Source organism: Janibacter melonis, assembly GCF_020567375.1.
Classification (GTDB): domain Bacteria; phylum Actinomycetota; class Actinomycetes; order Actinomycetales; family Dermatophilaceae; genus Marihabitans; species Marihabitans melonis.
Genome location: NZ_JAJBZM010000003.1, coordinates 613775 through 670729, shown reverse-complemented (window position 1 = coordinate 670729; position 56955 = coordinate 613775). Strand labels below are relative to the sequence as shown.

The following is a 56955-nucleotide window of genomic DNA, read 5'->3' as shown; positions in this document are numbered from 1 at the left end:
GGTGGGGATCGTCGCGAGGGTGAGGGCGACGAGGACCGCGAGGTAGGTCCACACGCTCCAGCTCGTGCCCTCGGGCCGGTCCTCCGCGCGCATCGCGTGGAGGTAGACGACGCTGAAGGCGAGGACGACGAGGATCCCCAGCGCGCGCCACGGCCACGGCGCGTCGTCCTGGACGATGGAGACGACCGGGAAGACGATGAAGACGAGCCAGACCGCGCCGAGGAGCCAGCCGAAGCGGGCCCAGGGGTCGCGCTCGAACTCCTCCCCCACCACCACGTCGCCGCGTCGTCGCTCCATGGGCCGCAGGCTAGCGCCGGGCATCGCCGGGGGTCACTGACGGCCGCGGCTGCGGCGCACGAGCAGGGTGGCGACGACGGCGAAGATCGCGCCCCAGACGAGCAGGTTGGTCACCGGCACCCACAGCGGCTCCTGCACCATCGCCGCACCGTCCTGCGTGCTCACGAGCCAGCCCTCGGTGATGGGGTAGCGCGCCAGCGAGATGTAGCCGTAGAGCGGGGTGAAGCGGGCGATGTCGAGCAGCGTGCCCGACAGGGGGGTGAAGACGTTGCCGAGGAAGGCGAAGATGACGAGCGTGCCCGAGGCCGCGCCGACGGCGCTCTCCGAGCGGAAGGCGAGCCCGACGCACAGCCCGTAGAGGGCGAAGACCCCCGCACCGGCCAGGACGACGAGCGCCGAGAGGACCCACGCCTGCACGGTGCCCTCGGCGCCGGTGAGCGCCCCGATGAGGTAGATGAGCCCGATCGGCACGCACGCGACGGTGAGCGCGGTGACCGCCTTGCTGAGGACGAAGGAGGAGTCGCGCATCGGGGTGAGGCCGAGCTGACGGCCCCAGCCCTGCATCTTCTCGACCGCCGCCCCGCCGCCGATGGAGGTCGTGGCGGTCACGGCGCCGTACGCGGCCATCGAGACCATGATGTAGAGACCGACGTTGCCGTTGCCGGCCGACTCGTCCTTGAAGGACTGGGTCGCGCCGAAGATGACGAAGAGGAAGGCCGGCAGCGCGGCGGTGAAGAAGAGCCCGACCGGGTCGCGCACGATCCGTCGCAGCTCCATGCCCGTGTACGTGGGGTTGATGCTCATGCCCGGCTCCCGCTGGTCTCGTGCTCGGTGGTCTCGTCGGTGGTGCGGTGGGGGTCGTCGGCCCCCTGCCCGGTGAGGGCGAGGAAGGCCTCGTCGAGCGAGCCCGTCGTGATCTCGAGGTTGGACCCGCCGAGGTCGAGCAGGGTGCGGGCCAGCGCGTCGGAGTCGGCGGCGAGCACCCGCACCCGTGGCCCCTGCCGCTCGAGCGAGTGCACCCCCGCAGCGGCCTCGAGCCGTGCGTCGAGCTCGGGGGCGAGGTCGGCGCTCACGACGCGCCCGGTCGCCCGGGCGCGGATGGCCTCGGTCGTGCCGTCGGCGACGACGACGCCACTGGACATGAGGACGATCCGGTCGGCGAAGGTGTTGGCCTCCTCGAGGTAGTGCGTCGCGAAGATGATCGTGCGGCCCTGCGCGGCCTCGGCGTGCATCGCCGCCCAGAAGTCGCGCCGGGCGCCGACGTCCATGCCCGCCGTGGGCTCGTCGAGGACGAGCAGGTCGGGGTCGGGCAGGAGCGCGAGGGCGAAGCGCAGCCGCTGCTGCTCGCCGCCAGAGCACTTGCTCACGCGGCGACGGGCCAGCGCGGTGATCCCGGCCCGCTCCATGACCTCGGCGACCGGCTGCGGCGAGGCGAAGGTCGAGGCGATGACCTCGACGGTCTCCTCGACCGTGAGGTCGCGGAGCAGGCCGCCGGTCTGGAGCACCGCCGACACCCGCCCGGCGTCGACCGCGGCGCGCGGCACGGTGCCGAAGACCTCGACGCCGCCCGACGACGGCTGGGTGAGACCGAGCACCATGTCGAGGGTCGTCGTCTTGCCGGCGCCGTTCGGCCCGAGCATGGCGACGACCTCGCCGTGCCCGACCTCGAGGTCGACGCCGCGCACGGCCTCGACCCGCTGCCGGGCGAGCGTGAAGTGCTTGGTCACCTGCCGCAGCCGCAGCGCCGGGGGCGCCCCCTGCTCAGTTCGCGTGTCCTGGTCCATGCCCCCACCCTGCCCGGCGGGAGGAGGGGGCGCTGCCCCCTTCGTCATCGGGGCCGCATGACACCTGTCATGCGCTGCGCGCGGGCTGAGCGGCACGGGCGTCGTCCGGCTCGACGACGGCGGGCAGGGTGACGAGGGCGAGGAGGATCATCACGGCGACGAGCAGCAGCGCGCGCAGGATGCCGACGTGGTCGCCGAGCAGGCCGAGCACCGGCGGGCCGGCGATGAAGGCCGCGTAGCCGATCGTCGCGACGACCGACATCCGCGCGGCGGCGCGACGCGGGTCGTCGGCTGCGGCGCTCATGCCGACGGGGAAGCCCAGGCTCACGCCGAATCCCCACAGCAGCGTGCCGACGTAGGCCGTCGCGGGCGGGGTGAGCACGACGAGCAGCGAGCCGACCGCGGCGACAACGAGCATCGGCAGGAGCACCCGCCGGCGGCCGTAGACGTCGAGGAGGCGGGTGCCGAGCACCCGTCCGAGGGTCATCGCGCCGAGGAAGCACGCGAAGGCGACGACGCCGGCCCACGTCGGCACCCCGTGGCCGTCGACGAAGGCGACGGCGATCCAGTCGTTGGCCGTGCCCTCGGTGAAGGCGGCGACGAGGACGAAGACGCCGATGAGCGCCGTGCGCGGCTCGCGCCACGCCGAGCGGGTGACGCCGGTCGTGCCCGGCTCGTCGGGCAGCCGCGGGTCGGCGAGGAAGTGGCGCTGGGTGCGCAGCGCGAGCGTGGCGGCCAGCGCGACGACGACGACGAAGTGCACGAGCAACGAGACGTCGAGGGCGACGAGACCGGCGCCGACGAGGGCCGCGAGGACGGTGCCGCCGCTGAAGAACGCGTGGTACAGCGGCATCGTCGAGCGGCCGAGCGCCCGCTCGACGGTCGCGCCCTGGAGGTTCATCGACACGTCCCACAGGCTCACGCCCGCCGAGGTGACGAAGAGGCCGGCGGAGATGAGCGGTCGGGAGCCCGCGACCTGGGCGCCGAGACCGACGCCGAGGATCCCGACGGAGGCGAGGACCGCGCCGACGACGACGGCCCGGCCCGTCCCGACGCGCTCGGCGAGACGACCGGCGACCGGCAGCGCGAGCAGGGAGCCGACGCTGCCCGCGAGCAGGGTGATGCCGAGCTCGCCGCTCGTCAGGCCGAGCATCGACTTGATGTCCGGCAGCCGGCTCGCCCAGGTCGCGAAGACGACCCCGGCGAGGGCGAAGACGAGCAGGAGCGCGCGGTGGGCACGCTCCTGGGGCACGGCGGACGTGCGGGCGGCGGTGGTCACGCCGGGCTCCTTCTGCGGTGGTGCGGCAGCGACGAAGGGGGGACCCGACCGCGTGGTCGGCTCCCCCCTTCGTCGCGAGGTGCGGTGGATCAGGCCTTGGAGGCGTCCTGCTCCTGCGTGGCCTCGGCCTCGGGGGCCTCGGTCTCGACCGACGTGCTGTCGCCCTCGGTCACCTCGGGAGTCTCGGTCTCCACCGACTCGTCGCTCTCGCCCTCGGCGTCCGGGACGAGCTCGTCGAGGTCGATCGCGTTGCCGTCGGTGTCGGTGATGCTCGCCTTGTCGAGGACCGCGGCGAGGGCCTTGCGACGGCCGACCTCGCCGACCATCGCCTGCACCTGACCCTGCTGGTCGATGAGCTGGGCGAACTGGTTGGGGTCCATGCCGTACTGCTGGGCCTGCATGACGAGGTACTCGACGAGCTCGGGCTGGCCGACCTCGACCTGCTCGGCCTCGACGATCGCGTCGAGGAGGAACTGCGAGGTGAGCGCCTTGCGGGTCGACTCGTCGACCTCGGCACGGTGCTCGTCGTCCTCGAGGCGACCCTCCTGCTCGAGGTGCTGGTGCACCTCGCCCTCGACGATGCTCTCCGGGAGGTCGATCTGGACCTGCTCGAGGAGGGCCTCGAGGACCTTGTCGCGGGCCTGGATGCCCTGCTCGAACTTCTTGGCCTGCTCGGCCTGCTTCGCGACGTCGGCGCGCAGCTCCTCGGCCGTGTCGAACTCGCTGGCCATCTGGGCGAAGTCGTCGTCGACCTCGGGCAGCTCGCGGACCTTGACGGACTGGACGGTCACGGTGCACGAGGCGTCCTGACCGGCCTGGTCGCCACCGGCGAGCGGCGAGGTGAAGTCAGCGCTCTCGCCCTTGTTCAGGCCGACGAGCGCGGCGTCCATGCCCTCGAGCATCGTGCCGGAGCCGACCTCGTAGGAGATGCCCTCGACGGCGTCGATCTCCTGGCCGTCGATCTCGGCGCGCAGGTCGATGGAGACGAAGTCGCCGTCCTCGACGGCGCGGTCGACACCGGTGAGGGTGCCGAAGCGCTCGCGCAGCTCGGTCATGCGGGCCTCGACGTCCTCGTCGCTCACGGTGACGGGGTCGACGGTGACGGCCAGGCCGTCGTAGTCGGGGAGGGTGACCTCGGGGCGGACGTCGACCTCGACGGTGAACTCGAGCTGCTCGCCGTCCTCGAGGGGCAGCGAGGTGATCTCGACCTCGGGCTGGCCCAGCGGCTTGAGCTCCTCGGCCTCGACGGCCTGGCCGAAGAACTCCGGCAGGGCCTCGTTGACGGCCTCCTGGAGGACGGCGGCCTTGCCGACGCGCTGCTCGATGATGCGGCTCGGGACCTTGCCCGCGCGGAAGCCCGGGACCTGGATCTGGGAGCCGATGGTCTTCAGGGCGGCGTCGACGTGCGGCGCGAGCTCCTCGCTGGTGACCTCGACGGTCATCTTGACCCGGGTCGGGTTGAGCTTCTCGACGGCACTCTTCACTGCAGGCACTCCAAAGGATCTCTGGCGGGTGGTCAACGGTTGACGCCCACGAGCCGTCTCCGACCCCGCAGGGACCGGTCCCGGCTGCTCCTTGAGGTGGACGCAGACGTAGGTCGTCACACTACCGTCACACCGGCCGCGCGACCCAAACGAGCCCGCCGGGCCCTAGGGTGCCAGCCATGTCGCAGCCATCGGCCACGCCCGCCACCGCCCTGCAGCCCGTGAAGATCGTCGTCGCCGCGATGTGCAGCGGTCTCGTCCTCGTCAGCCTCGTCGGGCTGGTGAGCGCCGGCACCGACGGCGGGGCGGACCCGCTGTGGCTGGCCGTCTTCGCCGTCGTCGCCCTCGCCGGTATCGGTGCCGCGACGACCGTCGGCTTCCGGGTGCCGCCGGTCGACCCGGCCGACCGCGACCCCGGTCGCACCGCGGTCGCCGCGCTCCAGTCCTCGACGATCGTGCGCTGCGCGCTCGTCGAGGCGCCCGGGATCGTCGCCGTGATGCTCGCCTTCGTCAGCGGGTGGGGCCTGCTCGCCCTGCTCGGGCTGGTCATGGTCCCCGTCATGCTGTGGCTCGCCTGGCCCACCCGCTCCAACGTCGCCAAGGTGCAGCGGGCGCTCGAGGCGAAGGGGGCCCGCACGGGCCTCACCGAGCGCCTCTTCGGCACCGGCGGCCCGATGCTCCCGACCTGAGCGGTCTCGCGGCGGGCGTCGATGGTCGAGGTGCGAGGGCCCGCCAGGGCCTGAGCTTCGAGACCACCGGACGCACGGCGGGTCTGGGTACGTCGATGGTCGAGGTGCGAGGGCCCGCCAGGGCCTGAGCCTCGAGACCACCGGACGCACGGCGGGTCGGGGTAGCCGGATTCGAACCGGCGGCCTTCCGCTCCCAAAGCGGACGCGCTACCAAGCTGCGCCATACCCCGTCACCCGGGAGCCGATTCGGTCGGCGTCCGAGCGCGCATTAGGCTAACCCGTGCTCCTCGCGCAGCAGAGCCCGCACCTCGCGGGCAGGCCGCGAGAGGTGTGCGGGCGTAGCTCAATGGTAGAGCCCCAGTCTTCCAAACTGGCTACGCGGGTTCGATTCCCGTCGCCCGCTCCCCCGTCCGTCCGCGGACGCGATGAGACCCCCGCACCGACCTGGTGCGGGGGTCTCGTCGTCCCGGCTCGCTCAGATGAAGTCGGCGGGGTCGTACTCGGAGATCGGGATGATCCGCACGCGCGGCAGCGCGGAGGTGAAGGCGCCGATCTCGTACTCGAGGTCGACGACCTCGAGGCCGGGCACCTGCCGCAGCCCGGTGGAGACGAACTCGGTGAAGCCGGCGACGGCGAGGCGGCGGTCCTCGTCGCGCGAGAGCGCGGTCATCTGCGGGGTGAAGTCGCCGTCGTGGCTGACGAGCATGACGTCGGCGGCCCGGTCGAGCAGCGCGTCCGCGGTGCGCTGGATCGCGATGTCGACGACCTTGCCCGGGCCGCTCAGCGGGACCGGGGTGTAGCCCATGGCGAGCAGCGCCTGGACGAAGGACATCGGCAGGTCCTCGTCGACCGCGAGGAAGAAGAGGGCCTTGACCGGCTGCTGCCAGCGCCGCTCGAGGTGGCCGAGCAGCTTGTTCCAGCGCGGCCGCTCCTCGGGGTGGGGACGTCGGCCGAGGACGGAGGTGCCGAGGGTGGCGTCGATGTTCTCGCCGTCGACGAGGAGATAGCTGGTGCGCTGGGACATGTCGCGACCCTATCCGCGTCCGCGCGGCGTGAGGCGCAGCTCGTGGATGACGCGACCGGCGCGGGTGCCCTTGTCCTCGAAGCCGTCGGTGGGCCGCCAGGACGGCCGCTCCCCCTCGACGACCTCGTACCCGCCGTGCTCGGCGAGCTGCTCGCGCACGTGCTGGGCGTAGAGCTCGTGGTCGGTGGCGACGAGGACGTGGCCGCCGGGCCGCAGCCGTCGCGCGAGGAGGTCGAGGGTGTGCTGCTGGACGAAGCGGCGCTTCGCATGCCGCGCCTTGGGCCACGGGTCGGGGAAGAAGAGGTGGACCGCCTGGAGCGAGCCGTCGGGCACTGCGTCGTGGAGCAGGTCGAGGGCATCACCGCGGTGGACCCGCAGGGTGGTCAGGCCCTCCTCGTCGGCGGCCGCGAGCATCCGGGCGATCCCGGGCACGTGCACCTCGACGGCGAGCACGTCGTGCTCGGGGTGCGCGGCGGCGTAGGCGCGGGCCGCGGCGCCGTGGCCCGACCCGATCTCGAGGACGAAGGGGGCGACCCGCCCGTAGATCCGGGCGCGGGCGGCCTCGTCGAGCCGCTGCGACTCGACGCCGTAGCGGGGCATGAGCGCAGCCATCCGCTCGTCGGTGAGCGGCGAGCTGCGCCAGCGGGGGGTGAAGGTGCGCACCCCCGAGGAGGGCCGGCCGTTCGGGGCGGGCGGGCGGTCGTGCGCGGGGCGGCGCAACGGGTCGTCGTGGGGCTGGTCAGGGGTCATCGGACGCCGATCCTACGGCGCCCCCGCCCCGGTCCGGACGGCCCGGTCAGCTGCGCCGGATGAGGATCGCGGCGCGGTCGTCGGCCTCGCCGGCGCGACCCTGGCGCACGAGCTCGGTCGTCAGCCCGCTCAGGCCGGCGCCGACGGAGGCCTCGGCCCGGCCGAGCATCCAGTCGATGCCGTCGGCGACGTCGGCGGTCGGCGACTCGACGACGCCGTCGGTGTAGACGAGCAGCGCGTCACCGGGCTCGAGCACTCCCTCGACGCGGGGGTACACCGCGTCGGGCAGCAGGCCGAGCGCCGGCCCGAGGGCGGCGGTGACGGTCTGCCACTGGCCGGTCGCCGCGACGAACTGGACGGCGGGCGGGTGCCCGGCGTGGGCGAGGTTGAAGCAGCCGTTCTCGAGGTCGACGTCGAGGTGGACCGCGGTCGCATAGCCCTCGTCCCAGTTCGCCCGGGCGAGGTAGCCGTTGGCCGCGGTGAGCACGCCCGCGGGGTCGACCTGCCCGACGAGGCCGGACAGCGCGCCGGAGAGGGCGAGCGAGCGCGTCGCGACCTTCTGCCCGTGGCCGGCGACGTCGACGAGGATCACCTCGAGCCGGCTGTGGTCCTCCTGGAGCACCGCGACATCGAAGTCACCGGAGAAGGCCTGGTGGTGGGCCGTGGCGAAGGCGCGCTCCGCGTGCCACCCGGCGGGCAGCGGCGGGATCTCGCCGATCGCGAAGAGGCTGTCACGCAGCTCCATGATCATCCGGTCGCCGGTGAAGGCGCCGACCCCGTGCTGGGAGCGCGAGTACGAGGTGGCGAGCAGGGTCCCCATGGTCGCCGCGCAGGCGAAGGGGGCGATGTAGTACGGGCCTCCGGTGCCGAAGGCGACGACCCAGATGATCATCGTCGTGATGGCGACGTAGGTCGCCGCGAGCGCACGGACCGGCAGGACGACACCGGCGAGCAGGATGACGGGGACGAAGGCGGAGACGGGCAGGTACTGCGGTGCGTAGGGGTTGCCGAGGGTGATCGCGAGCGCCGCCGTGAGGAGGACGACGACGCGCGGCGCTGAGCTCGAGTGCGCCAGCGTGCGCACCAACGATGCCCCCAGCTCGGGCAGCGCGAGGCGCCCGCTCTGGGAGGTGGTGGTCGACATCAGGTATCCCTTGGTCGTCGGGCCGCCGCCCGACGGGGCGGCGACACCTCGACACTAGGTGCCAGCCCCCCGGCAGCACGATTCCTTGACCAAGTCTTGAAGAAGAAGACTTCACTGTCCAGGGTTGGACGTTGTATATGGGCCAATCGCCCACCTTCGGGTGGGTCGATCCCCCGGCGTTGCCTAGAGCTCGGGCAGCTCTCGGGTCTGCTCGTAGCGGGTCACCATGTCGATCCGCCGCTGGTGGCGGGGCTCGCCGGTGAAGTCCGTGGAGAGGAAGACGCGCACCATCTCGGTGGCCACCTCGACCGGCTGCATGCGCCCGCCGATGCTGATGACCTGGGCGTCGTTGTGCTCGCGGGCCAGGCGCGCGAGCTCGACGTCGTAGCACAGCGCCGCACGGATGCCGGCCACCTTGTTGGCCGCCATCTGCTCGCCGTTGCCGGACCCCCCGAGGACCACGCCCCGGCTGCCCGGGTCCGCCGCGACCGCCTCGGCGGCGCGCAGCACGAAGACCGGGTAGTCGTCGACGGCGTCGTAGTCGAAGGGGCCGTGGTTGACGACCTCGTGGCCCTCGGACTGGAGGTGGGCGATGAGCTCCTGCTGGAGCTCGTAGGCGGCGTGGTCTCCGCCGATGTGCACGCGCATGGGGTGGTGATACCTCTCGGGTGGGTGCTGCTGGGTGGTGAGGTCCGGGAGCGGACCGGGTCAGACGTCGAAGATCGGGTCGCGGGTGCGCGAGCGCTTGAGCTCGAAGAACCCGTCGGTGCCCGCGACGGCCACGCAGCCGTCCCACAGCCGGCCGGCGGCCTCCCCCTTCGGGGCGGGGCTGACGACCGGGCCGAAGAAGCTCGAGCCGGCCACGGTGATCGTCGGGGTGCCGACGTCGTCGCCGACGAGCTCGCTCACCGCCTGCTTCTTGGCCCGCAGGACGTCGTCGAGCGACTCGTCCTGGCCGGCGTCGAGGAGCGAGGCCGCCAGCCCGACCTGCTCGAGCGCCTCGGCGGTGATCGCGTCGAAGTCGCTGCGGCCCTGGTGGTGGATGCGCTCGCCGAGGGCGTCGTACAGCGGCTTGGCGACCTCGTCGCCGTGCGCGTCGAGCGCCTTGGCCAGGACACGCGACATGCCGTGGATGCGCTCCTGGAACTCGCGGTAGCCCTCGGGGATGTCGCGGCCCTCGTTGAGCGCCCACAGGCTCATCTGCCGCCAGTGGACGTCGACGTCGCGGACCTGCTCCACCTCCATCATCCAGCGGGAGGCCATCCATGCCCACGGGCACGCGGGGTCGAAGTAGAAGTCAACGCTCTCGGTCGCCATGGCGGCATCCTGGCAGAAGCCCGGGCCGGTGAGCCCCGCAGGCCCTGTGTCAGCATGAGGAGGATCACCCGACGGCGCCGTGACCCGGCCGCCGTCCCCAGGACGACACCGATGGAGGCCCCGTGCCCGGCACGAACCTGACCCGCGAGGAGGCCGCGACCCGCGCCGGCCTCGTCCGGGTCGAGAGCTATGACGTCACCCTCGACCTCACCGTGTCCGAGGAGACCTTCGCGACGACGTCGACGATCACCTTCTCCGCGACGACCCCGGGCGCCGAGACCTTCGTCGACTTCATCGGCGAGTCGGTCGACTCGGTGACCCTCAACGGCACGACCCTCTCCCCCGGCGAGCTGTACGCCGACTCCCGCCTGCGGGTGCCCGGCCTGGCCGAGCACAACGTCCTGACGATCGAGGCGACCGGGCGCTACATGCACACCGGCGAGGGGCTGCACCGCTTCGTCGACCCGGTCGACGGCGAGGTCTACCTCTACACGCAGTTCGAGGTGCCGGACAGCCGGCGCATGTACCCGGTCTTCGAGCAGCCCGACCTCAAGGCCTCCTTCACCTTCGACGTCACCGCGCCCGCGCACTGGGTGCTCATCTCGAACTCCGCGACGCCGGAGCCGTCGCCCGTGCGCGAAGGGGTCGCCCGCTGGGCCTTCCCCGCGACCGAGCGGATGAGCAGCTACATCACCGCCCTCGTCGCCGGCCCGTACGACGTCGTGCGCGACAGCGTGACCACCCGCGCCGGCGAGGTGCCGCTCGGCATCTTCTGCCGCCGCTCGCTGAGCGCGCACCTCGACGCCGACCACCTCTTCGACCTCACGAAGGCCGGCTTCGCCTTCTTCGAGGAGGAGTTCGACCAGGCCTACCCCTTCCACAAGTACGACCAGGTCTTCACCCCCGAGTACAACGCCGGGGCGATGGAGAACGCCGGGTGCGTGACGCTGCACGAGATGTACGTCTTCCGCTCGAAGGTCCCCGACAGCCTCGTCGAGCGCCGTGCCCTCACCGTGCTCCACGAGCTCGCGCACATGTGGTTCGGCGACCTCGTGACGATGAAGTGGTGGAACGACCTCTGGCTCAACGAGAGCTTCGCCGAGTGGGCGAGCACGACGTGCCAGGCCGAGGCCACCCAGTGGGCCTCGGCGTGGACGACCTTCTCGACGCACGAGAAGTCGTGGGCCTACCGCCAGGACCAGCTGAGCACCACCCACCCGATCGTCGCCCCGATCCGCGACCTCGCCGACGTCGAGGTCAACTTCGACGGCATCACCTACGCCAAGGGCGCCTCGGTGCTCAAGCAGCTCGTCGCCTACGTCGGCCGCGAGGCCTTCCGCGACGGCCTGCGCGCCTACTTCGCCAAGCACGCGTGGGGCAACACGACCCTCGGCGATCTCCTCGACGAGCTCGAGGCCACCTCGGGCCGCGACCTGCGCTCGTGGTCGGCGCTGTGGCTCGAGACCGCCGGCGTGGCGACCCTGCGCCCCGTCGTCGAGGTCGACGACCGCGGCGCGATCACCGCGGCGCGCGTCGAGCAGAGCGCGACGGACGAGCACCCGACGCTGCGCCCGCACCGGCTCGCGATCGGCTGCTACGACCTCGTCGACGGCGTCCTCACCCGCACGGACCGCATCGAGCTCGACGTCGACGGGGCGGTGACCGAGGTGCCCGCGCTCGTCGGGCGTCAGCAGCCCGACCTGCTCCTCGTCAACGACGACGACCTCGCCTACGCGAAGATCCGCCTCGACGCCCGCTCGCTGGCGACCTTCCGCAGCAACCCGCGCGCCTTCGCCGACTCGCTGCCCGAGTCGCTGTGCCTCGCGAGCGCGTGGGACATGACGCGCGACGCCGAGCTGCCCGCCCGCGAGTACGTGCCGATCGCGCTGGGGGCCCTCGAGGGCCAGGACGACTCCACCCTGCTCAAGACGCTCCTGCAGCAGCTGCGCACGGCGGTCCTGTCCTACTCCGACCCTGCCGTGCGGGCGGGCCTGCGCACCCAGGTGCGCGACCGGATCGAGGAGCTGGCCCGGACCGCCGAGCCCGGCAGCGACGCCCAGCTCCAGCTCGTCACCGCGGTCGCCGACCTCACCGCCCCCGGTGACGACACGACCTTCGTCGCCGGTCTGCTCGACGGCTCGCAGGACGCGCGCGGCCTGGCCGTCGACACCGACATGCGCTGGACCCTGCTCACCGCTCTCGTCGCCGCCGGCGAGCGCACCGCGCAGGACGTCGACGCCGAGGCCGGTCAGGACAACACCGCGACCGGTCGCGAGCGCGCCGCCCGGGCCCGGGGCGCGGCCCCGACGCCGGAGGCGAAGGAGGCCGCCTGGCACGCCGGTGTCGAGGACGCGACGACGTCGAACTCCGTCGTGGACGCCCACGCCCTCGGCTTCGGCCGGGTCGGCGACCCGGCGCTGCTCTCCCCCTTCGTCGCCCGCTACCACGACGCGCTGACGCGCGTGTGGTCCGAGCGCACGCACGCGGTCGCCGAGAGCATCGTCGTGCTCTTCTACCCGATGGCCCTCGCCGGCCCCGAGCTGCTCGCCGCCTCCGACGCGTGGCTGGCCGAGCACCCGGACGCCCCGGCCGGGCTGCGCCGCACCCTCACCGAGCAGCGCGACGCCGTCGCGCGCGCGGTGGCGGCCCAGCAGCGCGACGCGCAGAGCACGGGGGCCTGATCTGGTGCGGACGAGCTCGACCCTGTCCCCCGTCAGCGAGGGCGCGAGCAGCATGGCGGCGGTGACCGCCCAGGACGCCTGGGGCTGGTTCTCCGGCGTGCCGCTGCAGATCCTCGTCACCGTCGTCGCCGCGGTGGTCGCCCGGGCCGTGCTGCACCGGGCGATCCGCGGCTTCGTCGACACGACCGTCTCGCGTCGCGAGGGCCGCATCGTCGACCGCGGGCGCTCCGCCGTCGGCATGGTGGCGACGAAGGCCGGCATCAACACCGAGCGGCACCGTCAGCGCACGCTGACGCTCGGCTCGTTGCTGCGCTCGGTCGTCACCTTCGTCATCTCGCTCATCACCCTGCTCACGGTGATGGCGCTCCTCGGCATCCCGCTCGCGCCGCTCCTGGCGTCCGCGGGCGTCGGCGGTGTCGCGCTCGGCTTCGGCGCGCAGAGCCTCGTCAAGGACTTCCTCTCCGGGGTCTTCATGATCCTCGAGGACCAGTACGGCGTCGGCGACCTCGTCGACACCGGCGAGGCCATCGGCACCGTCGAGGAGGTCACCCTGCGGATCACCCGGCTGCGCGACGCGCAGGGGGTCGTCTGGTACGTCCGCAACGGCGAGATCATCCGCATCGCGAACCGCTCGCAGGGGTGGTCGACCGCGACGGTGGACCTGCCCTTCTCCTACCGCGAGGACGTCGACCGGGTGGGGCGGATCATCCGCGAGGCGATCTCCGGTCTCGAGGACGAGCCGGAGTGGTCCGCCGCGGTGCTCGACCCGCCGCAGCTGCTCGGCGTCGAGTCGATCACCGGCGGCACGGTGACGATGCGCGTCCTCGCGCGCTGCGCGCCCGACGAGCACTGGGGCGTCCAGCGCGAGATCCGGCGCCGGGTCAAGGACGCCTTCGACCGCGAAGGGGTCAAGGGCCCGCCCTTCCCCCCGGTCGCCACGGTCTGAGCCCGGCGCACCTCGGGCACGGCACGGGGGCGGGCTCGGCCCGCCCCCGTGCCGCCTGAGAGACTGGACGCATGTTCGTCCAGCCCGGCGAGACCTTCTACTCCCAGGTCGGTGGTCACGAGACCTTCGTCGCCCTCGTCCACGCCTTCTACGAGGGGGTCCGTGAGGACCCCGAGCTGCGCGCCCTCTACCCCGAGGAGGACCTCGGTCCAGCCGAGGTGCGCCTGCGGATGTTCCTCGAGCAGTACTTCGGGGGGCCCTCGACGTACAACGAGCTGCGCGGGCACCCGCGCCTGCGGATGCGGCACGTCGGCTTCGCCGTGACGCTCGACATGCGCGACCGCTGGCTGCGCCACATGTACGCGGCGATGGACCAGGTCGACCTGCCCGAGGCGCACGCCGAGCAGATGCGCGACTACTTCTTCCGAGCCGCGCACATGCTCGTCAACTCCGACGACGAGGGCAACCGGCTCTGAGCACGGCGCCGCCCTGAGCACGACGAAGGGGGACCCCCGACCGGCCGGTCGGGGGTCCCCCTTCGTGCGTGGTGGGTCAGGCGACGGCGGGGTCGCTGACCGAGAGGACGATCTTGCCGGCCGCCGAGCCGTCACGGCTCGCGGCGAAGGCGTCGGCGGTCTGCTCGAGCGGGACCACCCGGTCGACCTCGACGTGCAGACGCCCGGCGGCGACCTCGTCGAGCAGACGGGCCAGCCGGGGGCCGTCGGGGCGCACCCAGACCCAGCGGCCGCCGTGCTCCTCGACCGAGGCGTCCGCGATCGAGGCCAGCCGCCCGCCGTCGCGACGCAGCGCGAGGCTGTCGTCGAGGACCCCGCCGACGAGGTCGGCGACCGCGTCGACGCCCTCGGGCGCGAGCTCGCGGACGCGCTCGACGAGGCCGTCGCCGTACTCGACCGGCTCGACGCCCAGGGCGCGCAGCCGCTCGTGGTTGCGGGCCGAGGCGGTGCCGATGACCCGGGCGCCGGCCCCGACGGCGAGCTGCGAGAGCAGGTGACCGACACCGCCGGACGCCGCATGGACGAGGACGACGTCGCCCGAGCCGATCTCGAGGGTCTCGAGGACGCGCTGGGCGGTCAGGCCCGCGAGCGGCAGCGCCGCGGCGTCGTCGTCGCTCACGGCGTCGGGCACGGCCGCGACGTCGTCGACGGCGACGGTGACGTACTCGGCGTAGGTGCCGCCCGAGACGACCTGCTTGCGCGCGTACGCGGCGACCCGGTCGCCGACGGCGTGCTCGGGGGTGTCGGGGCCGACGGCGTCGACGACGCCCGCGACGTCCCAGCCGGGCACGACGGGGAAGTGCGCGTCGAGGAGGGGGTCGAGCCCGCCGGACATGACCTTCCAGTCCACGGGGTTGACGCTCGCCCGGGTGACGCGGATGCGGACCTCGCTCGGTCCCACCTTCGGCGTCTCGCGCTCGGTGAGCTGCAGGACGCTGTCGTCGCCGTACTGGTCATAGGTGATCGCTCGCATGCTCATGCCAACCCGGCGGGAGGCCGAGCCATTCCGCCGGGTCGACGGCCCGGGCGCCCGGGGCGGCTGGGCCGTGGGATGAGGGTCCGACGCCCTTTTGCACCGACGGGTCCCGCGCTGCGACGATCTGCGCATGACTGCGTCCCCGACGACCCTGCAGACCACCCCCCTGCACGCCGGTGCCCCGGCCGACGCCGCGTGGTGGCGCGACGCCGTGATCTACCAGGTCTACCCCCGCAGCTGGGCCGACGGCGACGGCGACGGCGTCGGCGACCTCGCGGGCATCACGGCCCGCCTGCCCCACCTGCGCGCCCTCGGGGTCGACGCGGTGTGGTTCTCCCCCTTCTACGTCTCGCCGCAGCGCGACGCCGGGTACGACGTCGCCGACTACCGCGACATCGACCCGCTCTTCGGCGACCTCGACGACGTCGACGCGATGATGGCCCGCGCCGCCGAGCTCGACCTCAAGGTCGTCGTCGACCTCGTGCCCAACCACACCTCGGTCGACCACGCGTGGTTCCAGGCCGCCCTGGCCGCCGCGCCCGGCTCCCCCGAGCGGGCCCGCTACATCTTCCGCGAGGGGCGCGGCGACGGCAGCGAGGCGCCGAACGACTGGACCTCCGTCTTCGGCGGGCCCGCGTGGACGCGTGTCACCGAGGCCGACGGCGAGCCCGGCCAGTGGTACCTCCACCTCTTCGACACCGGTCAGCCCGACCTCGACTGGACCAACCCGCAGGTGCGCGCGGAGTTCGAGTCCGTGCTGCGCTTCTGGCTCGACCGAGGCGTCGCGGGCTTCCGCGTCGACGTCGCCCACGGCCTCGTCAAGGCCGAGGGGCTGCCCGACTACGCGCCGCGCGAGCACATGCTCCAGCAGAACAACACCGCCGACAGCCCGTACTGGGACCAGGACGGCGTGCACGAGATCTACCGCGACTGGCGCCGGGTGCTCGACTCCTACACCGAGGGCCCCGAGCGGATCCTGTGCGCCGAGGCGTGGGTGCGCCCGCCGGAGCGTCTCGCCCGGTACGTGCGCCCCGACGAGATGCACCAGGCCTTCAACTTCGACTTCCTCGACACCCGGTGGGACGCCGGCGCCCTGCGCGAGGTCGTCGAGACCTCGCTGCGGGTCTACGACGAGATCGGCGCGCCCTCGACGTGGGTGCTGAGCAACCACGACGTCGTGCGTCACGCGAGCCGCTTCGGGCTGCCGCAGGACGGCCCGCGCCCCAACGGCATCGGCGCCGAGGACCCCCAGCCCGACGCCGAGCTCGGGCTGCGCCGGGCCCGCGCCGCGACGACGCTCATGCTCGCGCTGCCCGGCGGGGCGTACGTCTACCAGGGCGAGGAGCTCGGGCTGCCCGAGCACACGAGCCTGCCCGACGAGTACCGCCAGGACCCGACCTTCCGCCGAACCGGCGGCGAGGAGCTCGGTCGTGACGGCTGCCGCGTGCCGATGCCGTGGGAGGGCGACGCCCCCGGGTACGGCTTCGGCCCGAGCGGGCGCACGTGGCTGCCGCAACCGCCGTCCTACGGCGAGCTCGCCGTCGACCGCCAGACCGGCGTCGAGGGCTCGACCCTCGAGCTCTACCGCCGGCTGCTGTCGGTGCGCCGCGAGCGCGCCCTCGGCCGCGGCTCGCTGGCCCACGTCGACGGGCTCGGCGAGGACGTCGTCGCCTTCGTCGTCGGCGAGAGCACGCTCGTCCTGGCCAACCTCGGTGACGCGACCGTCGCGCTGCCGGCCGGCGCCGAGGTGCTCGTCGCCTCCGGGCCGCTCGCCGACGGCCAGGTCCCGAGCGACACGGCCGTGTGGGCCGCCCTGGCGAGCGAGGGCTGATGCTCTCGGCCCGGGTGGCCCGACCGGCGTCGGACTACCCGTACTTCCAGGCGCAGACCCCCATCGGGCTCGCGCACCGCGGTGGGGCCGGGTACGAGCCGAACGTCGGGCGCGAGAACACGGCGGCAGCCTTCGAGGAGGCGGTCGCCATGGGCTACCGCTACCTCGAGACCGACGTGCACGCGACGTCCGACGGGCGGCTCGTCGCCTTCCACGACGCGGTGCTCGACCGGGTGACCGACGGGGTCGGCTCGCTCGCCGAGCTGCCGTGGTCGCGCGTGAGCCGGGCCCGCACGCCGGCGGGTGACGCGGTGCCGCTCATGGACGAGCTGCTCGAGCGCTTCCCGACGATCCGCTTCAACATCGACGTCAAGGCGCCCGGCGCGGTCGCGCCGCTCGCCGAGGTCGTGCGGCGTCACGGGGCGATCGACCGGGTGTGCGTCGGGTCCTTCTCCGACGAGCGGCTGCGCGCGGCGCGGCGCCTGCTCGGGCCACGGCTGGCGACCTCGGCCGGGCCCGCGGGAGTCGCCGGCATGCGCCTGCTGCCCGGGGTGCTCTCGCGCCTGCTCCACTCCCCCGCGCAGGCGCTGCAGATCCCCGTCCAGCACCTCCTCGGGCGCCGCCCGATCACCCTCGTCACCCCGGCGCTGCTGCGCGCGGCCCACGCGACCGGCAAGCACGTCCACGTGTGGACGATCGACGACGCCGACGAGATGCACCGCCTCCTCGACCTCGGCGTCGACGGCATCGTCAGCGACCGGATCGAGGTCCTGCGCGACGTCCTCGCCGAGCGCGGCACCCCCCTCGCCGACGACTGACGGACGGCTCCGCCCCCCTTCGCACTTTCCCGCCCAGGGCGGGAACATGCGACCTCGGGCAAGAACATCTCTTTCCCGATGTCGAACCTTCCCGCCCTGGGCGGGAAAGCTGTGGCGGCGGGTCAGCGGGTGAGGGCGGAGAGGACCTGCTCGACGGCGGTGGGGCGGCCGGCGACGCTCCATGTCGTGCCGCGGACGTCGACCTGGGCCGTGCGCCCGCCCGCGCCGAGGACGAGGGCCTCACCGGGCAGCCAGTCCCACGCGGGCACGAGGGGCTGCGCCCACACGCCGACGCGGCCGGCAGCGACCGCGGCGAGGTCGCACGAGCCCGACCCGAGCATGCGCACCGTCGCCGCCCCCTCGCACGCGGCGAGCCACGGCTCGCGCAGGGCGGGGTCGGCCAGACGCGTCGGGTGGAGGTAGGTCGCGAGGCAGACCTCCTCGAGCGGCAGGTCGGCGAGGGGCTCCAGCGGTGCGCCGTCGAGGCTCGTCGGCAGGTCACGGCCACCGAGCCACCGCTCCCCCGTCACCGGCTGGTGCACCGCGCCGAGCACGACGCCCGTGCCGTCGCGCAGCGCGAGCGCGCTGCACCAGTAGGCCATCCCGGCCAAGAAGTTGTACGTCCCGTCGACGGGGTCGATGACCCAGGTCCGCCCGCTGCGCGAGGGCGCCTCCGCGCCCTCCTCGCCGACGACTCCGTCGTCGGGCCGTAGCCGGGCCAGGACCGAGACGACGAGCTCCTCGGCGGCGTGGTCGGCGGCCGTGACGACGTCGGAGACCGACGTCTTGCGGGCGCCGGTGAGGCCCTCCGCACGCATCGCCGCGGCGAGTGCGCCGGCCCGGTCGACGAGCTCGGCGGCCAGGGCCGCGTCGTCGAGGTCAGCGGGGATGGTCGTGGGGTCGGTGCTCACGGCACCAGCCTACGAAGGGGGGTCAGCGCGCGAGGACGTAGCCGGCCCGGGAGGTGAGCCGGACCCACGGGCCCTGGGCGTGGACCGTCACGGGGTCCTCGCCGAGGAAGCCCAGGACGTGCATCCCGAAGGCTGCGCCCGCCGGGACCGACGCGCCGTCAGACCCGCCGGGGACCTCGACGCGACGACCCCAGACGCGCGAGCGCAGGTCGGCGACGGCGCTCGAGCCCGCGCCCTGCGGGGTGCCCGTCGCGACCTCGACGATGCCGGCGGTGGCGGTGTCGTACAGCCGCGAGGCGGGGAGCGACCCGACCGGCTCCCAGCCCCCGCGGGGCGGGCTCACGGCCGCCCACGACGCGGCGACGGTCGTCGGCGGCACGGGGAGCTCGGCGGACCCCGTGCCGCTGCGGGCCAGCCGGTCGGTGAGGGCGGCGAGCGCGACGACGGTGTCGAGGGGCTCGGGAGGTGCCCCGAGGGGCAGGGTGCGCAGGCCGAGCACGAGGCCCGCACGGGTCAGACCGGCCCCGGGCAGCACGCACGTCCACACGGCGAGGACGCCGGCGTCGCCCGCGGGCAGGGCCTGCAGCCGGGCGGCGCCGTCCTCGTCGTGACGCTTCGCGCGGCCGACGTAGGTGGCCAGGTCGGCGCCGACCTGCTCGTCGGCGAGCACGAGGGCGCTCATCGCCGACCCCGCAGCGCGACGGGGGCCTCGAGCTGCGCGCGCAGGGCGTCGCGCTCGGTCTGCGGCAGGCGCCGCGGCCGCTCGGTGGCGAGGTCGAAGGCCGCGAGCGTCGTCTCGGCCCGGGCGTACACCGCGTCGCCGACGTCCTCGGGGTCGCGCACCTCGTAGCCCACCTCGAAGCTCGCGCCCCCGATCTGGCTCACCCGCAGGTCGATGCGCACGGGGGCGAGGCGGTAGACGAGCGGGCGCAGGTACTCGATCTCCTGCCGCGCGACGATGACCCCGCCCTGGAGCATCTCCTCCGACCCCGACCCGAACCACTGCGCGAAGGCGGTGATCCGCGCCTCCTCGAGCAGCCGCAGGTACTGGACGTTGTTCACGTGCCCGTACGCGTCCATGTCGCTCCAGCGAAGGGGGACGAGGGTCGTGGTGATCGGCATGGCGCCATCCTCCCAGCCCGGCAGGGAGCCCGGCGGCGCTGCCCAGCGGGCGCCGGGCAGCGGTGCCCGGCGGGCGTCCGGGCGGCGCCGTCGCACCCCTCGCCTACGGTGGAGGACATGAGCTCCTCCCCCGCTCCCACCGACCTCGCGAGCACCGACGGCACGCACGTCGACGTCGACCCCCAGGTCGCGCAGGCCGCCCGTGCCGCCCTGCGCCGTCTCGTCGGGCGCGAGGACGTCGACTTCCGCGACGGGCAGCTCGAGGCGATCGCCGCCCTCGTCCAGCACCGGCGCCGGGCGCTCGTCGTGCAGCGCACCGGGTGGGGCAAGTCGGCGGTCTACTTCGTCGCCGCCTCGCTCATGCGTGCCCGGGGCGCGGGCCCGGCGCTCATCGTCTCGCCCCTCATCGCGCTCATGCGCGACCAGGTGGCCGCCGCCCACCGCGCCGGGGTGCGCGCGGTGTCGATGAGCTCGGCCAACGCCCAGGAGTGGGACGACGTGCGCTCGGCGCTGGCCGCCGACGAGGTCGACGTGCTCCTCGTCAGCCCCGAGCGGCTCAACAACCCCCGCTTCCGCGAGGAGCAGCTGCCCGACCTCGTGCGCCGCTGCGGCCTCGTCGTCGTCGACGAGGCGCACTGCATCTCCGACTGGGGCCACGACTTCCGACCGGACTACCGGCGCATCGCCGACCTGCTCGAGCGCCTGCCGCAGGACACCCCGGTGCTCGCGACGACCGCGACCGCCAACGCGCGCGTCGTCGCCGACGTCGCCGAGCAGCTCGGGGCCGGAGGCCACGACGTGACGACGGTGCGCGGGGCGCTGGCCCGCGACTCCCTGCGCCTCGGCGTGCTGCCGGTCGCCGGTCCCGACGAGCACCTCGCCTGGCTGACGACGCACCTGCACGACCTGCCCGGCAGCGGCATCATCTACACCCTCACGGTCTCGGCCGCCGAGGACGTCGCCCGGGCCCTCGGCGACGCCGGCCACACGGTCGCCGCCTACACCGGCCGCACCGACGCCGAGGACCGCGCCCGGCTCGAGGAGGCGCTGCGACGCGACGACGTCAAGGCCCTCGTCGCGACGAGCGCGCTCGGCATGGGCTTCGACAAGCCCGACCTCGGCTTCGTCGTGCACCTGGGAGCGCCCTCGTCGCCGGTCGCCTACTACCAGCAGGTCGGTCGTGCCGGCCGCGCCACCGACCGCGCCGACGTCGTGCTCCTGCCCGGCCACGAGGACAGCTCGATCTGGAGCTACTTCGCCTCCGCGTCGATGCCGCGCGAGGACCAGGCCGAGGTCGTCCTGCGCACCCTCGCCGAGGCCGGCCGACCCGTCTCGACCGCTGCGCTCGAGACCGCTGTCGACATCCGACGCACCCGTCTGGAGCTGCTGCTCAAGGTCCTCGACGTCGACGGCGCCGTGAGCCGCGTCCAGGGCGGGTGGATCAGCACCGGGCAGCCGTGGACCTACGACGGCGAGCGCTACGCCCGGGTCGACCAGGCCCGTCGCGACGAGCAGGACGCGATGCGGCGCTACCTCACCCTGACGACCTGCCGGATGGCCTACCTCCAGGCCTGCCTGGACGACCCGAGCGCGCAGCCGTGCGGGCGGTGCGACGTGTGCGACCCCGGCTGGGTGCCGCAGGGCGTCGCCGCCGATGCCCGCACGAGCGCGAGCCAGGCGCTGCAGCGTCCGGGTGTGCCGCTGGACCCGCGGGTCTCGTGGCCGACCGGGATGCCGCGGCTCGGCGTCGAGGTCAAGGGCCGGATCCCGGCCGAGGAGCAGGTCGAGGAGGGCCGGGCCCTCGCCCGCACGACCGACCTCGGGTGGGGACCCCGGGTGCGCGAGGTGCTCGCCGCGCCCGACGCGCCCGTGCCCGAGCCGATGACCCGCGCGCTCGTCCAGGTGCTCGCCGCGTGGCCGTGGGCGCAGCGCCCGGTCGGCGTCGTCGCGATGCCCTCGCGGCGACACCCCCTGCTCGTCGGGTCGGTGGCCGAGCGCCTCGCGCAGGTCGGTCGGCTGACGATGCTCGGCACCCTCGACCTCGTCGAGGACGGACCGGTCGGCGAGCCGGGGGGCAACAGCGCCTTCCGGCTCGCCGGGGTGTGGGACCGCCTCTCGGTCGGGCCCGAGCTCGCCTCCGCCCTAGCGACGGCAGGCGGCCCCGTGCTCCTCGTCGACGACGTCGTCCACTCGCGCTGGAGCCTGACCGTCGCCGGCCGGCTGCTGCGCCGCGCGGGTGCCGAGGCCGTCCTGCCCCTCGCCCTCGGGCTCGAGGGCTGAGGCGACCGGCTCGAGCGGGGCGTCGGCCGGCTGCGCGCCCGCGTGCGCAGGACGGCGCCGTGACGCCGAGAGGTCGACGGTGACGAAGGGGAGGAAGAGCTGGATCGTCGGTCCGATGAGGACGGCGTAGAGGACGGTGCCCAGACCCACGACCCCGCCGAGCAGCCAGCCGAGCGCCAGCACGGTGAGCTCGAGCGAGGTGCGCACGAGGCGGATCGACCCGCCGGTGCGCCGGGCGATGCCGGTCATCAGCCCGTCGCGCGGCCCGGGGCCGTACTGGCTGCCGATGTACAGGGCCCCGGCGAAGCCGTTGACGAGGATGCCGCCGAGGAGCAGGACCCACCGCCACACGAGGCCGTCGGGGGTGTCGAGCAGCGACAGGGTCGCGTCGGTGGCCAGGCCGATGACGACGGCGTTGGCGACCGTGCCCAGCCCCGGCCACTGGCGAAGGGGGATCCACAGCACGAGCACGAGCACCCCGACGCCGATGACGATCGTGCCGAAGCTCAGCCCCGTGAGACGGCGCACGCCGTCGTGGAAGACGTCCCAGGGGTCGAGGCCGAGCTCGCTGCGCACGAGCATGCCCATCGCGGCGCCGTAGAGGGCCAGACCGACGAAGAGCTGCGGCAGCCGCCGGGCGGTCTGCCCGGCACGGAGCTGCTCGAGAGGGGTCATCGCCTCGAGGGCGACACGGCGTGGTGCGTTCATGAGACCGATGGTGCCGTGCCGACCCCTGCCGCAGAAGAGCCAATCATGACAAAGTGGCTCGCATGACCCGCACGATCTCTCCCACCCGGCTGGCGACCCTGCTCGGCCGCGCACCGGAGCGCCACCCCGCCTACCGCTCCGTCGCCGAGGCCCTGCGCCTGCTCGTCGACGACGGCCGGGTCCCGGCCGGCACGCGGCTGCCCAGCGAGCGCGCGCTCGCGGAGACCGTCGGGGTGAGCCGGGCGACGGTCACGCGGGCCTACGCCCTGCTCACCGAGCAGGGGTACGCGAGCTCCCGGCGCGGGTCCGGCACCGTCACCGACCTGCCCGACGCCGCGAGCCGCGACGGCCGCGGCGCCCTCATGCCGCGCATCGAGGGCGGCGACACCGGCGTCGTCGACCTCACCTGCGCCGTCATGCCGCCGCCGGTGCAGATGCACACGGCCTACGAGCAGGCCCTCACCCGCTGGCCGACCTACCTGCAGGGGTCGGGCTACTACCCGCTCGGGGTGCCCGCCCTACGCGAGGCCGTCGCCGCGCGGTACACCCAGCGCGGTCTGCCGACGAGCGCGGACGAGGTGATGATCACCAGCGGCGCGGTGGGTGCCCACGCCATCGCGTCGCGCGCCTTCCTCCGGCCCGGCGACCGGCTGCTCCTCGACAGCCCGACCTACCCCAACGGCATGGAGGCCCTGCGCGCCGACGGCGCCCGGCTCGTCGCCATGCCCGTCGACGAGACCGGCTGGGACCTCGACGCCTGGGAGGCCGCCCTGCCGCGCACCGGCGCTCGCGCCACCCTGCTCCTGCCCGACTACCAGAACCCCACCGGGCACCTCATGGGCGAGGGCGAGCGGGCGCGGCTGGGTCGGGCACTCACCCGCCACGACGTGCTCGCCGTCGTCGACGAGACCCTCGTCGAGACCCGGGTCGACGGGCCGGGGGTGCCCTCCCCCTTCGCCGCCCACCACCGCCGCACGATCACCCTCGGCGGCGCGAGCAAGAGCCACTGGTCCGGGCTGCGGGTGGGCTGGCTGCGGGCGCCCGCCCGCCTCATGGCGCCGCTCGCCGCGGCGCGCACGACCCTCGACCTCGGCTCCCCCGTGCTCGAGCAGCTCGCCCTGCTCGAGCTCATGGCCCACGACGACGAGATCACCGCCTCGCGCGCCGAGGTGGCCCGCTCCCGGCGCGACACCCTCGTCGCGGCCCTGCACGAGCACCTGCCGCAGTGGCGCACCCGCGTCCCGCACGGCGGGCTGTGCCTGTGGGTGACCCTGCCCGGGCCGGTGTCGACCCCCTTCGTCGTCGCCGCCGAGCGGCACGGGGTGATCCTCGCCCCCGGGCCGCGCTTCGCCCCCGAGCCCGGTCTCGAGCGGCATCTGCGCATCCCCTTCACCCTGCCCGAGCCGACCCTGCGCGACGCCGTGCACCGGATGGCCCGCGCCTGGGCCGAGCTCGACCCGGGGGCGCACGCCCGCCACGACCTCGCCACCCCCCTCATCGCCTAGTCTTCGCCCAGCGCCCCCGACCCGAAGGACCCCCGTGACCGACCAGCGTCCCCTCGCCGAGCGCCAGGCCGCCACCCTGCGCGAGCTGCTCGACGTGCTCACCCTGCGCCCCCTCGGCAGCGCCCGCATCGAGGTGACCGGCATCGACGGCGAGCGCTCGACGAGCCTGGGCACCGAGGGCGCCGACGTCTTCGAGGGCGCGAGCATCAAGCAGCCGCACAACCGCGTCTTCGGCGGCCAGGTGCTCGCCCAGGCCCTCGTCGCGTCGAGCCTCAGCCTGCGCGAGGAGCACCCGCAGCGCCTCCCCCACTCGCTGCACGCGTACTTCATGCGCGCGGGCGACGACACGATGCCCATCCGCTTCGTCGTCGAGCGGATGCGCGACGGCCGCTCCTTCTCCACCCGCCGCGTCCACGCGATCCAGCACGGCCGCCCCATCCTCTCGCTCACCGCGTCCTTCCAGGACCCGGCCGGCGGGCTGGACCACCAGGACCCGATGCCTCAGGTGCCCGGACCCGACAGCCTGCCGTCGATGAACGCCGTGTACGACCAGTACGACGTCCCGCAGGCCAAGCGCCTGGCCGAGCGCCCCTTCGACCACCGCTACCCCGCCGGCGACCTCGCCGGGCCCGCCCGCGAGCCGGGCGAGGCGGTCCAGCAGGTGTGGGTGCGGATGATCTCCGAGCCCGTCGAGGACCCCTACCTGCGCTCCGCGCTGCTCGCCTTCGTCTCCGACTTCAGCCTCCTCGAGCCGGTGCTGCGCCGGCACGGCCTCGCGTGGGGCGACCGTCGGCTGCGCCCGGCGAGCCTCGACCACGCCATGTGGTTCCACCGCGACGTCGACCCGACGCAGTGGATGCTCTACGACCAGACCTCGCCGTCCGCGCAGGGCGGGCGCGGGCTCGGCACCGGTCGCTTCTTCACGCAGGACGGGCGGCTCGTCGCCTCCGTCGCGCAGGAGGGCATGATGCGGGTCAAGGGTGAGTGAGCCCGTCGGCCCGTCGCTGCCGGGCTGGACCCCGCGCGAGCCGCTGCGCCCGCAGCGTCTCGCCGGACGCACCGTGACGCTGCGCCCGCTGCGCGTCGACGACGCCCCCTCGCTGTGGTCCGCCCTCGGCGGCCCGGCCGCACCCCCGAATCTCTTCACCTACCTCAAGACCGACCCGCCCCGTGACGAGGACGAGCTGCGGGCCGTCCTGCAGGACGCGCTCCGCGCGCCCGCGTCCTGGGCCCTGGCGATCTGCCGCGACGACCTCGTCGTCGGCATGGCGAGCTATCTGCGCACCGACACCGCGGCCGGCAGCGTCGAGGTCGGCAACATCCTCTTCGCCCCGCCGCTGCAGCGCACGACCGCCGCGACCGAGGCGATGCACCTCATGGCCGAGCACGCCTTCGCCGCCGGCTACCGCCGCTACGAGTGGAAGTGCGACTCGCTCAACGCGCCCTCGCGCGCCGCCGCGGCCCGGCTCGGCTTCACCCTCGAGGGCACCTTCCGCAACGCGCTCGTCTACAAGGGGCGCAGCCGCGACACGACGTGGTTCTCCATCACCGACGACGAGTGGCCCGCCGTCCGCGACGCCCACCGCCGGTGGCTCGACGAGGCCGTCGCCGGCTCGCCCCGCACCTCGCTCACCGAGCTCACCGCGGCCCTGCGCCCGTAGCGCTCGGCCGGCCCGGACGACGCGGCACGCCTCGCGCCCGGACGACGAAGGGGGGTCCCGACCGGCTGGCCGGGACCCCCCTTCGTGCCCTCGGGTCAGCCGAGCGGGTTGGCGCCGGTCGGGGTCACCCCGGCGTCGCGCCGGTTGCGCAGCACGACGACGCTGCGGTCGTCGACCTCGACCTGGGCGCCGGCGTCGTGCTCGCCGCCGTCGACGACGTCGGCCGCCGTGTCGATGACGCAGACCCAGCACTGGCCGTACGCCTCGCCGGGGAGCGTGAAGGTCACCGGGTCGGGGCTGGAGTTGAAGAGCATGACGAAGTCGTCGTCGACGAGCGGGTTGCCCCGCTCGTCCGGCTCGGGGATCGCCTGGCCGTTGAGGAAGACCATGATGGCCCCGGAGGCCGAGTCGCCCCACTCCTCGTCACCCATGTGCTGGGCGTCGGGACGGAACCACTCGATGTCGCCGATCGCGGACTCACCGCCGTGGTCGGCCCGGCCGGCGAAGAAGCGCCGGCGGCGGAAGACGGGGTGCTCACGGCGCAACGAGACGACCGCGCGGGTGAACTCGAGCAGCTCCTGGTCGGGCAGCTCGAGCTCCCAGTCCATCCACGAGGTCTCGTTGTCCTGGCAGTAGACGTTGTTGTTGCCGTCCTGGGTGCGACCGAGCTCGTCGCCGTGGGCGATCATCGGCACGCCCTGGCTGAGGAGCAGGGTCGTGAGGATGTTGCGCTGCTGGCGGGCGCGCAGCGCGAGCACCTCGGGGTCGTCGGTCGGCCCCTCGACGCCGCAGTTCCACGAGCGGTTGTGGCTCTCGCCGTCACGCCCGTCCTCGCCGTTGGCCTCGTTGTGCTTGTCGTTGTACGAGAAGAGGTCGCGCAGGGTGAAGCCGTCGTGGGCGATGACGAAGTTGATCGACGCGAAGGGGCGGCGGCCCGAGTGCTCGTAGAGGTCGGAGGACCCGGTCAGCCGCGAGGCGAACTCGCCGAGGGTCGCGCCCTCGCCGCGCCAGTAGTCGCGCACGGTGTCGCGGTACTTGCCGTTCCACTCCGTCCACAGGGGCGGGAAGTTGCCGACCTGGTAGCCGCCGTCACCGATGTCCCAGGGCTCGGCGATGAGCTTGACCTGGCTGATGATCGGGTCCTGCTGGATGAGGTCGAAGAAGGCCGAGAGCTTGTCGACCTCGTGGAACTGCCGGGCCAGCGTCGCCGCGAGGTCGAAGCGGAAGCCGTCGACGTGCATCTCGGTGACCCAGTAGCGCAGGCTGTCCATGATGAGCTGGAGCACGTGCGGGCTGCGCATGAGCAGGCTGTTGCCCGTGCCCGTCGTGTCGTAGTAGTGCTGGGGGGCGTCGTCGACGAGGCGGTAGTAGGACGCGTTGTCCAGACCGCGGAAGGCCAGGGTCGGCCCGAGGTGGTTGCCCTCGGCGGTGTGGTTGTAGACGACGTCGAGGATGACCTCGATGTCCGCCTCGTGCAGCGCCTTGACCATCGTCTTGAACTCGGTGACCTGCTGGCCGCGCCCGCTCGAGGCGTAGCCGTTGTGCGGGGCGAGGAAGCCGATGGTGTTGTAGCCCCAGTAGTTCGACAGGCCCTTGTCCTGCAGGCCGGTGTCGTTGACGAACTGGTGCACCGGGAGCAGCTCGATCGCGGTGACCCCGAGATCGGTGAGGTGGCCGATGATCGCCGGGTGGGCGATGGCCGAGTACGTGCCGCGGATCTCCTCCGGCACGTCGGGGTGGGTCATCGTCAGGCCCTTGACGTGGGCCTCGTAGATGACCGACTCGTGGTACTCGTGGCGCGGCGGGCGGTCGTGGCCCCAGTCGAAGAAGGGGTTGATGACGACGGAGAGCATCGTCTTGCCGGCGCTGTCCTCCTCGTTGCGCACCGAGGGGTCCTCGAAGTCGTAGGAGAAGAGCGCCGGGTCGGTGACGACCTGGCCCTCGATCGCCTTCGCGTACGGGTCGAGGAGCAGCTTGCTCGGGTCGCAGCGGTGGCCCTGCTCGGGCTCGTAGGGCCCGTGGACGCGGTAGCCGTAGCGCTGGCCGGGCTGCACCTGCGGCAGGTAGCAGTGCCAGACGAAGGCGTCGACCTCGGTGAGCTCGACGCAGGTCTGCTCGCCGTCGTCGTCGATGAGGCAGAGCTGGACACGCTCGGCCACCTCGGAGAAGACGGCGAAGTTGACTCCTGACCCGTCGTACGTCGCTCCGAGGGGGTAGGGGGCGCCGGGCCAGATCTCCACGCGTGTCTTCTCCTGTGCTGTTGCGGTCGGGGTCGAGGACGCCCTGAGCCTACGGTGCGCAGGCCCCGATCCCGACGACAAGGGCCGCCCGTGCGCTCCCGCACGGACGGCCCCTGCCCCCTGTCCTGCCAGGTCAGCTCTTCTTCGGCGCCCCCGGGCGGGCGTATCGCCACCACGTGATGGCGATGCACATGAGCGCCCAGGCGATGCCGATGCCGTAGAAGGCGAGCGCCCCGAAGGTCGTCACGCCGACCCCGAAGAAGAAGGGCCCGAAGGCCGCGATGGCGGCGGTCCAGCCGATGACGCCACCGGCCTGACGGCGCTCGAAGATCATCGGCATCTGCTTGAAGGTCGAGGCGTTGCCGATGCCCGAGAAGAGGAAGATCGCGAGCATCCCCCACAAGAACTTCGTGAAGCCTGCCTCGAGGGTGGCTGCCGAGGTCGTGTCGGGGGTGAGGGCCGTCATCGTGAAGGCGATCGAGGCGACGAGGCCGATGCCGGAGACGAGCGTCCAGACCGCCCCGCCCATCCGGTCGGTGAGCGGCGCGAAGAGCACGCGCGCGCCGGCGCCGACGAGCGGGCCGAGGAAGACGTACTTGACGACGTCGGGCACCTCGTAGCCCGGGACGAGGAGCTGGGCGCTGGCGCCCGCCCCGGTGACGATCGCGTCGTTGCCGCTGCCGTAGAGGTTGGCCATGAGGAGGCCGAACTGCGCCGACAGGCCAGAGAAGGTGCCGAAGGTCATGATGTAGAGCAGCGTCATCCACCAGGTGTCCTGGTTGCCGAAGATGTCGAACTGCTGACGGATGTTGGCCTGCACCGGCACCGAGCGCAGCATCGTCCACGCGAGGACGGCGCCGAGCACCATGAGCGGGATCCACACGAAGGCGGCGTTCTGGAACCACACCTGCGTCGGCTCCTTGCCCGGCGCCGAGAGCATCTGGCTGCCGCCGAAGATCGCCAGACCGCTGAGCGCGATGAGGTAGGGCGTGAGCAGCTGCACCAGCGAGACGCCGAAGTTGCCCAGCCCGGCCTGCAGCCCCAGGGCGGTGCCCTGCATCCGCTTCGGGAAGAAGTAGCTCGTGCTCGGCATGAAGCCCGAGAAGGCGCCGCCGCCGATGCCGGCGAGGAAGGCGAGGGTCATGAGCTCCCAGTACGGCGCGGTGGGCTGCTGGACCCGCACGCCCCAGCCGAGCGTGGAGAAGACGAGGAGCAGCGTCGTGAGCGCGACCATCTTGCGGGTGCCCATGATCGGGGGCAGCACCATCCACACGAGCCGGAAGAGCCCGGCGGCCAGACCCGGCATCGCGGCCATCCAGTACAGCTGCGAGGCGTTGAGGTCGTAGCCGAGCGCCGTGAGCTTGGGGATGATCGCGCTCGGCAGGAACCACGCGACGAAGGCGAGGGTGAGGCAGAAGGTCGTGATCCACAGGGTGCGCCAGGCCAGCGGCTTGTCCCAGCTCTGCTCGTCCTCGGGATCCCAGGACTGGAGCCACTCGCCTCCGGTGCGACCTGCTCGGGCGGTGGGGGTCGTGCTGCTCATCGGTGGTGTCCTTGTCTGCGCGAAGGGGTGAGGATCAGCGGGTGGCGAGGGCGCCCTGCGGCGCCTCGAAGTGGTCGGCGAGCTCGGGCGACTCGTCGTGGAGCATCCGTACGACCGTGAGGTGCATCCACGCGAGGCAGACGGCCGTGAGGACCAAGACGACGAAGAAGGTGCTCGTCGGGAAGCCGCTCCACTGCTTCGTGTAGGCGAAGAGCAGCGGCAGGAAGAAGCCCCCGAGCCCGCCGAGCATCCCCACGAGCCCGCCGACCGAGCCGACGTTGTCGGGGAAGTACTCGGGGATGTGCTTGAAGACGGCGGCCTTGCCGATGCCCATCGCGCACCCGAGGAGCACGAGGAGGGCGGTGAAGGGGGCGATGCCCAGGCCGTAGGCGAGGTGCTCGCTCGTCGAGCCGTCGGCGTGGACGACGACGAGGTGCCCGTTCGGCATCATGAGGACGCCGCTCGCGAGGAGCATGACGACGAAGGTCGCGTACATGACCCGCCGGGCCCCGACCCGGTCCGAGACCCAGCCGCCGAGCGGGCGAAGCAGCGAGGCCGGGAAGATGAAGAGCGCGGTGAGCAGGGCTGCCGTGCGCAGCTCGACCCCGAAGGTGGTCACGTAGTAGTGCGGCATCCAGGCCGAGAGCGCGACGTAGGCGCCGAAGACGGCGGCGTAGTAGAGGCTGAAGCGCCACACCCGCAGCTCGCGCAGCGGGGCGAGCATCGCCCGCAACGGCTTGCCCTGGCCCGCCATCCGGTCCTGCCGCGGGACGACGAGGTAGGTGAGCAGCGCGACGACGACGAGCGCGACCGAGTAGATGGCCGGGATGACCCGCCACCCTCCCTCGACCACGCCGAGATAGGTCGCCCCGGCGGTGGCCGTGAGCAGGCCGGGGGCGAGGACGAGCAGCAGCTTGGTGACCGACGCGCCGACGTTGCCCGCACCGAAGACGCCGAGCGCGAAGCCCTGGTGCTCCTTGGGGGTCCACGCGGAGTTCCACGCGACGCCGACGCTGAAGAGGTTGCCGGCGAAGCCGACGAGGAAGGCGAGGACGAGCAGGGTGGCGTAGCTGCCCGCCTGGGTGACGAGGAAGCACGGGATCGCGGTGAGCAGGAGCATCGCGATCGTCACGACCCGGCCGCCCACCCGGTCGGCGAGCATGCCGGCCGGCAGGCGCCACATCGAGCCGTTGAGCACCGCGACCGCGGAGATCCACGCGAGCTGGGGCTCGCTGAGACCGAGCTCGGCCTGGATCGGCACGCCGAGGACGCCGAACATCAGCCACACGGCGAACATCAGGGTGAAGGCCGTGCTCGACATGACGAGCACGCGGGTGGCCCCGCGGTAGCCGGCGCCGCCGGTCTGCATGGGTGCCGGACGTGCTGCTTGCGCTGCCGCCATGGGTGCTCCTCGTGAGCCCGGACGCCCTCTCGGACGTCTCCTTTTAATCGCTTAAAAATGACCCTACACCCGGCGCAGACCCCCTTCGACCACGTCTACGACGGCCCGGTCGCAGATGGTTGAACGCGTGACAAACCCTGCCGTAGCAGGGAATTACGACCTGTCGGCGTTGCCGAATAGGGCCGCGGTCGACGCGCCGGACCAGGTGTCCGGTCATTGCTTTTTATCTGCCAGACTGAGCGCGTGAACGTCACCCGACTCCCGTCCCAGCCCCCGGTCCCGCCGGGGGACGAGGGCGCCGGCCTGCTCCGGTCGGCGGTGCGTCGCGACATCGTCGACACGCTCGCCAACCTCGAGCCCGCCGTCCGTGAGGACGGCCTCACCGCCAAGGAGCTCGGTGAGCTCGTCGGCCTGCACACGACGACCGTGCGCTTCCACCTCGACCAGCTCGTCGGGGCCGGCATCCTCACGAGCCACTTCGTGCGCTCCTCGGGCGCCGGACGCCCGAGCAAGCGCTACGCCGTCGCGCCGGGCGAGCTCGAGCCGACGAAGGACGCCGAGGGATACAAGGTCCTCGCCGGTCTGCTCGCCGAGATGTTCGTGCGCAGCGACGGCGCGCCGATGACGCCTGAGGAGGCCGGCGCCGCGTGGGCGCACACCCACGCGCCGTCGCTGGTGCACCACTCCCCCTCGAGCGAGCCGGCTCGCAGCCCCGGGGTGTGGCTGAGCAAGGTCGGCCTGATGATCGACGTCCTGCGCGAGTGGGGCTACACCCCGAACCTGCGCACCGACAGCTCCGGGCGCACCGCCGAGGTCACCCTCGAGAGCTGCCCCTTCCTCTCGCTCGCCCGCACCAACCCCGAGGTGGTGTGCGGGGTCCACCGAGGACTCATGCGCGGCACCCTCGAGGTCTTCGGCGAGACCGAGACCGAGCTCTCGCTCGAGCCCTTCGTCGAGCCCCACCGCTGCCTGGCCCACGTGACGACCCGGGCCCCCTTCTCTCGATCTGGAGGCACCGCATGACCCCTTCGCCCACGCCCTCGACCCCGACGCCCCCGCGCTCGGCCGGTCTCGACGGCCCGATCTCCGAGGCGCTCGTCGGCACCCGCCGCTTCTTCACCCGGGCCGGCATCTCGCCCGACCAGCGCGCGATGTTCGTCGAGGGCGGACGCAGCGGCGACTCCTTCTACCGCGACCGCTGGAGCCACGACAAGGTCGTGCGCAGCACCCACGGCGTCAACTGCACCGGGTCGTGCTCGTGGAAGGTCTACGTCAAGGACGGGATCATCACGTGGGAGGCGCAGCAGACCGACTACCCGAGCACCGGGGCCGACCGTCCCGAGTACGAGCCGCGCGGGTGCCCCCGCGGTGCCGCCTTCTCCTGGTACACGTACTCGCCCACCCGGGTGCGCTACCCCTACGTGCGCGGCGTGCTGCTCGAGATGTACCGCGAGGCCCGGGCCCGCTACGGCGACCCCGTCGTCGCGTGGGGCTCGGTCGTGCAGGACGAGGAGGCCGCCCGACGCTACAAGAGCGCGCGCGGCAAGGGCGGTCTCGTGCGGGCCACGTGGGAGGAGGTCACCGACATGGTGGCCGCCGCGTACGTCTACACGATCAAGCGCTGGGGCCCGGACCGGATCGCCGGCTTCTCCCCCATCCCGGCGATGTCACCGGTCAGCTACGCCTCCGGCGCCCGCTTCAACGAGCTCATCGGCGCCCCGATGCTCTCCTTCTACGACTGGTACGCCGACCTGCCCAACGCCTCGCCGCAGATGTTCGGCGACCAGACCGACGTCCCCGAGTCGGGTGACTGGTGGGACGCCGGGTACCTCATCATGTGGGGCTCGAACGTCCCGCTCACCCGCACGCCGGACGCGCACTGGATGGCCGAGGCCCGGTACCGCGGTCAGAAGGTCGTCGCGGTCGCCCCGGACTATGCCGAGAACGTCAAGTTCGCCGACGAGTGGGTCGCCGCCGCGCCCGGCACCGACGGCGCCCTCGCGATGGCGATGGGGCACGTCGTGCTCAAGGAGTACTTCGCCGACCGTCAGGTCGACTTCTTCACCGAGTACAACCAGCAGTACACCGACCTGCCCTACCTCGTCAGCCTCGAGGCGGTCACGACGGACGGCGCGACCTCCTACCGCCCGGGCAAGTTCCTCGTCGCCGGCGACATCGACTGCGCCGAGAGCACGAGCGAGAACGCCATGTGGAAGACGGCGGTCATCGACGAGCGCACCGACGAGGTCGTCATCCCCAACGGCTCCATCGGGCACCGATTCGGTGACGAGGGTGCCGGCCGGTGGAACCTCGAGCTCGGCGACATCCGCCCGCGCCTGTCCCTCTACGGGTCACCCGACGCGGTCGAGGTCGAGCTGCCCCGCTTCGACAACGTCGCCGGCGCCGTGCGCGAGGAGCGCCGCGGCGTCCCCGTGCGACGGGTCGGCGACCACCTCGTGACGACCGTCCTCGACCTCATGCTCGCCCAGTACGGCGTCGCCCGCGACGGCCTGCCCGGCGCCTGGCCGACGGGCTACGACGACCCGGGGGTGCCGGCCACCCCCGCGTGGGGCGCCGAGATCTCCGGCGTGCCGCTCGAGCAGATCGTCCGGCTGGCCCGCGAGTGGGCGCAGAACGCCATCGACACGACCGGTCGCGGCATGATCCTCATGGGCGCCGGCACCAACCACTGGTACCACTCCGACCAGATCTACCGCGCCATGCTCGTCCTCACGACGATCACCGGCTGCCAGGGCCGCAACGGCGGGGGCTGGGCGCACTACGTCGGGCAGGAGAAGGTCCGCCCGATCATGGGCTTCCAGCACATGGCCTTCGCGCTGGACTGGATGCGCCCGCCGCGCCACATGAACCAGACGGCGTACTGGTACGTCAACACGAGCCAGTACCGCTACGACACCTTCACCGCCGACGAGGTCAACGGCAGCACCGGCGTCTTCGCCGGCCGCTCGACGATGGACCTGCTCGTCCAGTCGGCCCGCCTCGGGTGGACCCCCTCCTACCCGCAGTTCGACCGCAGCTCGCTCGCCGTCTCCGACGAGGCGAAGGAGGCCGGGGTGCCGGTCGGCGAGTACGTCGCCTCCGCGCTCAAGGCCGGCACCCTGCGCCTGGCCGTCGAGGACCCCGAGGCCCCCGACAACCACCCCCGGGTCCTCTCGCTGTGGCGGGCCAACCTCTTCGGCTCCTCGGCGAAGGGCAACGAGTACTTCCTCAAGCACCTCCTCGGCACCGACAACGCCGTGCGGGCCGCCGAGGCGCCCGAGTCGATGCGCCCCGAGGGGGTCGTCTGGCCCGAGCGGGCACCGGAGGGCAAGCTCGACCTGCTCCTCACCCTCGACTTCCGGATGACGAGCTCGACGCTGCTCTCCGACGTCGTCCTCCCGGCCGCGACCTGGTACGAGAAGCACGACATCAACACGACGGACATGCACCCCTTCGTGCACTCCTTCAACCCCGCGATCGCTCCCCCGTGGCAGTCCAAGAGCGACTGGGAGACGTGGAAGACGATCGCCAAGCGCTTCTCCGAGCTCGCCGTCGACCACCTCGGCACCCGCACCGACGTCGTCGCCAAGCCGCTGTGGCACGACACCCCCGAGGCGATGGCGACCGTGCACGGCCGCGTCCAGGACTGGGCGAAGGGGGAGTGCGACCCGGTCCCCGGGAAGACCATGCCGGTCCTCGTCGAGGTCACCCGCGACTACCCCGCGACCTACGAGAAGATGACCTCGATCGGCCCGCTCATGGAGAAGGCCGGGATGCTCACCAAGGGCGTGCGCTACGAGGTGGGGCGCGAGATCGACCTGCTGCGCGGGCGTCACGGAGTCGCCCGCACGGGCGCCGGGGCCGGGCAGCCGCGGATGGAGACCGACATCCAGGTCGCCGACGCGATCCTGCACCTCTCGGGCGTGAGCAACGGCCACCTCGCCACTCAGGGCTTCCGCTTCCTCGAGAAGCGCACGGGGACCCAGCTGCACGACCTCGCGTCGGAGCACGAGGGCAAGCAGATCACCTTCGCCGACACCCAGGCCGCGCCGGTGCCGGTCATCACCTCGCCGGAGTGGTCGGGCAGCGAGTCCGGCGGACGGCGCTACTCCCCCTTCACCATCAACATCGAGCGGCACAAGCCCTTCCACACCCTCACCGGTCGCCAGCAGATGTACGTCGACCACGACTGGATGCTCGGGATGGGCGAGGCGCTGCCGGTCTACCGGCCACCGCTCGACATGACCCGGCTCTTCGGCGAGACCCCGCTCGGCGAGCAGGTCGAGGAGGAGGGCCGCGGCATCGCGCTGTCGGTGCGCTACCTCACCCCGCACAACAAGTGGTCGATCCACTCCGAGTACCAGGACAACCTCTTCATGCTCAGCCTGAGCCGCGGCGGTCAGACGGTGTGGATGTCGGATGTCGACGCGGCGAAGATCGGCGTGCGCGACAACGACTGGATCGAGGCGGTCAACCGCAACGGCGTCGTCGCGGCCCGGGCCGTCGTCAGCCACCGGATGCCCGAGGGCACGGTCTACATGCACCACGCCCAGGACCGGCTCATCGACGTGCCGCTCACGGAGACCGACGGCAAGCGGGGCGGCATCCACAACAGCCTCACGCGGATCCTGCTCAAGCCGAGCCACATCATCGGCGGCTACGCGCAGCTGTCCTACTTCTTCAACTACATCGGCCCGACGGGCAACAACCGCGACGAGGTCACGACGATCCGCCGCCGCACCGACCAGGACGTGGAGTACTGACATGCGAGTCATGGCCCAGATGGCGATGGTGATGAACCTCGACAAGTGCATCGGGTGCCACACGTGCTCGGTCACCTGCAAGCAGGCGTGGACCAACCGAGCCGGCACCGAGTACGTGTGGTTCAACAACGTCGAGACCCGGCCCGGTCTGGGCTACCCCCGCGGGTACGAGGACCAGGACGAGTGGAAGGGCGGCTGGGAGCGCGCCGCCAACGGCCGGCTGCGCCTGCGCGCCGGCGGGCGGCTGAACAAGCTGCTCAACATCTTCTCCAACCCCAAGATGCCGAGCATCCAGGACTACTACGAGCCCTGGACCTACGACTACGAGACCCTCCTCGACGCCCCGGCGCAGAAGACCTTCCCCGTCGCCCGCCCCTACTCGCTCATCTCGGGCAAGCCGATGAACGTCTCGTGGTCGGCGAACTGGGACGACGACCTCGGCGGCAGCATGGAGCACGCCGTGAAGGACCCGATGCTCAAGGGCATCGAGGACAAGGTGAGGTTCGAGTTCGACCAGACCTTCATGTTCTACCTGCCGCGGATCTGCGAGCACTGCCTCAACCCCAGCTGCGCGGCGTCCTGCCCCTCCGGCGCGATCTACAAGCGCGAGGAGGACGGCATCGTCCTCGTCGACCAGGACCGCTGCCGCGGCTGGCGGATGTGCGTCACCGGCTGCCCGTACAAGAAGGTCTACTTCAACCACAAGACCGGCAAGGCCGAGAAGTGCACCTTCTGCTACCCCCGGGTCGAGGTCGGCATCCCCACGGTGTGCGCCGAGACCTGCGTCGGGCGGCTGCGCTACATCGGGATCATGCTCTACGACGCCGACCGCGTCCTCGACGCGGCCTCGGTGGAGGACGACCACGACCTCTACGAGGCGCAGCGCTCGGTCTTCCTCGACCCCTTCGACCCCGAGGTGCAGCGCGAGGCCGAGCGGGCCGGCATCCCCGGTGACTGGGTCGAGGCCGCGAAGGCCTCGCCCGTGCGGCGGCTCATCATGGACTACAAGGTGGCCCTGCCCCTGCACCCGGAGTACCGCACGATGCCGATGGTCTGGTACATCCCGCCGCTGTCGCCCGTCGTCGACGTCGTCACCGAGACCGGGCACGACGGCGAGGACGCGGACAACCTCTTCGCCGCCATCGACACCCTGCGCATCCCCGTCGAGTACCTCGCCAACCTCTTCACCGCCGGCGACGTCCGACCCGTCGACGAGGTCCTCAAGAAGCTCGCGGCGATGCGCTCCTACATGCGCGACATCAACCTCGGGCGTGACCCGCGCGGCGAGATCCCCGCGGCCGTCGGGATGGAGGAGGAGGACATGTACGAGATGTTCCGCCTGCTCGCCCTGGCGAAGTACGACGAGCGCTACGTCATCCCCACCGCCCACGGCGAGCAGGCGCACGGGCTCGAGGAGCTCGCGACGGACTGCGCGGTCTCGGGCTACGACACCGAGCTCGACGACCTCTCCGGCCCCTTCGGCGAGGGCTCCGGGCGCGGCGGCACGACCCCGGTCGCGGTGGAGAACTTCCACATGCTCGCCGAGCGCCAGACCTCCGACCAGCTCGTCGGCGGCGGCAGCAAGTCCGGGCGCGTCAACCTGCTCAACTGGGACGGCAAGGGCACCCCCGAGGGCATGTTCCCGACCCGAGGGTCCGGTGATCGGCCGTGATGCCGTGGCGGCGCCACCGCCGCAGCGCACCCGCCCTCGACGAGCGCGCCCAGGCCGACGCGTGGCAGATCATCTCGCTCCTCCTCGACTACCCCGACGAGCGCCTCCTGACGCTCCTGCCCGTCCTGCGGGAGAGCGCGAAGGGGTTGCCCCCCGGCGTCGGCGACCGCCTCACCGGCGTCGTCGACCACCTCGAGAGCACCCCCCTTCGCGAGCTCCAGGCGCAGTACGTCGACACCTTCGACGTCACCCGCCGGTGCGCCCTGCACCTCACGTACTTCTTGCACGGCGACACCCGCAAGCGCGGTGCCGCGCTCGTGCAGTTCAAGCAGGCCTACCGCCGTGCGGGCGTCGAGCTCGCCGACGAGGGCGCGGAGCTGCCCGACCACCTGTGCGTCGTCCTCGAGCTCGGCGCGACCGTCGACGCGGCCACCGCGTGGCGGCTGCTCAACGACCACCGCGTCGGCGTCGAGCTGCTGCACACGGCGCTCAAGGGCAAGGCCTCGCCGTGGCTGCCCGTCGTCCAGGCGCTGCGGGCCACCCTGCCCGCGCTCGGCGACGACGACGAGCAGGCCCTCGCCCGGCTCGTCGCGCAGGGCCCGCCCCAGGAGGACGTCGGCATCGACCAGTCCCCCTACACCCACGACCCGGCGGTCGAGGAGCACCTCGCGCGCACCTCGGGCACCACCTGCGGCAGCGCCGCCGCGGACCCCCTTCGCCCCACCCCGCCGCAGGCGCTCACGCCCGGCCCGACCATCCCCGTAGGAGCACCCCGGTGAGCACCTTCCTCTGGGTCATCGTCCCGTACCTCACCCTCGCGACCTTCGTCGTCGGGCACGTCTGGCGATACCGCTACGACAAGTTCGGGTGGACCACCCGCTCCTCGCAGCTCTACGAGGACCGGCTGCTGCGGATCGGCAGCCCGCTCTTCCACTTCGGGATGCTCGGGGTCGTCGCCGGCCACGTCATCGGCCTCGTCATCCCGAAGGTCGCGACCGACGCGCTGGGCATCAGCGCGCACACGTACCACGTCGTCGCGCTGGCGGGCGGCATCCCCGCGGGGCTGGCCGCCGTCGCCGGGCTCGTCATCCTCGTCTACCGCCGCCGCACCACCGGGCCGGTCTTCAGCGCGACGACGCTCAACGACAAGGTCATGTACCTCTTCCTCGGGCTCGTCATGGTCCTCGGGATCTGGAACACGATCGCGGGCTCGCTCCTGCGCTTCGGCGGCGAGTACGACTACCGCGAAGGGGTGTCGGTGTGGTGGCGCAGCATCTTCACCTTCGCGCCCGAGCCCGATCTCATGGCCGCCGCACCGCTCGGCTTCCAGCTGCACGCGCTCACCGCGATGATCCTCTTCGCGATGTGGCCCTTCACCCGGCTCGTCCACGTCTTCAGCGCACCGATCGGCTACCTCACCCGGCCCTACCTCGTCTACCGGTCACGCGACAGCCGTCCGGGCCGCGGCACGGGCAGCCGGGCACCCCGCCGCGGGTGGGACAAGCCCGAGCTGACCCGCCGCTGATCCCCACCCCGAGCAGCGCGACGCCCCCCGAGACGACGTACCGTCGACCCATGCCCTTCCCCGCCCTCGTCGAGCCAGGACCGCCCCTGAGCCCGGACCAGCTGACCCGGTACGCACGGCACCTGCTGCTGCCGAGCATCGGCGAGACGGGCCAGCGCCGGCTGCTCGCGGCCCGGGTCGCGGTCGTCGGCGCGGGCGGCCTGGGCTCCCCCGCCCTGCTCTACCTCGCGGCCGCCGGGGTCGGCGCGATCACCGTCGTCGACGACGACTCCGTCGACGCGACGAACCTCCAGCGCCAGGTCATCCACGACGCGATGTCGGTCGGCCTGTCGAAGGTCGAGAGCGCCGTCGACCGCGTGCGCGGGCTCAACCCCGACTGCGACGTCGTCGGACGGCACGTGCGCATCACCGACGAGAACGCCCGCGAGGTCCTCGCCGGGCACGACCTCGTCCTCGACGGCAGCGACAACTTCGAGACGCGGTACGCCGTCGACGCCGCCTGCGCCGAGCTCGGCGTGCCGCTCGTGTGGGCCGCCGTGTACCGCACCGCCGCGCACGTGACGACCTTCTGGACCGCTGCGCCCGAGGGGCTGCCCGCGGTCGGCCTGCGCGACCTCTTCCCGGACCCGCCCGAGCCGGGGTCGGTCCCGGCCTGCGGCGACGCCGGGGTGCTCGGTGCGCTCGTCGGGCAGATCGGGTCGATGATGACGAGCGAGGCGATCAAGCTCGTCACCGGGTCCGGGGAGCCGCTGCTGGGCCGCGTCCTGTACGTCGACAGCATGTCGAGCACGCAGCGCTCCATCCCCCTCGCCCCGTCGGGTCGGTACGACGCCGCGGTGCGGCGGCCGGCCGCCCCCGCTCCCCCGGCCGCGCCGGAGACGACGACCGTGAGCGCGACCGCCCTCGCCGCCCTCGTCGAGGCGCCGGGCTCCCCCTTCGTCCTCGACGTGCGCGAGCCGGCCGAGATCGCCTTCGGGATGGTGCCGGGCTCGGCGCACATCCCCCTGGCCACCCTGCGCGACGGCGACCCCGACGCGCTCGGCGTCCCGCGCGACCGCACCGTCGTCCTCGTGTGCAAGGCCGGGCCGCGCGCGACCCTGGCCGCCGCGACCCTGCGAGCCCACGGCTACGAGCAGCTCGAGGTGCTCGACGGCGGCATGCTCGCGTGGGTCGACGAGGTCGACCCCTCTCTCCCCCGCTACTAGGAGCAGGCACCCGTGAGCACCACCCGCGAGCTGTTGACGCTCGAGCAGTACGTCGCCGAGGTCCTGCGCCTCGTGCCCGGCCCGACCCCGGTCGAGGTCGTCGCGCTCGACGACGCCCACGGCCGCGTGCTCGCGGGCGCGGTCACCGCGCGCGGCCAGGTCCCGGCCTTCGCCAACTCGGCGATGGACGGCTACGCCGTGCGCTGGGCGGACGTCGCGGACGCGCCCGTCGAGCTGGCCGTCGTCGGCGAGGTGCCCGCGGGCTCGCCGCACGACCCGGCGATCGGGCCGGGCGAGTGCGTGCGGATCATGACCGGCGCACCCGTGCCGGGCGACGCCGACACGATCGTGCCCGTCGAGCTCACCGACGGCGGCGAGCAGCGGGTCCACGTCACCGCAGCCCCCGAGCGCGGGCAGGGCGCCCACGTCCGCGGGGCCGGCGAGGACCTCCAGGCCGGCGACCTCGTCGCCGAGCCCGGCACCACGCTCACCGCACGGGTCCTCTCGTCCGTCGCCGCCGCCGGGCACGCCGAGGTGCCCGTGCGCCGCCGACCGGTCGTCGCCGTCGCCGCGACCGGCGACGAGCTCGTCGCCCCCGGTGGCGAGCTGGGGCGTGGTCAGGTCTACGAGTCCAACGCGACGCACCTCGCGGCGACCGCCCGCGAGCAGGGCGCCGACGTCGTCGTGCCGCCCACGGTGCGCGACGACGCCGCCCTCGTCGTGCGGGCCCTCGACGAGCTCGCCGCGCAGGCCGACGTCGTCGTCCTCACCGGTGGGGCGAGCGTCGGCGCCTACGACGTGGCCCGCGACGTGCTCACCGAGCACGCGGGCGCGACCTACCGTCACGTGCGCGTCCAGCCGGGCAAGCCCCAGGGCTGGGCGCTCTGGCAGGGCACCCCGGTCGTCGCGCTCCCGGGCAACCCGGTGAGCGCGGCCATCTCCTTCGAGGTCGTCGTGCGGCCGCTCCTCGACGCGCTGCTCGGCCGGGCGCCGCGCCCGACCACCCGCGCCGTCGCCGCGACCGGGTGGCGCTCGCCGCCCGGTCGGCGCCAGCTCGTCCCGGTGCGCATCACCCAGGGCGAGGACCTGCGCCCTCTCGCGACCCCGTCGCACCGCCGGGGGTCGGCGTCGCACATGGTGACCTCGCTCGCCGGTGCCGACGCGCTCGCCGAGGTGCCCGAGGAGACCACCGAGGTCGCCCCGGGCGACCTCCTGACGATCAGGAGCCTGGCATGAGCCACCCCCTCACCCATCTCGACGAGGGCGGGCACGCCCGCATGGTCGACGTCACCGAGAAGTCGCCGACCGTCCGGGCCGCGACCGCCGCCGGGTCGGTGCGGGTCGCGCCGGAGGTCGTCGCCCTGCTGCGCGACGGCGCCGTGCCGAAGGGGGACGTGCTCGCCGTCGCCCGCGTCGCGGGCATCCAGGCCGCGAAGAAGACCCCGGAGCTGCTCCCCCTCGCCCACGTCATCGGCGTGCACGGGTGCACCGTCGACCTGACGATCACCGACACGGGGGTCGACGTCGTCGCGACGGTGCGCACCGCCGACCGCACCGGTGTCGAGATGGAGGCGCTGACGAGCGTGAGCGTCGCAGCGCTCGCCGTCGTCGACATGGTCAAGGGCGTCGACCGCACCGCCCGCATCACCGACATCCGCGTGCTGAGCAAGCAGGGCGGGCGCTCCGGGTCGTGGACCCGCCCCGAGACGCAGGACCACGCATGAGCGCCGTCGAGTACGACGTCGTCGTCGTCGCCGGCGGCGCCGGCTCGCGCCTCGGAGGAGCGGTCAAGGCGGACCTCACCGTCGACGGCGAGCGCCTGCTCGACCGCGTCCTCGCGGCGACCGGGTCGGCGTCGACCCGCGTGCTCGTCGGGCGAGGCATCGACGCCCCCGACGACGTGGTGCGCACGCTCGAGGACCCCCCGTCCGGCGGCCCGGCGGCCGGCACCGACGCCGGGCTGCAGGCCGTGACGAGCCCCGCGCGGTGGACCCTGCTCCTCGCGAGCGATCTCGCCGACCCCGCCGCCGGCATCGCCACCCTGCTCGAGGCGGCGGCCCGCGCGGACGAGGACGGAGAGGACGACGTCGACGGTATCTGCCTGGCCGGTGACGCCGAGCACCCGCAGTGGCTCTTCGGCATCCACCGCACGGCGGCGCTGCGCGGCGCGGTCGAGTCTCTCGACACCGTGCGCAACCGCTCGATGAAGGCCCTGCTGTCCTCGCTGCGCCTCACCACCGTCGCCGTCGACCCGGCCGCGGTCGCCGACATCGACACCCCGACGGACGCCCGGACCTGGCAGGCGCAGCGCCCGGCCGACGCCCCCCGCGAGCCGCGGCTGCGCGGCGACGCCGCGACCGTGCAGCGCTGGCGGCAGTGGGTCGAGATGGCCTGCGAGGCGGTCGCGGTCGACCCCGATCTCGTCGACGTCGCCGGCATCCACGTCCTCACCAAGCAGGTCGCCCACGGCTACGACCGGCCGCTCGCGCCGGTGTCGTCCTACGTCCTCGGCCTGGCCGTCGGTGCGGCGCAGGCGCGCGGCGAGGAGGTCGACCAGGTCGCCCTGCGGCGGGCCATCGTCGCGACGATCGAGCAGGCACCCCCGGTGCCGGAGGAGCAGTCATGAGCGTGCAGGTCAGGTGGTTCGGCGGGGCGGCGGAAGCCGCCGGCGTCGAGGAGGAGCAGGTGCCCGAGGGCCTGCTGTCCGCGGTGCTCGCCGCGACGGTCGAGCGTCACGGCGACGCCGTGGCGCGCGTGCTGCCGCGGTGCGCGGTGCTCGTCGACGGGCGCAACGCCCAGGGCGAGGACCCGCAGGTGCCGACCGGCTCGGTCGTCGACGTGCTGCCCCCCTTCGCCGGGGGCTGATCAGCCGCCGATCGCGCTCATCGGGCGCGGTGGCTGGAGGAATCCGGGCTCGTCGATGCCGTGACCGGGGCGCTTGCCCGCGAGGCACGAGTGGAGCAGCGCGGTGACCTCCTCCTCGGAGGACCCGTCGCGAAGGGGGGTCCTCAGGTCGGTCTCGCCGCGGGCGAAGAGGCACGAGCGCAGCTGGCCGTCGGCGGTGAGGCGCAGCCGGTCGCACGCCCCGCAGAAGGGCATCGTCACCGACGCGATGATCCCGACCGTGCCGGGGCCGCCGTCGACGACGAAGCGCTCGGCCGGGGCCGCCCCGCGACCGGGCATCTCGACGAGGTCGAAGTCCTCGCGCAGCCACCCGAGGATCTCGGCGGCGGTGATCATCTCCGAGCGCTGCCACGTGTGACCGCCGTCGAGCGGCATCTGCTCGATGAAGCGCAGCTCGTAGCCGTGGTCGAGGGCCCACCGCAGCAGGTCGCCGGCCTCGTCGTCGTTGACGCCGCGCATGAGCACGGTGTTGATCTTGATGGGGGCGAGACCGGCTGCGTCGGCTGCGGCGATGCCGGCCATCGTGTCCTCGAAGCGGTCGCGCCGCGTCATCGAGGCGAAGCGGTCCGCCCGCAGGGTGTCGAGGCTGATGTTGACCCGGGCGAGGCCGGCGTCGGCCAGGGGCTGGGCGAGCTTGGGCAGGCGCAGCGCGTTGGAGGTCAGCGAGACCTCGACCGGGCCGTGCTCGCCGCTCATCGCGGCCACGCCGCGGACGACGTCGACGACGTCGGGGCGCAGCAGCGGCTCGCCACCGGTGAGCCGGACCTCGGTGATGCCGGCCGCGACCGCGACCTCGATGACGCGCAGGAGCTCGTCGGTCGTCAGCAGGTCGGGGGTGGGCAGCCAGGGCATGCCCTCGGCGGGCATGCAGTAGGTGCAGCGCAGGTTGCACCGGTCGGTGAGCGAGACCCGCAAGTCCCGGTGGACGCGTCCGTGGCCGTCGGTCAGCACGAGAGCCCGCTCCACTGGTGGCTGCCGTCGACCTCGTGCTGCTTCTTCCAGATCGGCACGCCGTGCTTGACCGCCTCGACGACGTCGCGGCACAGGGTGATCGCGAGGTCGCGGTGCGCGCTCGCGACGAGCACGACGAGGGCGAGGTCGCCGACCTCGAGGTGGCCGACGCGGTGCACGGCGACGACCTGGGCCTGGCCGTCGGGATCACCGGCGGCGACCGCGGCGGAGACGACGTCGTCGATGACACGGCCCGCGTCAGGGTGCGCGGAGTAGTCGAGCGAGACGACCTCGCCGGACGCCTCCGGGTCGTGGTCGCGGACCTGCCCGACGAAGGTGGAGACAGCCCCGTGCGAGGGGCCGCCCACCTCGGCCATGAGGGCCGTCAGGTCGATCGGGTCGGTCGCGATCTGGGCGCGCCAGGTCATCGGTGATCGCCTCCGTGGAGCTGGTCGAGCAGGTGGGCCAGCAGCGGGACGACGACCTCGAGGCCCTCGCGCACCGCCTTCGGGCTGCCGGGCAGATTGACGACGACGGCACCGGGGTGGTCTGCCGTCGCGTGGACGACGCCGGCGAGACCACGGGTGAGGACGGCGTGCGGGGTCTTCGTCGCGCCGTGGGCGCGGATCGCCTCGGCGACGCCGGGCAGCTCGGCGTCGAGGACCTCGCGCGTGCCCTCGGGCGTGCGGTCGCGCGGGCCGACACCGGTGCCCCCGGTCGAGACCACGACGCGCACCCCCTCGGCGAGCACCCGCCGCAGCTCGTCGCGCACGCTGTCGGCGCCGTCCGGCACGACCGAGGTCGTCACGACGAAGCCGGCACCCTCGAGGGCCTCGCGACCGGCCGGACCGGACAGGTCCTCGCGCTCACCACGGGCCGAGCGGTCCGACACGGTGAGGACATGGGCGCCCACGGGCGCGGTGGTCGGGGCTGGCTGCGTCATCACCCCCATCCTCTCACCACGCCCTGCGGCCCCGACGCCCCCTGGGGGGTGCGGGGACGGGAGCCGGCGGGACCGGCCCAGTCGTTGACCACCTGGTTAATCAACCGCTAGGTTAATCACATGGCAGACGAGCTGAGCACCACCTTCGCCGCCCTGGCCGACCCGACCCGGCGCGCGATCCTCACGCGCTTGGGCGACGGCGAGGCCACGGTGAGCGAGCTGGCGCAGCCCTTCGCCATGTCCCTGCCCGCCATCTCCAAGCACCTCTCGGTGCTCGAGCGGGCCGGGCTGATCTCGAAGACCCCCGACAGGCAGCGACGCCGCTGCCGCCTGGAGGCCACCCCGCTGCAGGACGCGACGGCGTGGCTCGAGCTCTACCGGGAGCACTGGGAGCGACGGCTGGACGACCTCGGCGACTACCTCGCCACCATGAGCACGCCCTCGACGCAGGGCACCACCCAGGAGAAGCCATGAGCACTGCACCCCGAGGCGCCCGCGAGCGCGCCACCGTCACCACCGACGGCCCGGAGCTGGTCATCACCCGCACCTTCGACGCCCCTGCCGATCTCGTCTTCGAGGTCATGACGACCCCCGAGCACGTGCGGCGGTGGTGGGGCGCCGGCCACGGCCAGGTCACCGTCTGCGAGATCGACCTGCGCGAGGGCGGGGCGTGGCACTTCGCCCAGCGCGCCGGCTCCTCGGGCGAGGAGGTGTCCTTCTCCGGTCACTACCGCACGATCGAGCGACCGGGCCACCTCGTGCACACCGAGCGCTTCGACAACCTCGAGTCGCCCTACTCGCTCGTCGACACGACATACACCGAGAGCGAGGGACGCACCCACCTGCGCGCGGTCATCACCTACGACTCCCCCGAGACCGTGCAGATGGTCGTCGAGTCGGGCATGGAGGGCGGCCTCCAGAGCTCCTACGACGCCGTCGACGACGTCCTCGCCGAGCTCGCCTCCCGCTAGCCCCTTCGATGGTCGAGGGACGAAGGCCCCCCAGGGCCTGAGCCTTGAGACCACCGCCGCGAAGTGGGACCGCTCCCGTCATGGAGGTGGCCCCCTTCGCCCGCCGAGCGGGACACTGCCTGGTCGGGGGGCCGACGGGGAGGGGATCGCCATGCAGTACGTCAGCGACGGAGGTCTGGAGACCGACCTCATCTACCACCACGGGGTGGACCTGCCGCACTTCGCGGCCTACGTGCTGCTGCGCGACGCGCCCGGCCGCGACCTGCTCCGGCAGTACTACGAGGGCTACGCGCGGGTCGCGGAGCGGCACGGCGTCGGGCTGCAGCTCGAGACGCCGACCTGGCGGGCGAGCAGCGACTGGGGCGACCTCCTCGGCGACGACGCCTCGGCCCTCGCCGCCGCCAACGCCGACGCGGTCGCCCTGCTGCGCGAGATCGGCGAGCAGTGGTCCGACCGCGTCCCGGCCGTGCGGGTCGTGGGGCAGATCGGCCCGAGGGGCGACGGCTACCGGCCGGGGGCACGGGTCGACCCGGACGAGGCCGCGGAGTACCACCGCCCGCAGGTCGCGGCTCTCGCAGGGGCGGGCGCTGACCACGTCGAGGTGCTGACCCTCACCGACGTCGGCGAGGCCGTCGGCGTCGTGCGCGCGGCGCGCGACGTCGGGGTGCCCGTGCGGGTGGGCTGGACCGTCGAGGTCGACGGGCGCCTGCCCGGCGGGACGAGCCTGCAGGAGGCGGTCGAGGCCACCGACGCCCAGGCCGCGCCGGACGCGTACATGGTCAACTGCGCCCACCCGCGGCACGTCGCCGCCGGGCTGAGCGGGCCGTGGGACCGCGTCCGTGGGCTCGAGGTCAACGCCTCCGAGCGCAGCCACGAGGAGGTCGACGCGATGACGAGCCTCGACCCCGGCGACCCGGCCGAGCTCGCCGCGGCCCACGTCGAGCTCGAGCTCTCGCTGCCGGCGCTCGAGGTGGTCGGGGGGTGCTGCGGCACCGACGCGACCCACGTCGGCGCGATCTGGGCCGCGCGGACGGGGGGCTGACCCCCCCCCCTTCGCCGGTGATTCGAAGAAGGACCGTCACCTCGAGGTGACGGCCCTTCTTCGAATCAGGGGACCTGCTACAGCCCGAGGTCGCGGCCGATGAGCTCCTTCATGATCTCGTTCGTGCCGGCCCAGATCTTGTGGACGCGGGCGTCGCGCCAGGCGCGGGCCACGCGGTACTCGGTCATGAAGCCGTACCCGCCGTGCAGCTGGACGCACTCGTCGAGCACGCCGCACTGGACCTCGGCGGCCCACCACTTGGCCTTCGCGGCGTCGACGGCGGTGAGACGGCCCTGCGCGTGCGCGGTGACGCAGTCGTCGACGTAGGCCTGCGTGACCTCGACCTTCGTCACGAGCTCGGCGATCTTGAACTTGTTGTGCTGGAAGGTGCCGATCGGCTGGCCGAAGGCCTTGCGCTCCTTCGTGTACGCGATCGTCTCGCGCAGGATCTGGTCGGCGCCGGCGATGTTGGCGATCGCGTTGCCGAGGCGCTCCTGCGGCAGCTTCTGCATCATCGCGACGAAGCCCATGCCCTCGGGGCCGAGGAGGCGGTCGGCGGGCACGCGCACGTCGTCGAAGAAGAGCTCGGAGGTGTCGGACTCGGGCTGACCGATCTTGTCCAGCGGGTTGCCCTTGGTGAAGCCCGCGTCGCCGGCCTCGAGGACGAAGAGCGAGATGCCCTTGGCCCCCTTCGTCGGGTCGGTCCGCGCGGCGACGACCGCGAGGTCGCACTGGTGGCCGTTGGTGATGAAGGTCTTGCTGCCGTTGATGACCCAGTCGCCCGAGCCGTCGTCGGCGCGCACGGCGGTCGTCTTCAGCGCGGCGAGGTCGGAGCCGCCGGAGGGCTCGGTCATGCCGATCGACAGGATCGTCTCGCCGGTGACGACCGTCGGCAGCCAGCGCTGCTTCTGCTCCTCGGTGCCGAGCGCGACGACGTACGGCGCGGTGATGTCGGAGTGGATGCCGAAGCACGACGCGGTCGCGGCGTTGAAGGCCGCGAGCTCCTCGGCGAGGACGGCGTTGAAGCGGTAGTCGTCGATGCCCGCGCCGCCGAACTCCTCGGGGATCGTCAGGCCGAAGAAGCCCTGCTTGCCCGCCTCGAGCCACACCTCGCGCGGGATCCGGTGCTCGCGGATCATCTCCTCCGCACGGGGGACGAGCGTGCGCTCGACGAACTCCTTGACGGAGGCGCGGAAGGACTCGTGGTCCTCGTCGTAGATGTTGCGGGGCATGCCTGATGGCCTCTCGCTCGCGGTGGTTGGGACGCGCCCAGCATGGCTAAGCGCTTGCTTAGCGTAGGCGTCGCCGGGCATGCTGGGCAAGTGACGAGCACCTCATCCGCGACGCCGTCGAGCGAGTCGCCCACCGTGTCCCGCCTCTACGAGGCGGCGGCAGATGCCTTCGGCGCGAAGGGGTTCCACGCGACGACGACCCGAGACATCGCCTCTCGGGCCGGGCTGTCCCCCGCGGGCGTGTACGTCCACTTCGCCTCGAAGGAGGACCTGCTCTTCCAGCTCTCCCGCGAGGGGCACACCGTCGCCCGCGACGCGCTGGCCCGCGCCGCCGCGCGCTCGAGCGCCCCGGCCGAGACGCTCCGCTCGATGATCGGCGCCTTCGCCCGCTGGCACGCCGAGCAGCACCAGGTGGCCCGGATCGTCCAGTACGAGTTCCGCCACCTCTCCCCCGAGCACCAGCACGAGGTGCTCACCCTGCGTCGTGAGATCGACGCGGTCGTGCGCGGGGTCGTCGACGAAGGGGTGGCCTCGGGCGACTTCGAGGTCGAGGACACCCACGCGGCCGCGCTCGCGCTGCTCTCGCTCGTCGTCGACGTCGCCCGCTGGTACCACCCGGGCGTGCAGCAGACCCCGGAGCAGATCGAGCAGACCTACGGCGCGCTCGCCCTCCGGCTCGTCGGCGCCTCGCCCCACCCGGGCTGATCGCGCCCGACCGGCGCGCCCGGCCCACCTCTGCCATCATCACCGCATGACCAGCCGGGGCGGCGCGATCGCGCGCGGGAGCGCGGCCGCCGCGCTCGCCACCGCGGTCGCCCTGTGCTCGCACGTCCTAGCCGGCGGCGCCGTGCCGCACGTGCTCGGGGTCGTCGTCCCGCTCGCCCTCGCCGTGCCCGCGTGCACCCTGCTCGCCCGGTGGCGCCCGGCCCTGCCGCGCCTGGGCTCCTCGGTGGCCGTGAGCCAGCTGCTCTTCCACACCCTCTTCTCGCTCGGCGTGGCCCCGGGCGGTGCCGGTCATCTCGAGCACGTGCGTCAGACCGGGCACCTCGGCCAGCTCGGGCTCACCGCCCAGGGCGAGGCCCTGCTGACGACGACCACGACCGGCGCGCACACGATGCCCTCGAGCTCGATGTGGCTCGCGCACCTCGTCGCAGCCGTCGTGACGACCGCGGCGCTGCACCGCGGCGAGGAGGTGTCGCGCCGGCTGCACGTGCTCGCCCTGGCGGTCGCGGCCTTCCTCGCCCCTCCCGCCCCGGTGCACCTCGCCCGACCTGGCACCGACGTGCGACCGGCCCCCGCGCCCCGCGCGCTGCCGACCGCCCGGCTCGTCGAGCTCGCGCAGGAGATCAGCCGCAGGGGCCCGCCGTCGGGCCTCGCCGACTCCTTCGCCTGACCCCCGCCTCCGGCGAGGGGTCGTCGGCGACACCTGCCGTGCCCAGCATGGACGGCCCGTCTCGCCACCCGCGCACCGCGACGGCCTCTCGTCGCGCGAGCGCTCCCCCTTCGTCATCGCGCCGACCCGGCAGCCCGGGCGGCGACGCACCAGGAAGCGACCCCCCATGTCGACGACCACGTCGAGCACGACCTCCCCCACCCCACCCCTGCCATCTGCCGCGCCACCCGGGCGCGACCGCCCCGCCCGCGGATGGCTGCCGCAGCTGCTCCTGCGGCTGCACTTCTACGCCGGGCTGCTCGTCGGCCCCTTCGTCCTCGTCGCCGCGCTCACCGGGGCGATCTACGCGCTGACGCCGAGCATCGAGCGCGTCGTCTACGCCGAGCAGCTGAGCACCGACGGCACCGGCGTGCACCGCCCCCTGTCCGAGCAGGTGGCGACGGCCCAGGCGTACACGGGCGGCGAGCGCGTCGCCGCCGTGCGCCCCGCCCCCGACGCCGGGTCGACGACGCGGGTGATGTTCGCCGCCCCCGGTCTCGGCGAGAGCGAGAGCCGGGCGATCTTCGTCGACCCGTACACGAACGCCGTGCGCGGCGACCTCACCGTCTACGGCACGAGCGGCGCGCTGCCCGTACGCACCTGGGTCGACCAGCTGCACCGCGGGCTCCACCTCGGCGAGCCCGGGCGGCTCTACAGCGAGCTCGCCGCCTCGTGGCTGTGGGTCGTCGCCCTCGCCGGTCTCGGCCTGTGGGTGCGCCGGCTGCGGCGCACCCGGCGGCTGCGCGAGATGCTCCTGCCCCCACGAGGACGGGCCGGCTACCGGCGCACCCGCGACCGGCACGCCGCGGTCGGCGCGTGGGTGCTCATCGGGGCGCTCGGGCTCTCCGCGACCGGCATCACGTGGTCGCAGCTCGCCGGCGAGCGGGTCACCGACCTCCGGGCGCAGCTGGGCTGGTCAGCACCGGCCCTCGACACCGAGCTGTCGGGCGGGACGGCCGCGGCGGGTGCGCACCACGCGGGCCACCACGGCGACGGCGGGTCCGGTGAGGCCCCGCGCGTCGCACCGGTGAGCTTCGACGCGGTCCTCGGGGCGGCCCGGCAGGCGGGCATCGACGCCGGCCAGGTCGAGGTCTCCGCCCCGGCGGCGGAGGGCAGCGCGTGGGTGGTCCGTGAGATCCGGGCCGCCTACCCCACCGAGGTCGACACCGTCGCCGTCGACGGCGACACCCTCGAGGTGACCGACCGGGTGACCTTCGCCGAGCACCCCTTCGTCGCCAAGCTCGCTCGCTGGGGCATCGACCTGCACATCGGCGCCCTCTTCGGCGTCGCCAACCAGGTGGCGCTCTTCGTCCTCGCGTGCGGCATCGCGGCGAGCGTCGTGTGGGGCTACGCGATGTGGTGGCGACGGGGGACCACCCGGCCCGGACGGGTCGGCGGACGCGCCCCGGCGCGCGGCGCTCTCGCCCGGGCCCCGTGGTGGGGGCTCGTGGGCGTCGCGGCGGTGGCCGTCGTCATCGGCCTGGCCCTGCCGCTCGTCGGGATCTCGCTGCTCGTCTTCGTGCTCGTCGACTCCGGTCGGGGGCTGCTCGCCCGGCGACGAGAGGTCGGCGCGGCCTGACCAGACGCGGCGCCCGTCGCACGGCTCGGTCCGGTGAGCGCGGATCGCCGCTACGTCATCGGCGTGACGGCGATTCGTGCTCACTCGATGCGAGGGCCAGATGTGCCCGACGCTCAGGCGAGGAGGAGGACCGCGCCGGCCACGGCGACGAGCGCACCGGCGGTGCGCACGTGGTCGGCGCGGGCCAGCCGGCGCAGCAGACGCGCACGCTCCTGCTCGTCGGCCCCCCTGCCCAGACGACCGTGGGTCGGGGCCGCGACGAGCGCCGTCGTGACGACCGCGACGAGCGTCCCGGCAGCCGCGAGCCAGCCCGCCGCGACGGCCGGGTGCGCGACGAGCTGCCACGCGACGACGAGGACGAGCGGCGGGTAGATCACGGCGACGACCGGGGTGATCCGGCGCGAGTGGGCGGCGTGGGCACCGGCCCACCGCTCGTGCCCGACCTCGGCGAGCGCCGGGTAGACGACGCGGTCGACCGTCAGCTGGAAGCCGAGGTGCGCACCGGCGAGCAGCACGAGCCACGGGGTCGGCTCGAGCAGGCTCATCGGGGCGTCCGCAAGGGCATGGCTGGAGGCTATCCGGCCGCTCGGCGCACGGGGTGGACGCGAGGTTGACCACGCCAGTCGAACAGGTGTTCGATGACGTCATGCCCGAGATCGACATCGCCGCCCTGAGAGACCGGGTGCGTGCGATGGAGCGTACGACGAGCACCCGAGAGCCGCTCTCGCGCTCCGCGGTCGTCGACGCGCTCGTCCCCGGCGGGCTCGTCGCGGGCTGCACCTACGCGGTGCACGGCTCGCACACCCTGCTCCTCAGCCTCCTCGCCGGCGGCTCGGCGCAGGGCCGCTGGTGCGGGCTCGTCGGGCTGCCCGACCTCGGCGTCGAGTCGGCCCGCGGGCTGGGTCTCGACCTGGAGCGCACCCTCGCCGTGCCCTCCCCCGGCGAGACCTGGGTCGAGACGACCGCGACCCTCGTCGAGGCCCTCCCCCTCGTCGCCGTCCGCCCGCCGCACACCCCGTCGCGCGCTGACGTCACCCGGCTCTCCGCCCGGCTGCGTGCCCGCTCCGCCGCCCTCGTCGTCCTGCTCGACGACGCCCCCGGCGAGCAGACCCGGTGGCCCGGGGTCGAGGCGAGCGTGCGCGTGCTCTCGCAGTCGTGGACCGGTCTGGCCGACGGCCGCGGTCGGCTGCTCGGCCGCGAGCTCGTCGCCGAGGTCCGCCCGCGCAGCGCCCCCGTCCGTCAGGTGGCGCTCGTCCAGCGGCCCGACGGCCTCGTCGGCCTGCCGGGCGCGAGCGACGACGCCACGCGGCGCGACCGGCGCGGGCTGCTCGAGGCGGCGAGCTGATGGCCCGCGCCGCCGTGCGCACCGGCACGACCGCGCTCGCCTCCGGCGGCCGACGGCTCGTCCTGTGGTGCCCCGACTGGCCGGTCCGCGCGGCCGTCTGGGACGCGGGCGAGGGCTCCCCCCTTCGCCTGAGCGAGCCGATCGGGCTCGTGGCGAAGGGGGAGATCCACGCCTGCTCCGCCGCGGCCCGCGGGCTCGGCGTGCGGCGCGGGCTGCGCGTGCGCGAGGCGCAGTCGCGCTGCCCCGAGCTGCTCACCCTCACCCACGACCCGGGCGCCGACGAGCGGCTCTTCGCCAGCCTGCTGCCCGACCTCGAGGAGGTCGTCGCCGGGGTCGAGGTCGTCCGTCCGGGCACGGCGACCCTCGTCGTCGACGGCCCGGCCCGCTTCCACGGGGGCGAGGTGCCGGTCGGGGCGCTGCTGTGCGAGCGGCTCGTCGGGCGCGGCGTCGACGACGTGCGGGCCGGTGTCGCCGACACGGTCTTCGCCGCCGAGCAGGTCGCCCGCGTCACCGGGGCCCAGGACTGCGCGGCGCTGCCCGGCGAGCAGACCGCCGACTTCCTCGCGCCGCTGCCCGTCACCGCCCTCGGCGAGCCCGATCTCGCCGACCTGTGGCGCCGTCTCGGGCTGCGCACCCTCGGCGACCTGGCCCTGCTCGACGAGGCCGACGTGCGGGCCCGCTTCGGCGAGCACGGGGTGCGCTGCCACCGCACGGCGCGGGGTCTCGAGGACGCGACCTTCCTGCCCCGGCGGCCACCGGCGACCCATGAGGAGAGCGCGCACTTCGAGCACGCGCTGCGGCGCGCCGAGCAGGTCGTCACCGGTGCCGGCGCGGCCGCGCAGCGGCTCGTCGACTCCCTCGAGCGCGAGCACCTCGTGTGCACCGCGGTGTGGGTCGAGGTCGTCACCGACTCCGGGCGCACGCTCCAGCGACGCTGGGCCCATCCCCGGTTCTTCCACGCCGCGGCGCTGCTCGACCGGCTCGCGTGGACCCTCGACGCCGAGGCCCCCGGCGCCCCGGTGAGCGAGGTGCGTCTCGTGCCCGACGAGACCGCCGACGTCACCGCCGTCGCCGACGGGCTGTGGTCGGACCCGGCCGGCGAGCAGGTGCGCCAGGCCGCCTCGCGCATCCAGTCCGCCCTCGGGCACGACGCCGTCGGTCGGCCCGAGCCCGTCGGCGGGCGGGGGCCGGCCGAGCGGCAGCGGCTCGTCCCGTGGGGCGTGGCCGCGCCACGTGTCGACGACGCGCCCTGGCCCGGGCACCTGCCGGCGCCCGCGCCGGCGAGCGTCTACACCGCCCCCGCCCCCGCCGAGCTGCTCGACCGCGGCGGCCATCTCGTCGGTGTCACCGAGCGCGGGGCCGTGAGCGCCTCGCCCGCCACGGTCCGGGCGACCCCGGGCGGCCCGGCCCGTCCGGTCCAGGGGTGGGCCGGGCCCTGGCCCGCCGACGAGCGCTGGTGGGCGCCCGACGGGCGGCGCACCGCGCGCCTGCAGGTCGTCGACGTCACCGGTCAGGCCTGGCTGCTCCTGCACGCCGACGGGCAGTGGTGGACCGAGGCCCGGTATGACTGACATCTCGCCCGAGGTCTCCTGATGGGCTGGCACAACCCCCAGCAGAGCTGGTCGCAGCTCGAGCGGGTCCTCTCCGACACCCGGCTCACCCGCGAGGGCCTGCCGTGGCCCGACGGCGGCGACGCGCCGGGGTGGTCGCGCAAGCGCGAGGCGTACACCCCTCCCCCGCGCATCGACCGGCCCCGTCCCGGGACGACCCGGCCGTACGCCGAGCTGCACGCGCACTCGCACTTCTCCTTCCTCGACGGCGCGAGCAGCCCCCAGGAGCTCGTCGAGGAGGCGGTGCGGCTCGGGCTCACGGGGCTGGCCGTCACCGACCACGACGGGCTCTACGGCGCGGTGCGCCTCGCCGAGGCCGCCGAGAGCCACGACCTCGGCACGGTCTTCGGCACCGAGCTCTCCCTCGGGCTGCCCGAGCCGCAGGCCGGGGTCGCCGACCCCGTCGGCGAGCACCTCCTCCTCCTCGCCCGCGGGCCCGAGGGCTACCACCGCCTCTCCTCCACCCTGACAACCGGGCAGCTCGCCGGCGAGAAGGGCCGGCCCGTGCACGACCTGCGCCGGGTCGCCGACGAGCTGGCCGGTCATGTCGTCGTGCTCACCGGCTGCCGCAAGGGCGCGGTGCGCCGGGCCCTCGCCGGACCGGGCGGGGGCGGGCCCCCCGTCGGGCCCCTCGACCTCGACGCCGCCGAGCGGGCGCTGCGCGCCCAGCAGGAGACCTTCGGGCACGACGCCGTGCTCGTCGAGGTGAGCCATCGTGGGCTGCCCGGCGACGACCACCTCGCCGACGCCCTCGCCGAGGTCGCCCGTCGGGCCGGCGCCCCGGTCGTCGCGACGACGGGGGCGCACGTCGCCCGGCCCGACGCCGCCCGGCTCGCCCAGGTCGTCGCCGCGGTGCGCGCCCGGCGCAGCCTCGACGAGCTCGACGGCTGGATCGCCGGCACCGGCGCGGCCCACCTGCGCTCCGGCGAGGAGATGCACCGGCTGCTCGGGCACATCCCCGGCGCGGTCGAGCTCACCGTCGACGTCGCCGCCGAGTGCGCCTTCTCGTTGCGCCGGGCCACCCCGCGGCTGCCGCAGCACCACGTGCCCGAGGGCCACACGGCGATGTCGTGGCTGCGCGAGCTCGTCGCCCGGGGCATGCCGCGGCGCTACCCCCACGCGACCGCCGCCCACCACGAGCGGATCGAGCGCGAGCTCTCGGTCATCGAGACCAAGGACTTCGCCGGCTACTTCGTCATCGTCCACGACATCGCCGCCTTCGCCCGCGAGCAGGGGATCCTGCACCAGGGCCGCGGCTCGGCGGCCAACTCCGCGGTCTGCTACGCCCTGGGCATCACGGCGATCGACTCGATCTACTACGACCTGCCCTTCGAGCGCTTCCTCGCGACGACCCGCGACGAGGAGCCCGACATCGACCTCGACCTCGACTCCGACCGCCGCGAGGAGGTCATCCAGTGGGTCTACGCCCGCTACGGCCGGGTCAACGCCGCGCAGGTCGCCAACGTCATCACCTACCGCCCCCGCTCTGCGGTGCGCGACGTCGCCAAGGCGCTCGGCCACTCGACGGGCCAGCAGGACGCGTGGAGCAAGACCATCGACGGGTGGGGCGAGGTCCTCGACGGCCACCACGACATCCCCGCCCCCGTCGTCGAGCTCGCCGAGGAGCTGCTCGGCGCACCCCGCCACCTCGGCATCCACTCCGGCGGCATGGTGCTCACCGAGCGACCGGTGAGCGAGGTCTGCCCGATCGAGCCGGCCCGGATGGAGGACCGCACCGTCCTGCAGTGGGACAAGGACGACTGCGCGTGGATGGGCCTGGTGAAGTTCGACCTGCTCGGGCTGGGGATGCTCGGCTGCATCCAGCACACCTTCGACCACCTGCGCCACCACCTCGGCGAGCAGTGGAGCCTCGAGCGGATCACCAAGGAGGAGGCGGCCGTCTACGACATGCTGTGCCGCGCCGACTCCATCGGCGTCTTCCAGGTCGAGAGCCGCGCGCAGATCGGCACGCTCACCCGGCTGCTGCCCCGCCGCTTCTACGACCTCGTCGTCGAGATCGCGCTCATCCGGCCCGGCCCCATCCAGGGCGGCGCGATCCACCCCTACATCCGCCGGCGCACCGGTGCCGAGCCGGTCACCTACCTCCACCCGAAGCTCGTGCCGGTGCTCGAGCGCACGATGGGCGTCCCGCTCTTCCAGGAGCAGCTCATGCAGATGGCGGTCGCCGTCGGCGGGTGCACCGGTGACGACGCCGACCTGCTGCGCCGGGCGATGGGCTCCAAGCGGGGGGTCGAGAAGATCGCCAGCCTGCGCGAGCGGCTCTACGAGGGCATGGCCGCCAACGGCATCACCGGCGAGGTCGCCGACGACATCTACGCCAAGATCGAGGCCTTCGCGAACTTCGGCTTCGCCGAGAGCCACGCCCTGTCCTTCGGGCTGCTCGTCTACGCGAGCAGCTGGCTCAAGCTGCACTACCCCGCGGCCTTCCTCGCCGGGCTGCTGCGCAGCCAGCCGATGGGCTTCTACTCACCGCAGACCCTCGTCGCCGACGCCCGCCGGCACGGCGTCGAGGTCGCCCGCCCGTGCCTGCTCGCCTCCTCGGTCCACGCCGATCTCGAGGCGGGCGGCGAGGTGCCCCGGTGGGCGGGTGAGGAGGACCTGCCAGGCGAAGGGGGACCCGCCCCTGCCGGCGGGTACGTCCGCCCGAGCGGGATGGAGAGCTGCCTCGAGCGCGAGCAGCCGGCGATCCCTCCCTTCGACCCCGACGCCCCCGAGCCCGGTGCGGCCCACCGGCGCGACGCCCACCTGCGGGTGCGGCTCGGGCTGAGCGACGTCACGGGCATCGACGTGCCGACGGCGGAGCGGGTCGTCGCCGAGCGCGAGGCGAACGGCCCCTTCGTCTCGCTCGTCGAC

51 protein-coding genes, 2 tRNA genes and 1 pseudogene (2 of these 54 only partly in view) are annotated in these 56955 nt (G+C 73.5%); 30 read left to right on the top strand and 24 right to left on the bottom strand.

Features of this window, described 5'->3' with window-relative positions; all coding sequences use genetic code 11:
• From LIV55_RS15335 to tig, 5 genes are all read right to left on the bottom strand, one after another.
• On the bottom strand, positions 1-297 hold the 5' portion of the coding sequence (locus tag LIV55_RS15335) for a sensor histidine kinase (protein ID WP_229300823.1). Its footprint begins 798 nt before the window's first position; only the first 297 of its 1095 coding nucleotides appear in the window; the start codon lies at positions 295-297; the stop codon falls past the left edge of the window.
• 33 nt (positions 298-330) lie between these two features.
• Positions 331-1101, bottom strand: coding sequence for an ABC transporter permease (locus tag LIV55_RS15330; protein WP_267493015.1), 771 nt, complete (start codon positions 1099-1101; stop codon positions 331-333).
• A complete protein-coding gene (locus LIV55_RS15325; RefSeq protein WP_229300822.1) occupies positions 1098-2081 on the bottom strand; it encodes an ABC transporter ATP-binding protein in 984 nt (327 codons plus the stop codon). Before LIV55_RS15325 ends, LIV55_RS15330 begins: the two co-directional genes overlap by 4 nt.
• Positions 2082-2148: 67 nt before the next feature.
• Positions 2149-3360: an MFS transporter gene (locus LIV55_RS15320; RefSeq protein ID WP_229300821.1), complete on the bottom strand. Its 1212-nt coding sequence runs from the start codon at positions 3358-3360 to the stop codon at positions 2149-2151.
• Positions 3361-3449: 89 nt separating this feature from the next.
• Positions 3450-4844, bottom strand: coding sequence for a trigger factor (tig, locus tag LIV55_RS15315; protein WP_229300820.1), 1395 nt, complete (start codon positions 4842-4844; stop codon positions 3450-3452).
• Positions 4845-5023: 179 nt separating this feature from the next.
• On the opposite strand from tig, the gene LIV55_RS15310 reads away from it, so the two are divergent.
• Complete coding sequence (locus LIV55_RS15310; RefSeq protein WP_229300819.1) at positions 5024-5533, top strand: hypothetical protein; 510 nt, start codon at positions 5024-5026, stop codon at positions 5531-5533.
• A 156-nt stretch (positions 5534-5689) separates the two neighbouring features.
• On the opposite strand, the gene LIV55_RS15305 is transcribed toward LIV55_RS15310, so the two are convergent.
• Positions 5690-5763: transfer RNA gene (locus LIV55_RS15305), tRNA-Pro, on the bottom strand.
• A gap of 102 nt (positions 5764-5865) precedes the next feature.
• Here LIV55_RS15305 and LIV55_RS15300 point away from each other — a divergent pair.
• Positions 5866-5936, top strand: a tRNA-Gly gene (locus LIV55_RS15300).
• Positions 5937-6008: 72 nt separating this feature from the next.
• Here LIV55_RS15300 and LIV55_RS15295 read toward each other — a convergent pair.
• From LIV55_RS15295 to LIV55_RS15275, 5 genes are all read right to left on the bottom strand, one after another.
• Entirely contained in the window at positions 6009-6557 is a 549-nt protein-coding gene (locus tag LIV55_RS15295; RefSeq protein WP_068273791.1) for an NYN domain-containing protein, read from the bottom strand.
• A 9-nt stretch (positions 6558-6566) separates the two neighbouring features.
• On the bottom strand, positions 6567-7307 hold the full coding sequence (trmB, locus tag LIV55_RS15290) for a tRNA (guanosine(46)-N7)-methyltransferase TrmB (RefSeq protein WP_229300818.1): 741 nt from the start codon (positions 7305-7307) through the stop codon (positions 6567-6569).
• A 46-nt stretch (positions 7308-7353) separates the two neighbouring features.
• The gene (locus LIV55_RS15285) at positions 7354-8451 is read right to left on the bottom strand and encodes a PP2C family protein-serine/threonine phosphatase (RefSeq protein WP_229300817.1); all 1098 of its coding nucleotides are present in this window, start codon (positions 8449-8451) and stop codon (positions 7354-7356) included.
• A 183-nt stretch (positions 8452-8634) separates the two neighbouring features.
• Positions 8635-9099: a ribose-5-phosphate isomerase gene (locus tag LIV55_RS15280; protein ID WP_123090955.1), complete on the bottom strand. Its 465-nt coding sequence runs from the start codon at positions 9097-9099 to the stop codon at positions 8635-8637.
• 60 nt (positions 9100-9159) lie between these two features.
• Positions 9160-9768 carry a mycothiol-dependent nitroreductase Rv2466c family protein gene (locus LIV55_RS15275; protein WP_229300816.1) on the bottom strand — a complete coding sequence of 203 codons (609 nt, stop codon included), beginning with the start codon at positions 9766-9768 and terminating at the stop codon, positions 9160-9162.
• A gap of 122 nt (positions 9769-9890) precedes the next feature.
• Between LIV55_RS15275 and pepN the strand changes: the two genes are divergently transcribed.
• The 3 genes from pepN to LIV55_RS15260 all read left to right on the top strand — a co-directional run bounded on the left by pepN (position 9891) and on the right by LIV55_RS15260 (position 13871).
• Positions 9891-12449 (top strand): aminopeptidase N, encoded by a 2559-nt coding sequence (gene pepN, locus LIV55_RS15270; RefSeq protein ID WP_229300815.1) that lies wholly within the window; start codon positions 9891-9893, stop codon positions 12447-12449.
• 52 nt (positions 12450-12501) lie between these two features.
• Positions 12502-13395, top strand: coding sequence for a mechanosensitive ion channel family protein (locus LIV55_RS15265; protein ID WP_372456526.1), 894 nt, complete (start codon positions 12502-12504; stop codon positions 13393-13395).
• Between the two features lie 71 nt (positions 13396-13466).
• Complete coding sequence (locus LIV55_RS15260; protein ID WP_068273781.1) at positions 13467-13871, top strand: globin; 405 nt, start codon at positions 13467-13469, stop codon at positions 13869-13871.
• A gap of 76 nt (positions 13872-13947) precedes the next feature.
• Here the strand turns inward: LIV55_RS15260 and LIV55_RS15255 are convergent, their stop codons facing one another.
• Positions 13948-14883, bottom strand: a complete 936-nt coding sequence (locus LIV55_RS15255; protein WP_229301006.1) for an NADP-dependent oxidoreductase — start codon at positions 14881-14883, stop codon at positions 13948-13950.
• Between the two features lie 133 nt (positions 14884-15016).
• Between LIV55_RS15255 and LIV55_RS15250 the strand changes: the two genes are divergently transcribed.
• Both LIV55_RS15250 and LIV55_RS15245 read left to right on the top strand, forming a co-directional pair.
• Positions 15017-16717: a glycoside hydrolase family 13 protein gene (locus LIV55_RS15250; protein ID WP_229300813.1), complete on the top strand. Its 1701-nt coding sequence runs from the start codon at positions 15017-15019 to the stop codon at positions 16715-16717.
• On the top strand, positions 16717-17535 hold the full coding sequence (locus LIV55_RS15245) for a glycerophosphodiester phosphodiesterase family protein (RefSeq protein WP_229300812.1): 819 nt from the start codon (positions 16717-16719) through the stop codon (positions 17533-17535). Before LIV55_RS15250 ends, LIV55_RS15245 begins: the two co-directional genes overlap by 1 nt.
• 122 nt (positions 17536-17657) lie before the next feature.
• Here the strand turns inward: LIV55_RS15245 and LIV55_RS15240 are convergent, their stop codons facing one another.
• The 3 genes from LIV55_RS15240 to LIV55_RS15230 are packed head-to-tail and all read right to left on the bottom strand — an operon-like array spanning position 17658 to position 19568.
• Entirely contained in the window at positions 17658-18446 is a 789-nt protein-coding gene (locus LIV55_RS15240; RefSeq protein WP_229300811.1) for an inositol monophosphatase family protein, read from the bottom strand.
• Between the two features lie 22 nt (positions 18447-18468).
• Positions 18469-19128, bottom strand: coding sequence for a DUF8185 domain-containing protein (locus LIV55_RS15235; RefSeq protein ID WP_229300810.1), 660 nt, complete (start codon positions 19126-19128; stop codon positions 18469-18471).
• Complete coding sequence (locus LIV55_RS15230) at positions 19125-19568, bottom strand: acyl-CoA thioesterase (protein ID WP_191563923.1); 444 nt, start codon at positions 19566-19568, stop codon at positions 19125-19127. Before LIV55_RS15230 ends, LIV55_RS15235 begins: the two co-directional genes overlap by 4 nt.
• Positions 19569-19685: 117 nt before the next feature.
• Between LIV55_RS15230 and LIV55_RS15225 the strand changes: the two genes are divergently transcribed.
• A complete protein-coding gene (locus LIV55_RS15225; RefSeq protein ID WP_229300809.1) occupies positions 19686-21848 on the top strand; it encodes a RecQ family ATP-dependent DNA helicase in 2163 nt (720 codons plus the stop codon).
• A 99-nt stretch (positions 21849-21947) separates the two neighbouring features.
• On the opposite strand, the pseudogene yczE reads toward LIV55_RS15225, so the two are convergent.
• Positions 21948-22523: pseudogene (yczE, locus tag LIV55_RS17355) on the bottom strand (membrane protein YczE); the annotation flags it as partial.
• 95 nt (positions 22524-22618) lie between these two features.
• Here yczE and yczR point away from each other — a divergent pair.
• Genes yczR through LIV55_RS15205 form a run of 3 tightly spaced genes read left to right on the top strand, consistent with a single transcriptional unit; the run spans position 22619 to position 25722 of the window.
• Entirely contained in the window at positions 22619-24061 is a 1443-nt protein-coding gene (gene yczR, locus LIV55_RS15215; protein ID WP_229300808.1) for a MocR-like transcription factor YczR, read from the top strand.
• Between the two features lie 34 nt (positions 24062-24095).
• Positions 24096-25049 (top strand): acyl-CoA thioesterase, encoded by a 954-nt coding sequence (locus LIV55_RS15210; protein WP_083968588.1) that lies wholly within the window; start codon positions 24096-24098, stop codon positions 25047-25049.
• On the top strand, positions 25042-25722 hold the full coding sequence (locus LIV55_RS15205) for a GNAT family N-acetyltransferase (protein ID WP_229300807.1): 681 nt from the start codon (positions 25042-25044) through the stop codon (positions 25720-25722). Before LIV55_RS15210 ends, LIV55_RS15205 begins: the two co-directional genes overlap by 8 nt.
• 95 nt (positions 25723-25817) lie before the next feature.
• Here the strand turns inward: LIV55_RS15205 and glgX are convergent, their stop codons facing one another.
• The 3 genes from glgX to LIV55_RS15190 form a co-directional block, all read right to left on the bottom strand.
• Positions 25818-27962, bottom strand: a complete 2145-nt coding sequence (glgX, locus tag LIV55_RS15200; protein WP_229300806.1) for a glycogen debranching protein GlgX — start codon at positions 27960-27962, stop codon at positions 25818-25820.
• Positions 27963-28095: 133 nt separating this feature from the next.
• On the bottom strand, positions 28096-29505 hold the full coding sequence (locus LIV55_RS15195; RefSeq protein ID WP_229300805.1) for an MFS transporter: 1410 nt from the start codon (positions 29503-29505) through the stop codon (positions 28096-28098).
• A gap of 34 nt (positions 29506-29539) precedes the next feature.
• Positions 29540-30907, bottom strand: a complete 1368-nt coding sequence (locus LIV55_RS15190; RefSeq protein ID WP_229300804.1) for an MFS transporter — start codon at positions 30905-30907, stop codon at positions 29540-29542.
• A gap of 243 nt (positions 30908-31150) precedes the next feature.
• Here LIV55_RS15190 and LIV55_RS15185 point away from each other — a divergent pair, with 243 nt between their 5' ends.
• Genes LIV55_RS15185 through LIV55_RS15140 form a run of 10 tightly spaced genes read left to right on the top strand, consistent with a single transcriptional unit; the run spans position 31151 to position 42937 of the window.
• Positions 31151-31930 (top strand): helix-turn-helix transcriptional regulator, encoded by a 780-nt coding sequence (locus LIV55_RS15185; protein ID WP_123090965.1) that lies wholly within the window; start codon positions 31151-31153, stop codon positions 31928-31930.
• Positions 31927-35670 (top strand): nitrate reductase subunit alpha, encoded by a 3744-nt coding sequence (locus LIV55_RS15180; RefSeq protein ID WP_123090966.1) that lies wholly within the window; start codon positions 31927-31929, stop codon positions 35668-35670. The genes LIV55_RS15185 and LIV55_RS15180 overlap by 4 nt, the downstream gene beginning before the upstream one ends.
• Before the next feature lies 1 nt (position 35671).
• Positions 35672-37342: a nitrate reductase subunit beta gene (gene narH, locus LIV55_RS15175; RefSeq protein WP_229300803.1), complete on the top strand. Its 1671-nt coding sequence runs from the start codon at positions 35672-35674 to the stop codon at positions 37340-37342.
• Positions 37342-38121 (top strand): nitrate reductase molybdenum cofactor assembly chaperone, encoded by a 780-nt coding sequence (gene narJ / locus LIV55_RS15170; protein ID WP_229300802.1) that lies wholly within the window; start codon positions 37342-37344, stop codon positions 38119-38121. The genes narH and narJ overlap by 1 nt, the downstream gene beginning before the upstream one ends.
• Positions 38118-38867, top strand: a complete 750-nt coding sequence (gene narI, locus LIV55_RS15165) for a respiratory nitrate reductase subunit gamma (RefSeq protein ID WP_229300801.1) — start codon at positions 38118-38120, stop codon at positions 38865-38867. The genes narJ and narI overlap by 4 nt, the downstream gene beginning before the upstream one ends.
• Before the next feature lie 50 nt (positions 38868-38917).
• Positions 38918-40072 carry a ThiF family adenylyltransferase gene (locus LIV55_RS15160; protein WP_229300800.1) on the top strand — a complete coding sequence of 385 codons (1155 nt, stop codon included), beginning with the start codon at positions 38918-38920 and terminating at the stop codon, positions 40070-40072.
• Positions 40073-40084: 12 nt separating this feature from the next.
• Entirely contained in the window at positions 40085-41308 is a 1224-nt protein-coding gene (locus LIV55_RS15155; RefSeq protein WP_191564373.1) for a molybdopterin molybdotransferase MoeA, read from the top strand.
• A complete protein-coding gene (gene moaC / locus LIV55_RS15150; RefSeq protein WP_123090971.1) occupies positions 41305-41796 on the top strand; it encodes a cyclic pyranopterin monophosphate synthase MoaC in 492 nt (163 codons plus the stop codon). The genes LIV55_RS15155 and moaC overlap by 4 nt, the downstream gene beginning before the upstream one ends.
• A complete protein-coding gene (locus LIV55_RS15145; RefSeq protein ID WP_123090972.1) occupies positions 41793-42698 on the top strand; it encodes an NTP transferase domain-containing protein in 906 nt (301 codons plus the stop codon). The genes moaC and LIV55_RS15145 overlap by 4 nt, the downstream gene beginning before the upstream one ends.
• Complete coding sequence (locus LIV55_RS15140; RefSeq protein WP_068273741.1) at positions 42695-42937, top strand: MoaD/ThiS family protein; 243 nt, start codon at positions 42695-42697, stop codon at positions 42935-42937. The genes LIV55_RS15145 and LIV55_RS15140 overlap by 4 nt, the downstream gene beginning before the upstream one ends.
• Here the strand turns inward: LIV55_RS15140 and moaA are convergent, their stop codons facing one another.
• Genes moaA through LIV55_RS15125 form a run of 3 tightly spaced genes read right to left on the bottom strand, consistent with a single transcriptional unit; the run spans position 42938 to position 44870 of the window.
• Positions 42938-43927 (bottom strand): GTP 3',8-cyclase MoaA, encoded by a 990-nt coding sequence (gene moaA / locus LIV55_RS15135; protein WP_229300799.1) that lies wholly within the window; start codon positions 43925-43927, stop codon positions 42938-42940.
• Complete coding sequence (locus LIV55_RS15130) at positions 43921-44355, bottom strand: molybdenum cofactor biosynthesis protein MoaE (protein ID WP_068273737.1); 435 nt, start codon at positions 44353-44355, stop codon at positions 43921-43923. Before LIV55_RS15130 ends, moaA begins: the two co-directional genes overlap by 7 nt.
• Positions 44352-44870: a MogA/MoaB family molybdenum cofactor biosynthesis protein gene (locus LIV55_RS15125; RefSeq protein WP_123090973.1), complete on the bottom strand. Its 519-nt coding sequence runs from the start codon at positions 44868-44870 to the stop codon at positions 44352-44354. Before LIV55_RS15125 ends, LIV55_RS15130 begins: the two co-directional genes overlap by 4 nt.
• Before the next feature lie 120 nt (positions 44871-44990).
• Between LIV55_RS15125 and LIV55_RS15120 the strand changes: the two genes are divergently transcribed.
• From LIV55_RS15120 to LIV55_RS15110, 3 genes are all read left to right on the top strand, one after another.
• A complete protein-coding gene (locus LIV55_RS15120; RefSeq protein WP_229300798.1) occupies positions 44991-45344 on the top strand; it encodes an ArsR/SmtB family transcription factor in 354 nt (117 codons plus the stop codon).
• Entirely contained in the window at positions 45341-45841 is a 501-nt protein-coding gene (locus LIV55_RS15115; RefSeq protein WP_229300797.1) for an SRPBCC family protein, read from the top strand. Before LIV55_RS15120 ends, LIV55_RS15115 begins: the two co-directional genes overlap by 4 nt.
• A gap of 151 nt (positions 45842-45992) precedes the next feature.
• A complete protein-coding gene (locus tag LIV55_RS15110; RefSeq protein ID WP_229300796.1) occupies positions 45993-46883 on the top strand; it encodes a homocysteine S-methyltransferase family protein in 891 nt (296 codons plus the stop codon).
• A gap of 77 nt (positions 46884-46960) precedes the next feature.
• On the opposite strand, the gene LIV55_RS15105 is transcribed toward LIV55_RS15110, so the two are convergent.
• Entirely contained in the window at positions 46961-48115 is a 1155-nt protein-coding gene (locus LIV55_RS15105; RefSeq protein ID WP_123090977.1) for an acyl-CoA dehydrogenase family protein, read from the bottom strand.
• A gap of 90 nt (positions 48116-48205) precedes the next feature.
• On the opposite strand from LIV55_RS15105, the gene LIV55_RS15100 reads away from it, so the two are divergent.
• The 3 genes from LIV55_RS15100 to LIV55_RS15090 all read left to right on the top strand — a co-directional run bounded on the left by LIV55_RS15100 (position 48206) and on the right by LIV55_RS15090 (position 51126).
• Positions 48206-48820, top strand: a complete 615-nt coding sequence (locus tag LIV55_RS15100; RefSeq protein WP_224766963.1) for a TetR/AcrR family transcriptional regulator — start codon at positions 48206-48208, stop codon at positions 48818-48820.
• A gap of 46 nt (positions 48821-48866) precedes the next feature.
• Entirely contained in the window at positions 48867-49508 is a 642-nt protein-coding gene (locus tag LIV55_RS15095) for a hypothetical protein (RefSeq protein WP_229300795.1), read from the top strand.
• Between the two features lie 166 nt (positions 49509-49674).
• The gene (locus LIV55_RS15090; protein WP_229300794.1) at positions 49675-51126 is read left to right on the top strand and encodes a PepSY-associated TM helix domain-containing protein; all 1452 of its coding nucleotides are present in this window, start codon (positions 49675-49677) and stop codon (positions 51124-51126) included.
• A gap of 113 nt (positions 51127-51239) precedes the next feature.
• Here the strand turns inward: LIV55_RS15090 and LIV55_RS15085 are convergent, their stop codons facing one another.
• Positions 51240-51671, bottom strand: a complete 432-nt coding sequence (locus LIV55_RS15085) for a DUF1772 domain-containing protein (protein WP_229300793.1) — start codon at positions 51669-51671, stop codon at positions 51240-51242.
• A gap of 101 nt (positions 51672-51772) precedes the next feature.
• Here LIV55_RS15085 and imuA' point away from each other — a divergent pair, with 101 nt between their 5' ends.
• The 3 genes in view from imuA' to LIV55_RS15070 are tightly spaced (at most 21 nt apart) and all read left to right on the top strand, a layout consistent with a single transcriptional unit that may run on beyond the window.
• Positions 51773-52471: a DnaE2-dependent mutagenesis accessory factor ImuA' gene (gene imuA', locus LIV55_RS15080; RefSeq protein ID WP_148041522.1), complete on the top strand. Its 699-nt coding sequence runs from the start codon at positions 51773-51775 to the stop codon at positions 52469-52471.
• Positions 52471-54042 carry a DNA polymerase Y family protein gene (locus LIV55_RS15075; protein ID WP_229300792.1) on the top strand — a complete coding sequence of 524 codons (1572 nt, stop codon included), beginning with the start codon at positions 52471-52473 and terminating at the stop codon, positions 54040-54042. Before imuA' ends, LIV55_RS15075 begins: the two co-directional genes overlap by 1 nt.
• A 21-nt stretch (positions 54043-54063) precedes the next feature.
• Positions 54064-56955, top strand: partial view of an error-prone DNA polymerase gene (locus tag LIV55_RS15070; RefSeq protein ID WP_229300791.1) — the 5' portion only. Its footprint extends 594 nt past the window's final position; 2892 of the gene's 3486 nt are visible here — the first part of the coding sequence; the start codon lies at positions 54064-54066; its stop codon lies off the right edge, out of view.

Coding starts and splice junctions, on each gene's coding strand:
- LIV55_RS15160 (WP_229300800.1), top strand. CDS start 38,918: ATGCCCTTCCCCGCCCTCGTCGAGCCAGGACCGCCCCTGAGCCCGGAC.
- LIV55_RS15235 (WP_229300810.1), bottom strand. CDS start 19,128: ATGAGCGCCCTCGTGCTCGCCGACGAGCAGGTCGGCGCCGACCTGGCC.
- trmB (WP_229300818.1), bottom strand. CDS start 7,307: ATGACCCCTGACCAGCCCCACGACGACCCGTTGCGCCGCCCCGCGCAC.
- yczR (WP_229300808.1), top strand. CDS start 22,619: ATGACCCGCACGATCTCTCCCACCCGGCTGGCGACCCTGCTCGGCCGC.
- LIV55_RS15125 (WP_123090973.1), bottom strand. CDS start 44,870: ATGACGCAGCCAGCCCCGACCACCGCGCCCGTGGGCGCCCATGTCCTC.
- LIV55_RS15245 (WP_229300812.1), top strand. CDS start 16,717: ATGCTCTCGGCCCGGGTGGCCCGACCGGCGTCGGACTACCCGTACTTC.
- LIV55_RS15105 (WP_123090977.1), bottom strand. CDS start 48,115: ATGCCCCGCAACATCTACGACGAGGACCACGAGTCCTTCCGCGCCTCC.
- LIV55_RS15130 (WP_068273737.1), bottom strand. CDS start 44,355: ATGACCTGGCGCGCCCAGATCGCGACCGACCCGATCGACCTGACGGCC.
- LIV55_RS15180 (WP_123090966.1), top strand. CDS start 31,927: ATGACCCCTTCGCCCACGCCCTCGACCCCGACGCCCCCGCGCTCGGCC.
- LIV55_RS15110 (WP_229300796.1), top strand. CDS start 45,993: ATGCAGTACGTCAGCGACGGAGGTCTGGAGACCGACCTCATCTACCAC.
- LIV55_RS15115 (WP_229300797.1), top strand. CDS start 45,341: ATGAGCACTGCACCCCGAGGCGCCCGCGAGCGCGCCACCGTCACCACC.
- LIV55_RS15295 (WP_068273791.1), bottom strand. CDS start 6,557: ATGTCCCAGCGCACCAGCTATCTCCTCGTCGACGGCGAGAACATCGAC.
- LIV55_RS15190 (WP_229300804.1), bottom strand. CDS start 30,907: ATGGCGGCAGCGCAAGCAGCACGTCCGGCACCCATGCAGACCGGCGGC.
- LIV55_RS15310 (WP_229300819.1), top strand. CDS start 5,024: ATGTCGCAGCCATCGGCCACGCCCGCCACCGCCCTGCAGCCCGTGAAG.
- narH (WP_229300803.1), top strand. CDS start 35,672: ATGCGAGTCATGGCCCAGATGGCGATGGTGATGAACCTCGACAAGTGC.
- LIV55_RS15085 (WP_229300793.1), bottom strand. CDS start 51,671: ATGAGCCTGCTCGAGCCGACCCCGTGGCTCGTGCTGCTCGCCGGTGCG.
- LIV55_RS15095 (WP_229300795.1), top strand. CDS start 48,867: ATGACCAGCCGGGGCGGCGCGATCGCGCGCGGGAGCGCGGCCGCCGCG.
- moaC (WP_123090971.1), top strand. CDS start 41,305: ATGAGCCACCCCCTCACCCATCTCGACGAGGGCGGGCACGCCCGCATG.
- LIV55_RS15265 (WP_372456526.1), top strand. CDS start 12,502: ATGGCGGCGGTGACCGCCCAGGACGCCTGGGGCTGGTTCTCCGGCGTG.
- LIV55_RS15325 (WP_229300822.1), bottom strand. CDS start 2,081: ATGGACCAGGACACGCGAACTGAGCAGGGGGCGCCCCCGGCGCTGCGG.
- imuA' (WP_148041522.1), top strand. CDS start 51,773: ATGCCCGAGATCGACATCGCCGCCCTGAGAGACCGGGTGCGTGCGATG.
- LIV55_RS15255 (WP_229301006.1), bottom strand. CDS start 14,883: ATGCGAGCGATCACCTATGACCAGTACGGCGACGACAGCGTCCTGCAG.
- LIV55_RS15225 (WP_229300809.1), top strand. CDS start 19,686: ATGAGCTCCTCCCCCGCTCCCACCGACCTCGCGAGCACCGACGGCACG.
- LIV55_RS15280 (WP_123090955.1), bottom strand. CDS start 9,099: ATGCGCGTGCACATCGGCGGAGACCACGCCGCCTACGAGCTCCAGCAG.
- narJ (WP_229300802.1), top strand. CDS start 37,342: ATGCCGTGGCGGCGCCACCGCCGCAGCGCACCCGCCCTCGACGAGCGC.
- LIV55_RS15260 (WP_068273781.1), top strand. CDS start 13,467: ATGTTCGTCCAGCCCGGCGAGACCTTCTACTCCCAGGTCGGTGGTCAC.
- LIV55_RS15120 (WP_229300798.1), top strand. CDS start 44,991: ATGGCAGACGAGCTGAGCACCACCTTCGCCGCCCTGGCCGACCCGACC.
- LIV55_RS15090 (WP_229300794.1), top strand. CDS start 49,675: ATGTCGACGACCACGTCGAGCACGACCTCCCCCACCCCACCCCTGCCA.
- LIV55_RS15145 (WP_123090972.1), top strand. CDS start 41,793: ATGAGCGCCGTCGAGTACGACGTCGTCGTCGTCGCCGGCGGCGCCGGC.
- LIV55_RS15075 (WP_229300792.1), top strand. CDS start 52,471: ATGGCCCGCGCCGCCGTGCGCACCGGCACGACCGCGCTCGCCTCCGGC.
- LIV55_RS15330 (WP_267493015.1), bottom strand. CDS start 1,101: ATGAGCATCAACCCCACGTACACGGGCATGGAGCTGCGACGGATCGTG.
- LIV55_RS15275 (WP_229300816.1), bottom strand. CDS start 9,768: ATGGCGACCGAGAGCGTTGACTTCTACTTCGACCCCGCGTGCCCGTGG.
- LIV55_RS15250 (WP_229300813.1), top strand. CDS start 15,017: ATGACTGCGTCCCCGACGACCCTGCAGACCACCCCCCTGCACGCCGGT.
- LIV55_RS15230 (WP_191563923.1), bottom strand. CDS start 19,568: ATGCCGATCACCACGACCCTCGTCCCCCTTCGCTGGAGCGACATGGAC.
- LIV55_RS15285 (WP_229300817.1), bottom strand. CDS start 8,451: ATGTCGACCACCACCTCCCAGAGCGGGCGCCTCGCGCTGCCCGAGCTG.
- LIV55_RS15140 (WP_068273741.1), top strand. CDS start 42,695: ATGAGCGTGCAGGTCAGGTGGTTCGGCGGGGCGGCGGAAGCCGCCGGC.
- LIV55_RS15195 (WP_229300805.1), bottom strand. CDS start 29,505: ATGAGCAGCACGACCCCCACCGCCCGAGCAGGTCGCACCGGAGGCGAG.